The sequence below is a fragment of the Aurantimonas coralicida DSM 14790 genome (assembly GCF_000421645.1).
GTDB classification, from domain to species: domain Bacteria; phylum Pseudomonadota; class Alphaproteobacteria; order Rhizobiales; family Rhizobiaceae; genus Aurantimonas; species Aurantimonas coralicida.
Genome location: NZ_ATXK01000006.1, coordinates 165752 through 221859, shown reverse-complemented (window position 1 = coordinate 221859; position 56108 = coordinate 165752). Strand labels below are relative to the sequence as shown.

Annotated in this window: 55 protein-coding genes and 2 tRNA genes (1 of these 57 cut by a window edge); 12 read left to right on the top strand and 45 right to left on the bottom strand. The window is 66.8% G+C overall.

Annotated elements, in window-relative coordinates; all coding sequences use genetic code 11:
• Both H536_RS0114635 and H536_RS0114630 read left to right on the top strand, forming a co-directional pair.
• Positions 1 to 448: the 3' portion of an AI-2E family transporter gene (locus tag H536_RS0114635; RefSeq protein ID WP_024351192.1), read on the top strand. It extends 806 nt beyond the left edge of the window; 448 of the gene's 1254 nt are visible here — the last part of the coding sequence; its start codon lies beyond the left edge, outside the window; it ends in the stop codon at positions 446 to 448.
• A 128-nt stretch (positions 449 to 576) separates the two neighbouring features.
• Complete coding sequence (locus H536_RS0114630) at positions 577 to 789, top strand: hypothetical protein (protein ID WP_024351191.1); 213 nt, start codon at positions 577 to 579, stop codon at positions 787 to 789.
• 165 nt (positions 790 to 954) lie between these two features.
• Here H536_RS0114630 and H536_RS0114625 read toward each other — a convergent pair whose 3' ends face one another.
• The 3 genes from H536_RS0114625 to H536_RS0114615 all read right to left on the bottom strand — a co-directional run bounded on the left by H536_RS0114625 (position 955) and on the right by H536_RS0114615 (position 3481).
• The gene (locus H536_RS0114625) at positions 955 to 1329 is read right to left on the bottom strand and encodes a hypothetical protein (RefSeq protein ID WP_024351190.1); all 375 of its coding nucleotides are present in this window, start codon (positions 1327 to 1329) and stop codon (positions 955 to 957) included.
• A 45-nt stretch (positions 1330 to 1374) separates the two neighbouring features.
• Entirely contained in the window at positions 1375 to 1764 is a 390-nt protein-coding gene (locus H536_RS0114620) for a hypothetical protein (RefSeq protein ID WP_024351189.1), read from the bottom strand.
• Positions 1765 to 1897: 133 nt separating this feature from the next.
• Positions 1898 to 3481 carry a bifunctional aminoglycoside phosphotransferase/ATP-binding protein gene (locus H536_RS0114615; RefSeq protein WP_024351188.1) on the bottom strand — a complete coding sequence of 528 codons (1584 nt, stop codon included), beginning with the start codon at positions 3479 to 3481 and terminating at the stop codon, positions 1898 to 1900.
• Positions 3482 to 3624: 143 nt separating this feature from the next.
• Here H536_RS0114615 and H536_RS0114610 point away from each other — a divergent pair, with 143 nt between their 5' ends.
• Entirely contained in the window at positions 3625 to 3975 is a 351-nt protein-coding gene (locus H536_RS0114610; RefSeq protein WP_081651935.1) for a c-type cytochrome, read from the top strand.
• Between the two features lie 42 nt (positions 3976 to 4017).
• Here H536_RS0114610 and H536_RS0114605 read toward each other — a convergent pair whose 3' ends face one another.
• The 4 genes from H536_RS0114605 to H536_RS0114590 all read right to left on the bottom strand — a co-directional run bounded on the left by H536_RS0114605 (position 4018) and on the right by H536_RS0114590 (position 9077).
• Complete coding sequence (locus H536_RS0114605; RefSeq protein WP_024351186.1) at positions 4018 to 6711, bottom strand: bifunctional acetate--CoA ligase family protein/GNAT family N-acetyltransferase; 2694 nt, start codon at positions 6709 to 6711, stop codon at positions 4018 to 4020.
• Positions 6712 to 6818: 107 nt separating this feature from the next.
• Positions 6819 to 7892 (bottom strand): NAD(P)-dependent alcohol dehydrogenase, encoded by a 1074-nt coding sequence (locus H536_RS0114600; protein WP_024351185.1) that lies wholly within the window; start codon positions 7890 to 7892, stop codon positions 6819 to 6821.
• Between the two features lie 63 nt (positions 7893 to 7955).
• Positions 7956 to 8213: a hypothetical protein gene (locus H536_RS0114595; RefSeq protein WP_024351184.1), complete on the bottom strand. Its 258-nt coding sequence runs from the start codon at positions 8211 to 8213 to the stop codon at positions 7956 to 7958.
• Between the two features lie 21 nt (positions 8214 to 8234).
• The gene (locus H536_RS0114590) at positions 8235 to 9077 is read right to left on the bottom strand and encodes a universal stress protein (protein ID WP_024351183.1); all 843 of its coding nucleotides are present in this window, start codon (positions 9075 to 9077) and stop codon (positions 8235 to 8237) included.
• A 175-nt stretch (positions 9078 to 9252) separates the two neighbouring features.
• Here H536_RS0114590 and xth point away from each other — a divergent pair, with 175 nt between their 5' ends.
• Together xth and H536_RS0114580 are read left to right on the top strand one after the other, a co-directional pair.
• Positions 9253 to 10083 carry an exodeoxyribonuclease III gene (xth, locus tag H536_RS0114585; RefSeq protein WP_024351182.1) on the top strand — a complete coding sequence of 277 codons (831 nt, stop codon included), beginning with the start codon at positions 9253 to 9255 and terminating at the stop codon, positions 10081 to 10083.
• A 4-nt stretch (positions 10084 to 10087) separates the two neighbouring features.
• Positions 10088 to 10528 carry a DUF1810 domain-containing protein gene (locus tag H536_RS0114580; protein WP_024351181.1) on the top strand — a complete coding sequence of 147 codons (441 nt, stop codon included), beginning with the start codon at positions 10088 to 10090 and terminating at the stop codon, positions 10526 to 10528.
• Between the two features lie 18 nt (positions 10529 to 10546).
• Here the strand turns inward: H536_RS0114580 and H536_RS0114575 are convergent, their stop codons facing one another.
• The 5 genes from H536_RS0114575 to H536_RS0114555 form a co-directional block, all read right to left on the bottom strand.
• Positions 10547 to 11491: an ABC transporter permease gene (locus H536_RS0114575; RefSeq protein WP_024351180.1), complete on the bottom strand. Its 945-nt coding sequence runs from the start codon at positions 11489 to 11491 to the stop codon at positions 10547 to 10549.
• A complete protein-coding gene (locus H536_RS0114570) occupies positions 11488 to 12540 on the bottom strand; it encodes an ABC transporter permease (RefSeq protein ID WP_024351179.1) in 1053 nt (350 codons plus the stop codon). Before H536_RS0114570 ends, H536_RS0114575 begins: the two co-directional genes overlap by 4 nt.
• Positions 12540 to 14063: an ABC transporter ATP-binding protein gene (locus H536_RS0114565; protein ID WP_024351178.1), complete on the bottom strand. Its 1524-nt coding sequence runs from the start codon at positions 14061 to 14063 to the stop codon at positions 12540 to 12542. Before H536_RS0114565 ends, H536_RS0114570 begins: the two co-directional genes overlap by 1 nt.
• 138 nt (positions 14064 to 14201) lie before the next feature.
• Positions 14202 to 15188: a BMP family protein gene (locus H536_RS0114560; RefSeq protein WP_024351177.1), complete on the bottom strand. Its 987-nt coding sequence runs from the start codon at positions 15186 to 15188 to the stop codon at positions 14202 to 14204.
• A gap of 89 nt (positions 15189 to 15277) precedes the next feature.
• Complete coding sequence (locus H536_RS0114555) at positions 15278 to 16579, bottom strand: amidohydrolase family protein (protein WP_024351176.1); 1302 nt, start codon at positions 16577 to 16579, stop codon at positions 15278 to 15280.
• A gap of 231 nt (positions 16580 to 16810) precedes the next feature.
• On the opposite strand from H536_RS0114555, the gene H536_RS0114550 reads away from it, so the two are divergent.
• The 3 genes from H536_RS0114550 to H536_RS0114540 all read left to right on the top strand — a co-directional run bounded on the left by H536_RS0114550 (position 16811) and on the right by H536_RS0114540 (position 22044).
• Positions 16811 to 19294, top strand: a complete 2484-nt coding sequence (locus H536_RS0114550) for a cation:proton antiporter domain-containing protein (RefSeq protein WP_024351175.1) — start codon at positions 16811 to 16813, stop codon at positions 19292 to 19294.
• A 171-nt stretch (positions 19295 to 19465) separates the two neighbouring features.
• The gene (locus H536_RS0114545; RefSeq protein WP_024351174.1) at positions 19466 to 19972 is read left to right on the top strand and encodes a CinA family protein; all 507 of its coding nucleotides are present in this window, start codon (positions 19466 to 19468) and stop codon (positions 19970 to 19972) included.
• The gene (locus tag H536_RS0114540; protein ID WP_024351173.1) at positions 19969 to 22044 is read left to right on the top strand and encodes an NAD(+) synthase; all 2076 of its coding nucleotides are present in this window, start codon (positions 19969 to 19971) and stop codon (positions 22042 to 22044) included. Before H536_RS0114545 ends, H536_RS0114540 begins: the two co-directional genes overlap by 4 nt.
• 88 nt (positions 22045 to 22132) lie before the next feature.
• Here H536_RS0114540 and H536_RS0114535 read toward each other — a convergent pair whose 3' ends face one another.
• The 9 genes from H536_RS0114535 to H536_RS0114495 all read right to left on the bottom strand — a co-directional run bounded on the left by H536_RS0114535 (position 22133) and on the right by H536_RS0114495 (position 30175).
• Positions 22133 to 22345 (bottom strand): hypothetical protein, encoded by a 213-nt coding sequence (locus H536_RS0114535; RefSeq protein WP_024351172.1) that lies wholly within the window; start codon positions 22343 to 22345, stop codon positions 22133 to 22135.
• An 80-nt stretch (positions 22346 to 22425) separates the two neighbouring features.
• The gene (locus tag H536_RS24440; RefSeq protein ID WP_155898502.1) at positions 22426 to 22599 is read right to left on the bottom strand and encodes a hypothetical protein; all 174 of its coding nucleotides are present in this window, start codon (positions 22597 to 22599) and stop codon (positions 22426 to 22428) included.
• Positions 22600 to 22666: 67 nt separating this feature from the next.
• Entirely contained in the window at positions 22667 to 23308 is a 642-nt protein-coding gene (gene otnC, locus H536_RS0114525) for a 3-oxo-tetronate 4-phosphate decarboxylase (protein WP_024351171.1), read from the bottom strand.
• On the bottom strand, positions 23305 to 24561 hold the full coding sequence (gene otnK / locus H536_RS0114520) for a 3-oxo-tetronate kinase (protein ID WP_024351170.1): 1257 nt from the start codon (positions 24559 to 24561) through the stop codon (positions 23305 to 23307). Before otnK ends, otnC begins: the two co-directional genes overlap by 4 nt.
• A 310-nt stretch (positions 24562 to 24871) precedes the next feature.
• Complete coding sequence (locus H536_RS0114515) at positions 24872 to 25801, bottom strand: ring-cleaving dioxygenase (protein WP_024351169.1); 930 nt, start codon at positions 25799 to 25801, stop codon at positions 24872 to 24874.
• 108 nt (positions 25802 to 25909) lie between these two features.
• Positions 25910 to 26602 (bottom strand): ABC transporter ATP-binding protein, encoded by a 693-nt coding sequence (locus H536_RS0114510; protein WP_024351168.1) that lies wholly within the window; start codon positions 26600 to 26602, stop codon positions 25910 to 25912.
• Positions 26602 to 27906, bottom strand: coding sequence for a lipoprotein-releasing ABC transporter permease subunit (locus H536_RS0114505; protein WP_024351167.1), 1305 nt, complete (start codon positions 27904 to 27906; stop codon positions 26602 to 26604). The genes H536_RS0114510 and H536_RS0114505 overlap by 1 nt, the downstream gene beginning before the upstream one ends.
• The gene (gene proS / locus H536_RS0114500) at positions 27903 to 29225 is read right to left on the bottom strand and encodes a proline--tRNA ligase (protein WP_024351166.1); all 1323 of its coding nucleotides are present in this window, start codon (positions 29223 to 29225) and stop codon (positions 27903 to 27905) included. Before proS ends, H536_RS0114505 begins: the two co-directional genes overlap by 4 nt.
• Positions 29226 to 29665: 440 nt before the next feature.
• On the bottom strand, positions 29666 to 30175 hold the full coding sequence (locus H536_RS0114495) for a TetR/AcrR family transcriptional regulator (RefSeq protein WP_244495439.1): 510 nt from the start codon (positions 30173 to 30175) through the stop codon (positions 29666 to 29668).
• A gap of 85 nt (positions 30176 to 30260) precedes the next feature.
• On the opposite strand from H536_RS0114495, the gene H536_RS0114490 reads away from it, so the two are divergent.
• Positions 30261 to 31334, top strand: coding sequence for an alcohol dehydrogenase family protein (locus H536_RS0114490; protein ID WP_024351164.1), 1074 nt, complete (start codon positions 30261 to 30263; stop codon positions 31332 to 31334).
• Positions 31335 to 31404: 70 nt separating this feature from the next.
• Here H536_RS0114490 and H536_RS0114485 read toward each other — a convergent pair whose 3' ends face one another.
• From H536_RS0114485 to H536_RS0114390, 20 genes are all read right to left on the bottom strand, one after another.
• The gene (locus H536_RS0114485; RefSeq protein ID WP_024351163.1) at positions 31405 to 31671 is read right to left on the bottom strand and encodes a DUF1467 family protein; all 267 of its coding nucleotides are present in this window, start codon (positions 31669 to 31671) and stop codon (positions 31405 to 31407) included.
• Position 31672: 1 nt separating this feature from the next.
• Positions 31673 to 32077, bottom strand: coding sequence for a methylmalonyl-CoA epimerase (gene mce, locus H536_RS0114480; protein ID WP_024351162.1), 405 nt, complete (start codon positions 32075 to 32077; stop codon positions 31673 to 31675).
• A gap of 19 nt (positions 32078 to 32096) precedes the next feature.
• On the bottom strand, positions 32097 to 33791 hold the full coding sequence (locus tag H536_RS0114475) for a ribonuclease J (RefSeq protein ID WP_029703303.1): 1695 nt from the start codon (positions 33789 to 33791) through the stop codon (positions 32097 to 32099).
• Positions 33792 to 33847: 56 nt separating this feature from the next.
• On the bottom strand, positions 33848 to 34636 hold the full coding sequence (locus H536_RS0114470; protein WP_024351160.1) for a biotin--[acetyl-CoA-carboxylase] ligase: 789 nt from the start codon (positions 34634 to 34636) through the stop codon (positions 33848 to 33850).
• Between the two features lie 2 nt (positions 34637 to 34638).
• The gene (nuoN, locus tag H536_RS0114465) at positions 34639 to 36084 is read right to left on the bottom strand and encodes an NADH-quinone oxidoreductase subunit NuoN (RefSeq protein ID WP_024351159.1); all 1446 of its coding nucleotides are present in this window, start codon (positions 36082 to 36084) and stop codon (positions 34639 to 34641) included.
• 18 nt (positions 36085 to 36102) lie between these two features.
• Complete coding sequence (locus tag H536_RS0114460; RefSeq protein ID WP_024351158.1) at positions 36103 to 37611, bottom strand: NADH-quinone oxidoreductase subunit M; 1509 nt, start codon at positions 37609 to 37611, stop codon at positions 36103 to 36105.
• On the bottom strand, positions 37611 to 39599 hold the full coding sequence (nuoL, locus tag H536_RS0114455; protein WP_024351157.1) for an NADH-quinone oxidoreductase subunit L: 1989 nt from the start codon (positions 39597 to 39599) through the stop codon (positions 37611 to 37613). Before nuoL ends, H536_RS0114460 begins: the two co-directional genes overlap by 1 nt.
• Before the next feature lie 6 nt (positions 39600 to 39605).
• Complete coding sequence (gene nuoK, locus H536_RS0114450) at positions 39606 to 39914, bottom strand: NADH-quinone oxidoreductase subunit NuoK (RefSeq protein ID WP_009209798.1); 309 nt, start codon at positions 39912 to 39914, stop codon at positions 39606 to 39608.
• A 20-nt stretch (positions 39915 to 39934) separates the two neighbouring features.
• Positions 39935 to 40549 (bottom strand): NADH-quinone oxidoreductase subunit J, encoded by a 615-nt coding sequence (locus tag H536_RS0114445; RefSeq protein ID WP_024351156.1) that lies wholly within the window; start codon positions 40547 to 40549, stop codon positions 39935 to 39937.
• 142 nt (positions 40550 to 40691) lie between these two features.
• Positions 40692 to 41183 carry an NADH-quinone oxidoreductase subunit NuoI gene (gene nuoI, locus H536_RS0114440; RefSeq protein ID WP_024351155.1) on the bottom strand — a complete coding sequence of 164 codons (492 nt, stop codon included), beginning with the start codon at positions 41181 to 41183 and terminating at the stop codon, positions 40692 to 40694.
• Between the two features lie 6 nt (positions 41184 to 41189).
• Complete coding sequence (locus H536_RS0114435; protein ID WP_148233810.1) at positions 41190 to 41411, bottom strand: hypothetical protein; 222 nt, start codon at positions 41409 to 41411, stop codon at positions 41190 to 41192.
• Positions 41408 to 42463, bottom strand: a complete 1056-nt coding sequence (gene nuoH, locus H536_RS0114430) for an NADH-quinone oxidoreductase subunit NuoH (RefSeq protein WP_024351153.1) — start codon at positions 42461 to 42463, stop codon at positions 41408 to 41410. Before nuoH ends, H536_RS0114435 begins: the two co-directional genes overlap by 4 nt.
• 12 nt (positions 42464 to 42475) lie before the next feature.
• A complete protein-coding gene (gene nuoG, locus H536_RS0114425) occupies positions 42476 to 44551 on the bottom strand; it encodes an NADH-quinone oxidoreductase subunit NuoG (protein ID WP_024351152.1) in 2076 nt (691 codons plus the stop codon).
• Between the two features lie 13 nt (positions 44552 to 44564).
• Positions 44565 to 45872 (bottom strand): NADH-quinone oxidoreductase subunit NuoF, encoded by a 1308-nt coding sequence (gene nuoF, locus H536_RS0114420; protein WP_024351151.1) that lies wholly within the window; start codon positions 45870 to 45872, stop codon positions 44565 to 44567.
• A 20-nt stretch (positions 45873 to 45892) separates the two neighbouring features.
• The gene (gene nuoE, locus H536_RS0114415) at positions 45893 to 47359 is read right to left on the bottom strand and encodes an NADH-quinone oxidoreductase subunit NuoE (protein WP_024351150.1); all 1467 of its coding nucleotides are present in this window, start codon (positions 47357 to 47359) and stop codon (positions 45893 to 45895) included.
• A gap of 221 nt (positions 47360 to 47580) precedes the next feature.
• Positions 47581 to 48771 (bottom strand): NADH-quinone oxidoreductase subunit D, encoded by a 1191-nt coding sequence (locus tag H536_RS0114410; protein ID WP_009209805.1) that lies wholly within the window; start codon positions 48769 to 48771, stop codon positions 47581 to 47583.
• On the bottom strand, positions 48764 to 49201 hold the full coding sequence (locus tag H536_RS0114405; protein ID WP_024351149.1) for a GFA family protein: 438 nt from the start codon (positions 49199 to 49201) through the stop codon (positions 48764 to 48766). Before H536_RS0114405 ends, H536_RS0114410 begins: the two co-directional genes overlap by 8 nt.
• 15 nt (positions 49202 to 49216) lie before the next feature.
• Positions 49217 to 49825, bottom strand: coding sequence for an NADH-quinone oxidoreductase subunit C (locus tag H536_RS0114400; protein ID WP_024351148.1), 609 nt, complete (start codon positions 49823 to 49825; stop codon positions 49217 to 49219).
• An 8-nt stretch (positions 49826 to 49833) separates the two neighbouring features.
• Positions 49834 to 50418, bottom strand: coding sequence for a NuoB/complex I 20 kDa subunit family protein (locus tag H536_RS0114395; protein ID WP_024351147.1), 585 nt, complete (start codon positions 50416 to 50418; stop codon positions 49834 to 49836).
• Entirely contained in the window at positions 50409 to 50774 is a 366-nt protein-coding gene (locus H536_RS0114390; RefSeq protein ID WP_024351146.1) for an NADH-quinone oxidoreductase subunit A, read from the bottom strand. Before H536_RS0114390 ends, H536_RS0114395 begins: the two co-directional genes overlap by 10 nt.
• 347 nt (positions 50775 to 51121) lie before the next feature.
• Here H536_RS0114390 and H536_RS0114385 point away from each other — a divergent pair, with 347 nt between their 5' ends.
• Positions 51122 to 51451: a hypothetical protein gene (locus tag H536_RS0114385; protein WP_155898499.1), complete on the top strand. Its 330-nt coding sequence runs from the start codon at positions 51122 to 51124 to the stop codon at positions 51449 to 51451.
• A 143-nt stretch (positions 51452 to 51594) separates the two neighbouring features.
• On the opposite strand, the gene H536_RS0114380 is transcribed toward H536_RS0114385, so the two are convergent.
• Positions 51595 to 51671 (bottom strand) — tRNA-Asp (locus H536_RS0114380).
• Between the two features lie 636 nt (positions 51672 to 52307).
• Between H536_RS0114380 and H536_RS0114375 the strand changes: the two genes are divergently transcribed.
• Positions 52308 to 52383: transfer RNA gene (locus H536_RS0114375), tRNA-Val, on the top strand.
• A 90-nt stretch (positions 52384 to 52473) separates the two neighbouring features.
• Complete coding sequence (locus H536_RS0114370) at positions 52474 to 53595, top strand: NAD(P)/FAD-dependent oxidoreductase (RefSeq protein WP_024351144.1); 1122 nt, start codon at positions 52474 to 52476, stop codon at positions 53593 to 53595.
• Positions 53596 to 53699: 104 nt separating this feature from the next.
• Here the strand turns inward: H536_RS0114370 and H536_RS0114365 are convergent, their stop codons facing one another.
• The 3 genes from H536_RS0114365 to H536_RS0114355 all read right to left on the bottom strand — a co-directional run bounded on the left by H536_RS0114365 (position 53700) and on the right by H536_RS0114355 (position 56089).
• Positions 53700 to 54800, bottom strand: coding sequence for a YeeE/YedE family protein (locus tag H536_RS0114365; RefSeq protein WP_024351143.1), 1101 nt, complete (start codon positions 54798 to 54800; stop codon positions 53700 to 53702).
• A 219-nt stretch (positions 54801 to 55019) separates the two neighbouring features.
• Complete coding sequence (locus H536_RS0114360) at positions 55020 to 55541, bottom strand: DsrE family protein (RefSeq protein ID WP_051141601.1); 522 nt, start codon at positions 55539 to 55541, stop codon at positions 55020 to 55022.
• A gap of 14 nt (positions 55542 to 55555) precedes the next feature.
• A complete protein-coding gene (locus tag H536_RS0114355) occupies positions 55556 to 56089 on the bottom strand; it encodes a DsrE family protein (protein ID WP_024351141.1) in 534 nt (177 codons plus the stop codon).
• Between the last annotated feature and the right edge of the window lie 19 nt (positions 56090 to 56108).

Below are 56108 nucleotides of genomic sequence, written 5' to 3'. Positions count from 1 at the left end.
GACCGCCGGGCTCTACGCCGCATGGCTCTGGTTCTTCGGCGTCGAGCTTCTGCTGGTCTGGGCGATCCTGGCGTTCCTTTTGAACTTCGTGCCGACCCTCGGCTCGCTCGTCGCCGGCGCGCTGCCGGTCGTCCATGTCTATGTGCAGCAGGATTTCCGCACCGCGGTGATCGTCGGCATCGGCATTCTCGTGATCGAGCAGATCATGGGCAATTACGTCGACCCGCGGGTGCAGGGGAAGCAATTGTCGGTGTCGCCGCTGGTCATCCTGCTGGTTCTGCTGGTCTGGGGCTGGGTCTGGGGTGTCGCCGGGGCGCTTCTGGCGGTGCCGGTCACGATCGGCATCATCGTGACCTGCGCCCATCTTCCGCGCCTGCGCCCCGTCGCGCTGTTCCTCAGCGACGAAACCAGCATGGACGATCTCGACGACATCGTGAGCGCGAAATGAGACCGGGTCCCGGCTGACATATCCCTGTCAGCGAATGCTGGCATTTGTCCCCCGATGACACATATCAATTCGTGGCAGCGTGGTTCGTCTATGCTGCCTTCGACGTTTCGTGAAAAAGGACTTTCGCGATGAGCAGGCATCGACAGTTTCAGGACGTTTCCGCCAACCGCGCCGTGCCGGGCACCGACACCGTAACGGGCCGCAATCGCTGGCTCGACGGCTGGAAAGGCGAACCGATGCTGGCGGAGATGCTCGACGACCCGATCGTCCAGATCCTGATGTCGCACGACCGTGTCAGCCGCGAGGAGATCGAGACGATCGCGTCGCGCCACGCGGCGTAGGACCGCCGATCCGTCACGAATCCACGACGCAGAAGAGGTCGGCAGCAGACCCCTCCGACAGACCAAAGCCGTCGCCCTGATCCTCAGGACGACGGCTTTGCTTTAACTGGCAATGGCGGGCTTTCGCTGTCCGGACTGCCTGCTGCCGGTCCGAAGTCCGTCGCGCTATTCCGCTGGATCGTCCGAACGGATCCATGCGGTGACCAGCGGTTCGGAAACCTCGTCCACCAGGCTCGCCTCCAGACGCGGAAGGCTCGTCTCCATCTGCGCATAGTCGGCTGCGGCCGCGGCCAGCCAGTCGTGCTGGATCCGCAGGGCATCGTCCGGTCCCTTACATGCGGACAGAGCGCGCATCGCCCGGCCGTCGGCAAGACAGCGCCGGCCGGCGATCTCCAGCATCTCTGCCGACAGCCGCGCGGCCGCCTGCGCGGCATGCACGCCGACCATCATCGCGGTCTGCCAGCCCTGCATCTGCAGGAACATGAGCTCGGACGGCGTCAGCCAGGCCATCGTGTCGGGTGTCGTGTTCGGGACGGTCATCGCATCGCTCCATGCGGTCGAGGGGCCAGGACGCGGCAGGACCGCTCAGATCGGCCCGACCTTCACGACCTGATAGGTATGGGTCTCGGCGCCACGCCGGATCGAGACGTATTCCCCCGGCACGAAGCGTTCCTGATCGAAGTGAAAACCGATCTCGTCATCGGCCGGCCCGGCCTCGTAGTCGAAATACCAGGTGCCGCCGGGCTTGCGCCGCAGCCGCCCGATCCGGTCGGTCTCGCCGTCCTGGAAGTGGCGCACGCGGCAGGCTGCCTGATTCGGCTTCCATTCCGCCGGATCGATCCGGCTCTCGGTGTCGAGCGGCACCAGAAGGTCATAGCCGTAGCGGCTGTCGCCGCCGGGATGGTCCTTCTCGCGGGCAAGTTCCAGCCGGACGTGGCGGAACGAGGCGGGAAAGTCTTGCGGCGTGGTCGTCATCGGGGATCTCCTTCGATCCGTCCAGCCTAGCCGCGATCGCGGACCCGACATTGATCGGCGTCAAGCGCGGGACCGATCGGCATAGATCACCGCACCGCTTCAACGATCGGCGACCCGCCGGTCGGTGCCGAGGCTAATCCGGCAATATGTCACGCGCGTCTCGCCCCGGTCGGCTGCGCTCCATCCGTTGCGCCCGCACGTCGACGGCGCGGCGGGCAGCCTCCGCAACCGGCTCCGGTTCGCCGTCCCCATCGATCCGCTCCCAGTCGATGTCGCCGGGATCGCGGGCGAGTTGCTGCCTCACGACCGCGGTCGTGGCGTCGGAAGGATCGTTCCGGCGCGCCGCCACCCGGCGCAGCATCTCGGCCGGATCGACATCGAGCCATAGGCCCTGGAAATCGGCGCCCGCGTCGCGTGCGGTTGCGGCGATGCGGCTGCGGTCGGCGGCGCGCTCGAAGGTCGCGTCCGCGACGACGCCGTGACCCAGCCTCAGGATCCGCTTGGCCTCTGCCGCCTTGGCCGCATAGACCCGCTCGGTCATGGCCGCTGTATAGGCGTCGGCCTCCAGCCGGGTTTCGGCCGACACGCCGCTGAGGCGCTTGCGAATGCGATCGCTGGACAGCGTGCGCGCGCCCGGCGCCGGGCCGATGCGCGGCGCCAGAGCGGCGGCGACGGTCGACTTGCCGGAGCCGGACAGGCCGCCGACGGCGATCAGCCGGGCCGGCCTGGGTTCGAGAAGGTCGAGCGCCAGGGCGAAATAGCGCTGGGCCTCGGCGCGGATATCGCTGGCCTGCGGCCCGGCATCCGTAAGCTGGGCGGCCCCGACATGGGCCCTGACCGCAGCGCGAACCGCCATGAAGAAGGGCAGCGCCGGCAGACCGCCCTCGTCCGCGGTCACGTCGAGATAGCGGTTGAGAACGCGATTGGCGAACTCCTCCAGCCCGCGATGCCAGAGATCCATCAACAGGAACGCCAGATCGTACAGGGTGTCGGTGGTCCCCAGTGCCTCGTCGAATTCCAGGCAGTCGAACAGCACCGGTTCGTCGTCGACGGTGCAGATGTTGCGCAGATGCAGATCGCCGTGGCACCGGCGCACCCGGCCGGCCCTCGCGCGCTCGTCCAGAAGCGGCCCGAGCCGCGCCAGCGCCTGGCGAAACCGATGATTAAAGCTTGCGGTCTCCTCGGCGCCGAACAGATCGGTCGCGGCGAACGCTGCCTCGTTGATGTCGAGGACCGCTGCCATCCGCGTGGCGCCGTGCGGCGCGGGGTCGGGCGGGATCGTCTCGTGGAACGCCGCGATGGTCCGGGCGAGGCGATCCATCAGCGGACCGGTCAGCGTGCCTTCCATGGCGCGCCGGTCGAAAAGTCCGTCCGCGTCGAAGCGGCGCATATCGACGACCGCGTCGACGAGCTCGCCGCCGCCATCGAGGACGAGACCGCCGCCGGGCTCCCGCGTGATCCTGCAAACGGCGCAGTAGAGCTGCGGTGCCGTGCGTCGGTTGAGGTCCAGTTCGCGTTCGCAGGCTGCGAGTCGCAGGGCGGGCGTGGAAAAGTCCACATAGGGTCGCCTGACCGGACGCTTGAGCTTCACGGCCGTCTCACCACCCAGCAGCACGATGGAGATATGGGTGGTGACGGTCTCGATCCGTTCGGCCGGAACGCCGGCGAAGAGCTTAGAGCGGATGCATTCGAGAATCGCGTCGTCGGCTTCGTGCATGACGCCCCGCCTTTCCGGCAGCCGATCCGGCTGCGTGCGCCGTTGCCTCGCCCGGATCAGATCGCCCCGCATTGATCGGCGTCAAGGCGGGGCGGCCCGCGCGGTGGTGGGATGCCGCGACAGGTACACACCGGGAGACGACGATGACGCGATCGACATCCATGCGGGGACGGCTGGCACTGATGGCCATGGCGGTGGCGGGCCTTGCCCTGCTGCCATCCGCAGCCAAGGCACAGGACCTCGCACAGATCGCCAACGGCCAGCGTTTCCTCGAAACCAACTGCGCCCGTTGCCACGCCATCGCGCGGACCGGCACCAGCCCGCATCCGCAGGCACCGGCGTTCCGCACGCTCTCGCAGAGCTATCCCATCGCCAGCCTCGAGGAGGCGCTGGTGGAAGGCCTGTGGACCGGGCATCCCGACATGCCGGAGTTCATCTTCGGCCCCGGACAGGCCCGGGCGATCATCGCCTATATCGAGAGCATCCAGGACTAGCCATAAAACGGGCGGCGGCCGGCGCCCCCGGCAGCGCTCGCCTCAAGCGTCGGCGCTCCTGTCGAATTCGATGGTGACATGCGCGGTCTCGGAGAAGTCCTCCGTCCGGTCGGCGCGGAAACCGAGATCGCGGGCCATCTGCAACATGGTGACGTTCTCGCGCAGCACCTCGCCATAGACGCGGTGCAGGCCGCGCTTGCGGCCATAGGCGAGGATCTCCGACAGGAGCCGGTAGCCGAGCCCCCGCCCCTTCATGTCCGAGCGCACCAAAACGGCGAATTCGGCCGCCTCGTTCTCCGGGTCGGAGACGAGGCGTGCGACACCGTAGATCGGCCCCTGCCCGTAGGCACTGCCCGGCTCGACCGCGACCAGCGCCATCTCGCGGTGGTAGTCGATCTGCGAGAACCGTGCGGCGGTCTGGTGCGGCAGCGCCTTCATCGGGGCCATGAAGCGCAGCCGCAGATCCTCCTGCGTACAGCGCGCCACCATCTCGACCAGCGGTTCCTCGTCCTCCGGCCGGATGGGCCGCAGCACGAAGCGTTCGCCATTGCGCAGTTCGACGGCGCGTTCCAGCTCGCGCGGATAGGGCCGGATCGATGGCGCCACCCGCGCTGTGCCCGCCGCATGCAGCGAGATGCGGGCGTCGAGTGCCAGGACACCCTCGGCGTCGGCGAGCAGCGGATTGATGTCGAGTTCGGCGACATCCGGTAGATGCACCGCCAGTTCGGACAGGCGCACCAGAACATCGGCCAGGGCATCGAAGGCGACCGGCGCCACATCGCGATACCCTGCCAGCAGCTTGGAGATCCGCGTGGCGCGGATCATCTCACGCGCCAGGACGGAATTGAGCGGCGGCAGGCCGATGGCGCGATCGCCGATCACCTCCGCCGCCTTGCCGCCTCGGCCGAACAGGATCACCGGGCCGAAGGTCGGGTCCGGCGCGATGCCGGCGATCAGCTCGTAGGCGCCGTCGCGCACGATCATCGGCTGAACGGTGAAGCCGTCGATACGCGCACGCGGGGCGTATGCTCGCACCGCCACCAGCATCGCCTCGGCGCTCTCGCGCATCTCCTCAGCCGAGCCGATATTCAGACGCACCCCGCCGGCATCGGATTTGTGGGAGATCTCGGCCGAAACGATCTTCAGGACGGCTGGGGCCCCGACCGCCTCGAAACAGGCGACGGCGCCGTCCACATCGCTCGCCATGCGAGTGGTCACGGTCGGGATTCCGAAGGTCGCCAGCAGCCGCTTGGCTTCGTACTCGCTCAGGATCGTCCGGCCATCCTGGCGGACGGTCTCGATCAGCGCCTGCGCGCTCGCGATATCCTCGTGGCCGATGGCAACGCCGGCCGACGGCGTTTCGAGAAGAAGCTCCTGATTGCGTTTGTATTCGACAAGATGGGTGAAGGCGCGGATCGCCTTTTCGGGGCTGTCGAAGGTCGCAACCTTCTCGGCAGCGAAGAGGTCGCGCACCGGGGCCGCGGAGGTGCCGCCGAGCCAGTTGGTGAGTACGGGAAACCGCGGACGCCGCTTGGCGATCGCGGCGACCCGGCGGCCGGCCTCCATACCGTCGGCAACGGCGGTCGGGCAATTGATGACGAGGATCGCGTCGCTCTCGCGCTCCTTCATCAGGATGTCGAGCGCGGCGCCGTAGCGCTCGGGCGTGGCGTCGCCGATGATGTCCACCGGGTTGGCGCGCGACCAGGTCGACGGCAGCACGCCGTCGAGTGCGGCGATGCCGGCGTCGCTGAGTCTGGCCAGCCGCCCACCGTCGGATTCCAGCGCATCGACGGCCAGGACGCCGGCGCCGCCGCCATTGGTGAGGATGGTCAGCCGGTCGCCGGAGATGCGGACCCCGCTGGCCAGCGTCGCCGCGGCTTCGAACAATTCCTCGATCTCGCGCACCCGCAGGATGCCGGCGCGTCGGAACGCGGCGTCGTAGACGACGTCCGAACCGGCCAGTGCGCCGGTGTGGGATTGCGCGGCCCGCGCGCCCGCCGCGCTGCGCCCGGCCTTGATCACCAGCACCGGCATGGAGCGGGCCGCCAGCCGCGCCGCCGACAGGAATTTCTGCGCCTCGGTGACGTTCTCGACATAGAGCAGGATCGAGCGGGTCGTCCGGTCGGTCGCCAGATAGTCCAGCATGTCGCCGAAATCGACGTCGGACATGTCGCCGACGGACAGGAGATGGGAGAAGCCGATGCGGCGCTCGTCGGCCCAGTCGATGACTGAGGTCAGCATGGCACCGGACTGGCTGACCAGCGCGATGTCGCCGGCCCGCGGCATGAGATGGGCGAAGCTGGCGTTGATACCCGCGGCCGGCGAGATCAGGCCAAGGCAGTTCGGCCCGACGATCCGCATGAGATGGGGGCGCGCGGCGTCCAGCACCTGCTGGCGCAGGGTGGCGCCATCCACCGTCTCGCCGAGGCCGGCCGAAATGACGATGGCGGCGCAGCAACCGCGCTTGCCCAGCGCCGCGATGATGCCGGGCACCGTGCGCGCCGGCGTGGCGATCACGGCGAGGTCCGGCACCTCGGGCAGCGTCTCCACCGAGCGATGGCATTGCCGGCCGTGGATCTCGCGCGCATGCGGATTGACCAGCATGATACGGCCGGCAAAGCCGCCGGAGACCAGATTGTCGACCAGCACCGAGCCGACCGATCCCGGCTCGTTGCTGGCGCCGATCAGCGCGATCGAACGCGGCGCGAACAGCGCGTCGAAATTGCGGATGCTCATGCGGCGCCGGCCGTTCGCGCGCCTCGGGTCTGGGTCATGATCGTCCGTCCCTGTGCCGCCAAACTCGCGTCAACGGCGAGGAACATACCATGCCGGAGCCACCGCTTCTAAGGCTGGATGGCGACCTTCAGGACACCGTCGCGCTGATGCGAGAAGAGATCGTAGGCTTCCTCGATCTCGTCGAGCTTGTAACGATGGGTCACCAGGGGCGTCGTGTCGAGGCGCTGCGACGCGATGACATCCATCAGCCGGCGCATGCGCTCCTTGCCGCCCGGGCATAGGGTGGTGACGATCTTGTTGTCGCCGATGCCGGCGCTGAAGGCGTCGAGCGGGATGGTGAGATCGTTGGAATAGACGCCGAGCGAAGACAAGGTGCCACCCGGGCGCAGAACCCGCAGGGCGGCCTCGAAGGTCTCCTGCCGGCCAAGCGCCTCGATCGACACGTCGACGCCGCGGCCATCGGTCAGGCGCATGATCTCGGCGACAACATCTCCCTTGGTGAAGTCGACGACGTGGTCGGCGCCCATCTTGCGGGCGATCTCCATGCGCTCGGGCACGGAGTCTACCCCGATGATCGTGGTGGCGCCCATCAGCCGCGCGCCGGCCGTGGCGCAGAGGCCGATCGGTCCCTGGGCGAACACCGCGACGGTGTCGCCGATCCGCACGGTCCCGCTTTCGGCGCCGGAAAAACCCGTCGACATGATGTCGGGACACATCAGGACCTGCTCGTCGGTGAGCCCGTCCGGGATCGGCGCCAGATTGACCATGGCGTCGGGCACCAGCAGATATTCGGCCTGGGCCCCGTCGATGGTGTTGCCGAAGCGCCAGCCGCCCATCGGCTGGAAACCGTGCCTGGTGCCGGGACCATCCTGCGAATGGCAGCCGCACAGGCAGGCATTGCTGTAGCCACTGGGCGAGATCGCCCCGGCGATGACCCGCTGGCCCTCGCGGTAGCCCTGCACGGCGGAACCGAGCTTCTCGATCACCCCCACCGGCTCGTGGCCGATCGTCAGCCCGCGCTCGACCGGATATTCGCCCTTGAGGATATGCACGTCGGTGCCGCAGATCGTCGTCGTGGTGATCCGCACCAGCGCGTCGAGGGGGCCGACGTCGGGAATCGGCTTCTCATCCAGCACGATCCGGTTCGGTTCGACGAAGATCGCCGCTTTCATCATGGCCATCGGTCTCAACCTTGCATTCGTTACGGGAACTGCGTGTGTCGGACGAAACCGCCTGCCGGGCGGTCAGCCCATGGCGCGACCGGGGCCGGCCGCAGCCGGCGACGGGGTCACGATCCGGGCGGGCAGACCTGCCGCGTGGCGCGGCCGCTCGACCTTCAGCCTCACAGCCTGTCCGAGCCGCGTCACGCGCTCGGCGTCGGCGAAGGCCGAGCGCAGGGCATCCAGCCGACGGTGGAACCGGCCGTGGGGCGAATGGCAGAAACTGACCTGCCAGCCCTCGCCGCACGGCTCGATGCTGTATTCCAGATGACCGTAATGCATCGCGCGTCTCCGGAAGGATCGTCAGCGTGACAGGAGCAGCGGGACGTCGCAGCGGCTCAGGAGCTCGCGCGTCACGCCGCCCAGCAGCATCTCGCGCAGGCGGGAATGGCCATAGGCGCCGACGACGATCAGGTCTGCGGCGAGGCTCTCCGCCTCCTTCATCAGGGCATCGGCGGGATGGCGCCAGTTCGGCAGTTCGCGGGTCTCCACCGTCACGCCGTGGCGATCGAGATGGCGGGCCATGTCGGCCATCGGCTCCAGATGCCGCTGCTCGGTCGCGCCATCCTCGACGACACTCGCCAGAACGACGAGCTTGGCCTGCTTGAGGAAGGGCAGCGCCGCTGCCACCGCATGGGCGCATTCGGGCGAATCCCGCCAGCCGACGACGACCGTCTCCGGTGCGGCGAAGCTGCGCTTGGGCGCGGGCGGCACGACCAGCGCCGCCGCACGGGCATTGAAGAGGATCGCCTCGACCACCTGGCCGCTCAGGGCATGCTTGCCGCTCTGCTGGACCAGCACGAACAGATCCGTCGTGCCGGCAAGCCGTTCGGCAGCGGCCGACAGATGACCGAAGCTGCCGTCCGAGCGCCGCAGGCCATAGGGGACTGCGACACGATCCAGTCGCTGGCGCAGCTTCTGCTCGGCGGCATCGCCAGTGTCCTTGCCGACCTTGAAGAGCTCGGCCACCAGCATGTCGGAGCCCGGCCCCGCCGGCACGCCGGTGATGTGGATATGGTTGGCGAGCATGCATTCGAGATGGGCGCCGAATGCGCTGGCGATCGTTTCGGCATAGTCGATGGCGACTTCGTCCGACGGCGACCCGTCGAGATAGACCGCCAGGTCCGCGATGGGGGATTTGTGCATGGGATGACCCTTTGCCCGAGTTGCGATCGCGACGGCGTTCGACATGCCGTCAGAGTGCCGGCCGGACGCAGTCCCCGCCTTGATCGAGGTCAAGGCCCTGAACACGTCCGCGCCCGCTCGCAATTCGGCGCCTCATGCCTCTCGAAATCAAGCGGCATGACGCCAGGTCTGGCGGATGAAGATCGCCAGTTTCAACATCAACGGGGTCAATGGCCGCCTGCCCGTGCTGCTGCGCTGGCTCGCCGAGGCCGAACCCGACGCGGTCTGCCTGCAGGAGCTGAAGGCGCCGGACGAGAAGTTTCCGATCGACGCCATCCGCGAGGCCGGCTACGGCGCGATCTGGCATGGGCAGAAGAGCTGGAACGGCGTCGCGATCCTCGCCCGCGGCACCGACCCGCTCGAGACGCGGCGCGGCCTGCCCGGCGACGACGACGACCATCAGAGCCGCTATCTGGAAGCGGCGGTGAAAGGCGTTCTGATCGGCTGCCTGTATCTGCCCAACGGCAACCCGGCGCCGGGCCCGAAATTCGACTACAAGCTGCGCTGGCTGGAACGCTTCGCAGGCCATGCCGCCGAGCTCGTGGCGACCGGCGCACCGGTGGTGCTGGCCGGTGACTACAACGTCATCCCGACCGAGCTGGACGTCTACAAGCCGGAGCGCTGGGTGGACGACGCGCTGTTCCGGCCGGAGGTGCGCGAAGCGTTCCACCGCCTTCTCGACGCCGGCTGGACCGACGCGATCCGCAGCCTGCAGCCGGAGGCCACCATCTATACCTTCTGGGACTATCTGCGGAACGCCTGGGGCCGCGATGCCGGGCTGCGGCTGGACCATCTGCTGCTGAGCCCCAACCTCGCCCCACGATTGCTGGCCGCCGGCGTCGACCGCGATGTGCGCGGCTGGGAGAAGGCCAGCGACCACGCGCCGGTCTGGATCGAGATCACCGACGCGGAGGCGGGCACCAAACGGCGTGCAACGCGTTCTTCGAAACGCCGGCCGAAGGAGTGACGATGTGACGGAAGACGACCCTTACGATCTGGAGCGCTTCGTGGCCGCGCAGGCACCGGTCTACGCGCAAGCGCTCGGCGAATTGCAGGCAGGGCGCAAACGCAGTCACTGGATGTGGTTCGTGTTTCCGCAATTGCAGGGTCTCGGCCATTCCGACATGGCCCGGCATTTCGGCATCGCGTCGCTCGAGCAGGCCCGCGCCTATCTCCACCATCCCGTGCTGGGGCCCCGGCTCGTCGACTGCACCAAGGCGGTTCTGGCGCATGGCGACCGGTCACTCGGCGCGATCTTCGGCGCGCCCGACGACATGAAGTTCGGCTCGTCGATGACCCTGTTCGCCCATGCGGCGGGCGACGACCCGTCCGTCTTCCGGGACGCCCTCGCTTTGTTCTGCAACGGCCGCGAGGACCAGGCGACGCTGCGGCTGCTCGGGATCGCCGGCTGACGATCCCCTTGCCGGCCTTCAGCGTTCGCCGCGCCGATAGGGCTGCATCAGCGCCTGTGGCACCCGAGCGCGCCGCGCCATCACCACCAGCGCGACGATCGACAGCAGGTACGGCATCATCAGGAACATCTGATACGGGATCGCCTTGCCGAACTCGGTCTGCAGCCGCAGCTGGTAGGCGTCGAACAGGGCGAAGAGGATGGCGCCCAGCAGGGCCCGTCCCGGCCTCCAGGTGGCGAAGACGACAAGCGCGATGCAGATCCAGCCGCGTCCCTGGATCATGGTCGGGAAGAAGCTGTTGAAGGCCGACAGGGTGAGGAATGCGCCGCCGACGCCCATCAGGGCGCTGCCGGCCACCACCGCGCCGATGCGGATTGCGATCGGGTCGACGCCCTGCGCTTCGGCCGCATGGGGATTCTCGCCGGTCATGCGGATTGCCAAACCCAGCGGGGTCCGGGCCAGCACATAGGCCATCACCGCCGCCACCAGCAGCGCCAGATAGGTGGGCGCGGTCTGGGTGAAGAGCGCGTCGCCGACGATCGGCAGGTCGGACAGCACCGGCACGTGCAGCGGCTGGAACGGCTCGATGGTCGGAGGCGTGCCCTGCAGCGGCACGACCAGCCGGAAGATGAAATAGCTCAGGCTCGACGCCAGCAGCGTGATCCCGAGCCCGGTGACGTGCTGCGACAGGCCCAGCGGCACCGTCATCAGCGCGTGCAGCAGGCCGAAGGCCGCGCCGCCCAGCGCCGCCGCGAACAGGCCCATCCACAGATTGCCGCCCTCGAAGACCGTCAGCCAGCCGATCATGGCGCCGAAGCTCATGATGCCCTCGATGCCGAGATTGAGCACGCCGGCGCGCTCGCACAGGAGCGCGCCGAGCGTGCCGAAGATCAGCGGCGTCGCGATGCGCAGCACCGCTTCCCACATGCCAGCGGAGGCGAAGATGTCGAGCGCGGCACTCATCGGCGGATCCGGTAGGCAGTGAAGAGCAGCGCAACCAGCATGGTCAGCAGCGACAGGGCGACGGTCACGTCGGCAATGAAGCTGGGCACGCCGAGCGCCCGGCTCATGGAGTCGGAGCCGACGAACATCATCGCCGCAAAGAGCGCAGCGGCGACCACGGCCAGCGGCTGAAGATTGGCGAGCATCGCCACGATGATGCCGGCATAGCCGTAGCCGGGCGACAGGTCCGTCGTGACGTAGCCCTTCACGCCGATCACCTCTATCGCCCCGGCGAGCCCGGCGAGCCCGCCCGACCAGCAGGCGACCTTGACCAGCGTGCGGCCCAGCGGCACGCCGGCAAAGCGTGCGGCGGCTGGGTTCAGCCCGGCCGCCCGCGATTCCAGCCCGTAGGCGGTGCGCGACTGGACGACATGGACGACGATGGCGACCACGACGGCGATCAACAGGCCGACATGCAGCCGCGACCGCTCCAGCAGTTTTGGCAATTGGGCGTCAGTGACCACCGGGACGGATTGCGGCCAGCCGAAGGCCAGCGGGTCCTTCATCGGCCCCTCGATCATCATCGACACGAAGAGCAGGACGACGAAGTTGAGGAGCAGCGTCGTCACCACTTCATCGACGCCGAAGCGCAGCCGGAGCGCGAGCGGCACGAGGAGCAGCATCATGCCCGCCAGCGCCCCGGCGATCATCACCGCCGGGATCAGGGCGATACCGGGGAGGCCGGCCAGACCCAGCTGCGAGCCGAGGAAGGCCGCGGTCAGCGCGCCGACATAGAGCTGGCCCTCAGCGCCGATGTTCCAGACCTTGGCCCGGAAGGCGACCGCCACGGCAAGGCCGGTGAGGATCAGCGGTGTCGTGCGCGTCAGCGTTTCGGTCAGCGCGAGGCGCGAGCCGAAGGCCCCCTGCACGATCCGGGCATAGGCTTCCAGCACCGGCGCTCCGGCCAGCGCGATCAACACGCCGGACAGCGCGAGCGCGACCAGTACGGCGAGGATCGGCGCGACCACCATCAGTGTCGCGGGACGGCTGTCCCGACGTTCCAGACGCATCAGGCGGCCTCATGGGGGGCGACGGCCCATTCGCCGGCCATCATCAGGCCAAGACGGCGGGCGTCGAGGGATTCGATCGGCACCGGCTCCGACAGGCGCCCGCCGACAATGGCCTGCACCCGGTCGGCCAGCGCCAGGACTTCGTCGAGATCTTCAGAGATCAGCAGAACACCCGCTCCTGCGTCCCGGGCGGCGAGGATCTCGCCATGGACGGCCGCGATGGCGCCCTCGTCGAGACCGCGGGTGGGCTGGGCCGCGACGAGAACCTTGGGGGACCCAGCCAGGTTGCGACCGAAGATCAGCTTCTGCATGTTGCCGCCGGACAGAAGCCGCGTGCGACTGTCGGCCGATCCGCCGCGAATGTCGAAACGGTCGATGACGTCGGCGGCAAAGGCGCGCGCCGTCGATTGCCGGACGAAGCCGCCCTTCGAGAAGGGAGCGTCGCGCACACGTTCGAGAATGGCGTTCTCCCAGATCGCCAGTTCGCCGATGGCGCCTTCGGTGTTGCGGTCCTCGGGAATGCGGCCGACACCGCGGCGCACGAGGTCGCGCGGCGACAGCGTGGACGTCTCCTCGCCCAGCACCGACAGACCGCCGGCATCCGGCGCGACGAGCCCGGACACCAGATGGGCGAGCGTCGCCTGGCCGTTGCCGGAGACGCCGATGATGCCCAGCGTCTCGCGCTCGCGCAGGTAAAAGCTGACATTGGAGAGGCGTTTCGCGCCACCCACCGTAACGCTGACGTCCCAGGCCGCCAGCACCGTGTCGCCCGGTACCGAAGCGGCGCGGACCGGGCGCGTCACGCGGCGGCCGACCATCAGCTCGGCCAGTTCCTCCTTGGAGGTCGCCGCGGTGACCCGCTCGGCGACCATCCGCCCGGCGCGCAGCACCAGCACGCGGTCGGCGGCTGCCATGACCTCGTGCAGCTTGTGGGAGATGAAGATCAGCGACAGCCCTTCGGCCGCCATCACCCTGAGCGTCTTGAAGAGGGTCTCCGCCTCCGGCCGGGTCAGCACCGCCGTCGGCTCGTCGAGGATCAGGATCTTCGCGTCGTTGTAGAGCGCCTTCAGGATCTCCACCCGCTGCTGCTCGCCGACGGACAGATCGCCGACACGCTTGTCCGGGTCGACGACAAGGCCGAAACGCTCGGCGAGGCTTGCCAGCTTGCGCCGCGCGGCGGCCTTGCCCGAGCGCCAGCGCAGCAACGGCTCGGTGCCGGTCATGACGTTTTCAAGGACGGTGAGATTCGGCGCCAGGGTGAAATGCTGATGCACCATGCCGACGCCGGCCGCGATGGCGGCGCGCGGCCGGCCAAGCGGCAGTTCCTCGCCGGCCACGAGAACCCGCCCGGCATCCGGCACATAGTGGCCGAACAGGATGTTCATCAGCGTCGTCTTGCCGGCGCCGTTTTCGCCGAGCAGCGCGACGAGTTCGCCGCGGCGAAGGGTCAGGCTGACGTCGTCATTGGCCGCGAAGTCGCCGAAGCGCTTGGTGATGTGTTCGAGGGACAGGACGGCGGTCATACGGTCTCACTCCCGCCGTTCCGCAATGACCGGCCGCCTGACGGATGCCGGCCGGCCGCGCGGACAACACCGCGGGGACCGGCCGGATCGTCGGGGCCGTCGCAGTTCGGCGAACGGGCTGGCATGCGTTTTCGCAGATCAGGTCGGTTCGGCGAAGTCGATGACCACTTCGAACTCGCCGGCCTTGATCGCGGCGCGGCGCTCTTCCATCGCCGCGACCGCCTCGGCCGGGACCATGGACTCGGCGAAGACGATGTCGTTCCCGCCTTTCTGCATCATGCTGTAGGGCGTGTAGTTCTTGCCAGTGCCGTTCTTGGCCTCGGTGTCGGCGATGGCCGCGTCGAGGATCGGCCGGAAGTACCACATGGCGTTGGCGAAGACAGTCTCGGGGTAGCGCTCGGTATAGTCGGTCAACGACCCGATCGCCTTGATGCCGCGCTCCTTGGCGGCGTCGGCCGTGCCGATGCGCTCGCCGAACAGGATGTCGGCGCCGGCGTCGATCTGGGCGAGGCCCGCCTCGCGCGCCTTCGGCGGATCGAAGAAGGTGCCGATGAAGCCGATCAGGTGCTTGGCATCCGGACGCACCGAATCAACGCCGGCCCGGAAGCCATTGATCAGCATGTTGACTTCGGGGATCGGGATCGCCCCAACCGCGCCGAAGATGCCGCTCTCGCTCATCTTGCCGGCGAGCATGCCGGCGAGATAGGCGCCCTCGTGATTCCAGGTGCCGAAGGTGCCGAAATTGTCGCCGGTCGGCTCGCCGCTGGAGCCCATCAGGAACATGGTGTCGGGATAGTCCGCCGCGACCTGCCGTGCCTCGGTCTCCACCGCATAGGCCTCGCCGACGATTAGCTGGGCGCCCTGCTCGGCATATTCGCGCATGGCGCGGGCGTAGTCGGTGCCGCTGACGCCTTCGGAGAACACATACTCGATGGCGCCGTCCTCGGCGGCCTGGACCATCGCCGCATGCAGGCGCGAGTTCCAAGCATTCTCCACCGGCGAGGCATGAATGCCCGCCACCTTCAGCGGCGTCTGCGCGAAGGCGCGCGGCATGCTCAGTGCGAGGCCGACACCGGCGCTGCCCAACAGAAAACCGCGCCGACCGATCCGACCTGACTTCAGCATGAAATTCCCCAACGATCCCGAATGAAACAGGCCGCGATTTGACGACCTGCACAATTCCTTGTCAACCGCGCAGCCCGCACAGCAAACAATCAGCCAACAGATGAATCGCTCTGCGGCGCATAAGCCGCCGGGTCGACCGTCACGGCACGGCCCGGCAGCGTGAGCTGGCTCAGGCGCGGCTCTGCCCGTGCGATCACCTTGCCGCCGCGCACCACGGCAAGCCGGGTTGCCTTCAGCCGGATCGCCTCGATCGGGTCGGCCGCCTGCAGCAGCACGCAATCGGCCCGGTTGCCGACCGCCAGCCCGTAGCCCTCCAGCCCCATGATCTTCGCAGAATTGACCGTGACCGCGTCGAAGCAGGCACGGATGGCGTCGCGCGAGGTCATCTGGCCGACATGGACCGCCATATGCGCCACCTCCAGCATGTCGCCCGAGCCGAGCGAGTACCAGGGGTCCATCACGCAGTCATGGCCGAAGCCGACATTGATTCCCGCCGCCATCAGCTCGGGCACCCGGGTCATGCCCCGGCGCTTCGGATAAGTGTCGTGGCGGCCCTGCAGCGTGATGTTGATCAGCGGATTGGGGATCACGTGCAGCCCGGATTCGGCGATCAGCGCGATCAGCTTGGACACGTAGTAATTGTCCATCGAATGCATCGAGGTCAGATGCGAGCCGGCGACACGCCCCTCAAGGCCATGGCGCACCGTCTCGGCCGCCAGCGTCTCGACATGGCGCGACAGCGGGTCGTCGGATTCGTCGCAATGCATGTCGACCCGCAGGCCGCGCTCGGCGGCGATGCGGCAGAGCGCGCCGACCGATTCCGTGCCGTCGGCCATGGTGCGTTCGAAATGCGGAATGCCGCCGACGATGTCGACGCCCATGTCCAGTGCCCGTTCGAGGGACGCGGCACCGCCCGGCGTGCGCAGATAGCCGTCCTGCGGAAAGGCGACGAGCTGCAGGTCGATATAGGGCTTCACCCGATCGCGCACCTCCAGAAGCGCCTCGGCGGTGACGAGCCGCGGATCGGAGGTGTCCACATGGCTGCGGATCGCCAGAAGGCCCTGCGAGACCGCGAGGTCGCAATAGCGCATCGCCCGTTCGACCAGTGCATCCTTGGTCAGCAGCGGCTTCAACTCGCCCCAGAGCGTGATGCCCTCCAGAAGCGTGCCCGAGCGGTTCATCCGCGGCAGGCCCAGCGACAGGGTCGCGTCCATGTGAAAATGCGGATCGACGAAGGGCGGCGACACCAGCCGTCCGCCGGCATCGATCACCTCGCCCGCCTCGCCGGCGATCGCCGGTTCGATGGCGGCAATCCGGTCGCCCGTCACGGCGATGTCGACGCCGGTGCGGCCGTCGGGCAGGTGGGCATTGCGGATGATCAGATCGAACATCGGGCGGCGGATCCTTTCGCTTCGTCCTGGCGCCCGTTTTGCTGCGAGCGCGCCGCGATGTCGATGGGGTCAGCGGCGGCTTGCTGTACGAAACCCACAGGCTAGGCTAACAATGCCGGACCGACGCCCGGCCGGAACCCGCGCGCCGGCAGCTTGCAGGCGCCGCTGCGCTCCGGAAGCCTTGCGGAGACCATGGCGGATGCGGAGTCATGATGTGCCGATGACGCCGCCATGAACATTCCCAACATCGTCGTCCTGATCGCCACGCTCGTCGCCTTCGGCGCCCTGGCGCGGCCGCTGGCCACGCGGCTGCGGCTGCCGGTCTCGATCCTCCTGGCGCTGGGCGGCGCCAGCCTCGGCTTTGCCAGTCTCTATTCCCTCGATCATCCCGGCACGCTGCTGCCGGTCGACCTTGCCGCGCTGATCACCGACCTGCCGGTGGGCTCCAGCCTGTTTCTCTATGTCCTCCTGCCGACGCTGATCTTCCAGAGCGCGCTGGTGGTCGACATGCAGCGGGTCCGCGAGGATCTGCTGCCGATCATCCTCCTCGCCCTCGTCGCGGTCCTGGCGGCGACCTTCGGTGTGGCGCTGGCCCTGTGGCCGATCGCCGGCATGCCGCTTCTCGCCTGCCTGCTGCTGGCCTCCTTGGTGGCGACGACCGATCCCGTGGCGGTCATCGCCATCTTCCGCGATGTCGGCGCGCCGGACCGGCTGACCCGCCTGGTCGAGGGCGAGAGCCTGTTCAACGACGCGCTGGCGATCTCGCTGTTCCTGATCTTTTCCGCCGCGATCGTCGCGCCCGGCTCGGTGACGGTGACCGGCGCCGCCCTGAACCTTCTGCTGCTGCCGATCGGTGGCGGGCTGTTCGGCTATCTGATGGCGCGTCTCTATCTCCAGCTGCTCCGGTTGATCGGCGACGATCAGGTGACGGCGGTCTCGCTCAGCCTCGCCCTGCCCTATCTGTCGTTCTGGATCGCCGAGCATGTGCTGCAGGTCTCGGGCATCATCGCCGTCGCCACCGCCGGCGTCGCGCTTGCCAGCCTGTCGCCGGCGCGGGTCACCCGCGAGCTCTGGCGCCATCTCGACGACACCTGGCAGCAGCTGGCCTCCTGGGCGGCGATTCTGGTCTTCGTGCTCACCTCGCTGCTTGTGCCGCAGATGATGACGGACCTGTCGCCCTTCGACTTCCTCCTGATGCTCGTCATCTTCGCCGCGACGCTGGCGACCCGGGCCCTGGTGCTGTTCGGTCTCATGCCGCTGCTCAGCCAATACGGGTTGTCGTCCAAGGTCTCCCGGCCCTATCGGCTGGTGGTGCTGTGGGGCGGCCTGCGCGGATCGATGACCCTGACCCTGGCGCTTGCGGTCAGCGAGAACGACGCCGTGCCCCGCCCGGTCGCCGCCTTCGTGGTGACGCTGGCCACCGGCTACACGCTGATGACACTGTTCGTGCAGGGCACCACGCTTCGCCCATTGATCCGGGGGCTGGGCCTCGACCGGCTGTCGGGCATCGACCGGGCGATCCGCGACCTTGCGCTCAGCGTCACCTCGGCACGGGTTGCGCGCTTTTCCGGCGAGATGGCGCAGCGCTTCGGCGGCACCGACGCACCGGGCGATGCCGAGAGCGTCAATACGGCCGTCGCCGCGGCCGAGCCTGCCGCGACGAGCCCGTCGGATACCCTGTCCCTCGACGGACGCACGGCCATCGCCCTCGTCTCGCTGACCGCGCGCGAGCGCGAAATGGTCCTCGATCATTTCGCCAACGGCATGCTGGCGCCGCGGATCGCCCGGCGCCTCACCTCCGACACGCGGCGGCGGCTGGAAATGGCGCGCCATGGCGGCGTCGAAGGCTATCGCGCGGCCAATGCCGAGGAGACACGCTTCCTGTGGTCGGACCGGGTGGCGTTCCTGATCCAGCGCCGGCTCGGTCGCAGCCGGATGTTGTCGAAACGCCTGGCCCTGCGCTTCGAGAAGCTGGTGGAAATCTCGCTGGTGCTGGGCAGGCTGCGCGCATTCGCCACCAGCGAGTTGCAGCCGGTCCTCGGCGAGGAGACGATTGCCGCCGTCATGGCAGTCCTCGACGAGCGGCAGGCGCAGATCGACCGGGAGATCGACGCGGTCCGGTTGCAATATCCCGCCTATGTCGCCGAACTCGAACGCTGCTTCGTCCTGCGGGCCGCCCGGGCCATCGAGATCGCCGAGATCCGACGACTGCGCCAGTCCGGCGTCATCAGCAAGGAGATCGAGCGCGACGTGTATCGCAGCGTCGCGCGGCGCCCCGACCTGACGACGCTCAGCCCGCCACTGGATCTCGGGCTGGACACACGCCTCCTGATCGACCGCACAGAGATCTTCGCAGCGCTTGCCGACCGCGAGCGCGACGACCTGGCACGGTTGATGACGCCGTTCCTGGCCGCGCCCGGCATGCGGATCGTCTCGCGCGGCGAAGTCGGCGACGCGGCCTATTTCATCTCGTCGGGTGCGGTGGAGGTCGATACCGGCACGCATATCGTCCGGCTCGGTCGCGGCGACATCTTCGGCGAGATGGCGCTGATCCTCGACATGCGGCGGCAGGCCGACGTGACGGCGATCGCCTACAGCACGATGCTGCGCCTGGCGCGCACCGATTTTACGCGCTTCGTGTCCCTGCACCCGAAACTGCGGGCCCGGATCGAGGCGATTGCCCGCAGCCGGCATGCCGACAATGCGAAAGGCTGACAGCCCCGCAGCGGAGCCATGCGTGGCGGAACCTTCGGCCCGCCGGACTCGATCGCTGCGAGCTTTTCTCGGTAGCCGGTTCCGTATCGGCGAACGATCGCGTTGGGGCCACGTTCATGTTTCCCGCCCGCGGCTCCCGCGGCGGCAACGATCTCAACAAGGAACCGAACCGTGAGCGAAGTCCTGTCGACGACCCTGCCCGACGATCTGGAAGAGCGGGTGAAGACCCTTCTGCAGCGCGCCTGCGACCGATCCCTGACGATCGCGACGGCCGAAAGCTGCACTGGCGGCCTTTTGGCCTCTGTCTTCACCGACGTGGAGGGCTGCTCGCGGGCCTTCGACAGCGGCTTCGTGACCTATACCGACGAGGCCAAGATCCGGATGCTGGGCCTGCCGCGCCAGCTTCTCGAGGAGAACAACGCCGTCTGCCGCCCGGTCGCTCTGGCCATGGCCGAGGGGGCACTGGACAAGTCCCTCGCCGACATCACTGTTTCCACCACGGGCTTTGCCGGCCCGGCCGGCGAGGATGACGAACCGGGGCTCGTGCATTTCGCCTGTGCCCGACGCGGGCGCGAGACGCGGCACCGCGAAGAGCATTTTGGCGATATTGGCCGTGGACCGACCCGCATCGCTTGCTTACGAACGGCACTGGATATGCTCGAGGAGATGATGGATTGAGTTTGCAAAGCCTTCGAGACCGTTCCTTCTATGCGCTGCACCGGCACGGCTTCGTCCGCGTCGGTGTCGCGACGCCCGGTGTCTTCATCGCCGATCCGGCCCGCAATGCCGCGGCGACGATCCGCGCGGCGGAAGACGCGGACAAGGAGGGCGTCGATCTCCTGGTGTTCCCGGAGCTCGGCCTCTCCGCCTATGCGATCGACGACCTACATCTGCAGGATGCCCTGCTCGACGGCGTCGAAGCCGCCATCGCCACCGTCTGCGAACGCAGCCGCGAGCTGCGCAGCGTATTGCTCGTTGGCGCGCCGCTGCGGCGCAACGGCCGGCTCTACAATTGTGCAGTCGCCATCGCCCGGGGGCGCATTCTGGGCGTCGTGCCGAAGCTGTTCCTGCCCAATTACCGGGAATATTACGAAAAGCGCTGGTTCGCCTCGGGCGCCGGCATGATCGGCCTCGACATCACCGTCGCGGGCCAGGAGGCGCCGTTCGGCATCGACCTTCTATTCGAAGCCTCGGACCTGCCCGGCTTCGTCTTCCATACGGAGATCTGCGAGGATTATTGGGCGCCAACGCCTCCCTCGACGGACGGAGCGCTGGCCGGCGCCCGCATCCTCTGCAATCTCTCGGCCTCCAACATCGTCGTCGGCAAGTCCGCCGACCGGCATCTTCTCTCGGCATCGCAGTCGATGCGCTGCGTCGCCGCCTATGTCTATTCGGCCGCCGGACGCGGCGAGAGCACCACCGATCTCGCCTGGGACGGCCAGGGCTCAATCTACGAACTGGGCGACCTCCTTGCCGAATCCGAACGCTTTGCCGATGCCGGACAGCTGATCGTCGCCGATGTCGATGTCGGGCGTATCGGCCAGGAACGGTTGCGCACCCCCACCTTCAACGACGCGGCGGCGCTCCGCGGCCATCCGGAGACGGCGTTCCGGACGGTGCGCTTCGCCCATGAGCCGGCCTTCGAGGATCTCGGCCTGCGCCGCCCGGTCCGGCGCTTCCCCTATGTGCCAAACAATCCCGAACGGCTGCACCAGGATTGCTACGAGGCCTTCAACATCCAGGTCGAGGGCCTGCGCCGGCGCTTCGAGGCGACGCCCGGCGACCACATGGTCATCGGCGTGTCCGGCGGGCTGGATTCCACCCATGCGCTGATCGTGGCGGCCAAGGCCTGCGACCAGATGGGCCTGCCGCGCTCGACCATTCTCGGCTTCACCATGCCGGGCTTTGCCACCGGCGACGCGACCAAGGCGAACGCGCTGGCGCTGATGAAGGCCCTCGGCACGGGCTGCGAGGAGATCGACATCCGTCCCGCCGCGCGGCAGATGCTCGGCGACATGGGCCATCCCTTCGCGGGCGGCGAGCCGGTCTATGACGTCACCTTCGAGAACGTGCAGGCGGGCCTGCGCACCGACTATCTCTTCCGCCTCGCCAACCAGCGCAGCGGCTTTGTCATCGGCACGGGCGACCTGTCCGAGCTGGCGCTCGGCTGGTGCACCTATGGCGTCGGCGACCAGATGAGCCACTATTCGGTCAATCCGGGCGTGCCGAAGACGCTGATCCAGTATCTGATCCGCTGGGTCGTGCGCACCGAGCAGTTCGATGCCGAGACCGGCAAGCTCCTGACCGCGATCCTCGACACCGAGATCTCGCCCGAGCTGGTGCCGGCGGATGCCGAGGGCGGCATGCAGAGCACGCAGGACAAGATCGGCCCCTACGAGCTGCACGATTTCTTCCTGTTCCACACCATGCGCTACGGGCGGGCACCGTCAAAGACGGCGTTCCTTGCCTGGCATGCCTGGAAACAGGCCGATGCGGGCCTCTGGCCGATCGAGTTTCCCGAAGAAGCGCGCAACCAGTACGACCTCAAGACGATCGCAAGATGGCTGGAGAGCTTCCTATTCCGCTTCTTCCAGACGTCGCAGTTCAAGCGGTCGGCCATGCCGAACGGGCCGAAGGTCTCGGCCGGCGGCAGCCTGTCGCCGCGCGGCGACTGGCGCGCACCCTCCGACGGAACGGCGGATGCCTGGATCGCCGAACTGAAGGCCTCCTTGCCGCAGGACCTGGGCTGAGCGGCACAGGCGGCAGCGTGCCGATCCGGACACAGAAACGGCCGCATCCCGGGATGCGGCCGTTCTGTCATCGGTCGAAGGCGGTGCGTCAGGCCTCGGGGGTGACGTCGACGCCCTCGCCCGCGCTGATGTTGTTCAGATGCGCATGACCCTCGCCGCGCTCCGGATGGGGCGAGACATTGATGTCGGCGCCTTCCAGCCACCGGCCGGAGACATCGCCCTGGCCCGGCACGATGCGCCAGCGGGTTCCGTCACTGAGTTCGATGATCCCGTCGGTGCTGGCGAGTTTGAGCAGAGCCATGGTCGGACCTTTCACGTTCGTTCGGCTGCTTAGCCTTGGTGTCAGGCAATGCCGCGCGTGCGAGAGGGTTCCAGTCCGCGTTACCGCGCTTCACCGTCCTCGGGCAGATCCAGCATGAAGCGGACCTCGTCCTCCGTGAAACCGGCCGACAAAGCGAGATCGACGTCCGGCCTGTACCGGATCGATTTGCGCCGCTTCTCGGCCGCCGGGCCCGTGTCGTCCGGGGTCTGGGTCTCGGAACGTTCGTTGCTCATGCCCCAATGTTGCATCCGCAACGATCGGCGTCATTAAAGCACTATAAGTTGTCTGCCCGGCTGAAATTCAGTGGGCGTGCTTTTCTTCGAGGAAGGCCCGCTGCTCCGGCGTCAGGCCACGCGGATCGAGACCACGGGTCAGGATCGCCAGGCGCGCCGTCTCCTCCAGCTCTTCCATGGCGAAGACCGTGGCCGCCAGCTCGGTTCCGGCAACGACCGGACCATGGTTGGCGAGAAGCACTGCGGAACGCTTGCCGGCAAGGCCGCGCACCGCCTCGCCCATCGCCGGATCGCCCGGCATGAAATACGGCAGCAGCTTCACCCGCCCGAGCTTCATCACCGAATAGGCGGTCAGCGGCGGCAGGACGTCGTCGGGGTCGGTATCGGGCAGGATCGACAGCGCCACCGAATGGGTGCTGTGGAGATGCACCACCGCCCCGGTCGTCGCGCGCCGGGTCTCGTAGAAGGCGCTGTGGAGCGGGATTTCCTTGGTCGGCTTGTCGCCGGACAGGTGCCGGAACTCCTCGTCCAGCCGGGAGATCCGGGCCGGGTCGAGAAAGCCGAAGGAGGCATTGGTCGGGGTGACCAGGATCGTGCCGTCGCCGAGCCGCGCCGAGATGTTGCCGCTGGAGCCGCAGGTCAGGCCGCGGTCGAACATCGACTTGGCAAAGCGGCAGATGTCCTCGCGGAGCCGCGCCTCCTCGCTCATGCCTCGCCTCCCAGACGAGCCGCGGCCTTGGCGAAGAAATCGTCGGCGCCGAAATTGCCGGACTTCAGCGCCAGCGCCAGTTCGCGGCCTTCGACGCGCACCGCGGGAACGCCGGGATCGATCTCCGGGCCGATCTCCAGCGACTGGACGTCGAGCCCGGTGACGACCGCCCCCGAGGTCTCGCCGCCGGCGGAGACCAGCCGGGTGATGCCGGCCTCGACCAGCGCCGCCGCGGTGGCGGCAAACAGCCGTTCGATCGCGGTGGCGACCGCTTCCTTGCCATGCCGCTGCTGGGCCGCGGCGACCGTCTCCGGGTCGGCCGAGGAATAGATCAGCGGCACGCCGGACTGCGCAAGAACCCATTCGGTGAGCGAGGCGGCCGTCACCTCGCCTGCCATCACGGCATCGGCACCCAGCTCGAAGGTCGGGTGACCCGCATCACGATGGACGCCGACCTGGCGGCGGGTGGCGGTCGAGACCGAGCCGGCAAGTGCTGCCGCGCGGCCGACGACGCCGGTCCAGGCAGAGCTTGAGGAGCCGATCAGCCCCTGCGCGCGGAAATTCTCCGGCAGGCCGAGGGCGATGCCGGAGCCGCCGGTGATCAGCGGCAGGTCGCGCGCCGCGTGTCCGGTGGCGTGGAGATCGGCGTCGAGCACGGCATCGGTGATGACGAAGCAGAGGCCGTCGGCGCCAGCCTGGCGAAGCGCATCGGCGATCGCGTCCTCGCCCTTTGCGACGACGCCGTAGGGCACGTGCGACACCGGCGCATCGGTCTGACGCGCCAGCACCCGGCGCAAATCGGCGTCGCGCATCGGCGTCAGCGGATGATTCTCCATGCCCGATTCCGACAGCAGCCGGTCGTTCACGAAGAGATGGCCCTGATAGACCGTGCGGCCGGTCGCCGGAAATGCCGGGCAGACGATGACCGCACCGGCACCCAGTTCCCTGGCGATCGCTTCGCCGACCGGGCCGATATTGCCCTCGTCGGTCGAATCGAAGGTCGAGCAATATTTGAAGAAGAATTGCCGGCAGCCCTGGCTGCGCAGCCATGCCAGAGCCTCAAGCGACTGGCGCACGGCCTCGGCGACCGGGATCGTGCGCGACTTGAGCGCCACCACGCCGGCTTCCACGTCCGGCGCGGCATCGCCTGTCGGGACACCGCTGTACTGGACCGTGCGCATGCCGCCCTTGGCCAGCGTGTTGGCAAGGTCGGAGGAGCCTGTGAAGTCGTCGCCGATACAGCCGAGGATCATGGAATAACTGCCCGCTTGATGTCTGACGGGTTCCTGCATGCAGATGCACGAACCGGGGAATGGCCGCTCCATAGCATTCCGACGCCGAAACGACACCTCCCGCCGGGCCGGATCATGAACGGCCGCCTTCCGGCCTCGCATCCGGATCGCGGAGGTGTCGACCGTTGCCGGCAAAGCTGCGTGCGCGGATCATCTCCCCGCGGCACATTCACCGAGAAACCGGAATCATTCCCTGGCCTTGGACCGGCATGTTGCAGCGCACTTTGAACCGTAGGACGCTGGGAAAACAGTGAACGACCGATGTCGGTCGTCAGCCGAGGTCCGGCAGCCGCCCCTCGATCTCTTCACGTCTTGATTCAAGAAACGGCGGCAAGCGCAGGGCTTGTCCGAGGTCTCCCGGCGCTTCGTCGACCGCGAATCCCGGCGCGTCGGTGGCGATCTCGAAGAGGACATGCCCCGGCTCGCGGAAATAGACCGAACGGAAATAATTGCGGTCCTTCTGCTCGGTCGCGGCGATGCCGTGGTTCTCGGCCAGCTTGCGCACCATCTCGGCCTGCTGCGCATCATCGGCCGCGCGGAAGGCAACGTGATGGACCGATCCGGCGCCGACACGCGGCTTCAGAAAACCGCCGACCGCACGCAGATCGATGATCCGGCCGAAATTCGCATCGCAGACGAAGCGAATGAGCGTCTCCTCGCGGCCGACCTCGCGGAACCCGAGAATGTCTGTGAGGATCGCCGCGGTCGCCTCGGCTTCTTCCAGGAGCAGGCTGACGCTGTGAAAGCCGCGGATCGCATGTTCGGCCGGAATGTCGGAGGTCGCGCGGCTGGGCAGCAGGTCATCGCCGGCGCGGGCGACGAAGGCGAGGCGCAGGCCATCGGGATCGCGGAAGGCCAGGACGGTCTCGCCGAAGCGCTTGACCAGCGAATCGTGCGGCACGCCCTTCTCGATCAGCCGATGGCTCCAGAAGCCGATTGCTCCTTCCGGCACGCAGAAGACGATCTCCTGGGTCTCGCCGACACCGAGTCGTCCCGGCGCCGCATGGTCCCACGGAAAGAACGTCAAGATCGCCCCCGGCTGCCCGGTCTCGTCGCCGTAATAGAGGTGATAGGTGCCGGGGTCGTCGAAATTGACGGTCTTCTTGACCAGCCGAAGCCCGAGGGTGCGGGTGTAGAAGTCGAGATTGCGGGCCGCGCGTCCCGCAATCGCCGTCACGTGATGAATGCCGTTCACGACCATGCCCCTTCTCCGCTCTTTGCCGGATCAACGGGGCACAGGTTAGGGCTGGCGCCGATCCGGCGCACGCGGAATCGCGCGCACCGGAGCTTTGACGCCTCGGGCGGAGTGTCAGCCGAGCTGGAGCGGAACGATCTTGCCGTTTTCGAGCGTGATCGCCCGGTCCATGCGGGCTGCCAGCTCGTGATTGTGAGTGGCGATCAGCGCCGCGACGCCCGACTGGCGCACCAGCGCCGTCAGCGCGTCGAAGACATAGCCCGACGTGGTGGGGTCGAGATTGCCGGTTGGCTCGTCGGCCAGGAGGACATGCGGCGCGTTGGCCACGGCCCGCGCGATGGCGACGCGCTGCTGCTCGCCGCCAGACAATTCGGCAGGCCGATGCGCCGCGCGCTTGCCGATCCGCATGTATTCGAGCAGTTCCCGCGCCCGCTCGGCAGCCGCAGACCGCGACTGTCCGAGGATCATCTGCGGCATCATGACGTTCTCGAGGGCCGAGAACTCCGGCAGCAAATGATGGAACTGATAGACGAAGCCGATCGCCCGGCGCCGCATCTCGGTGCGCCGGTCGTCGCCGAGCGTGCCGCAGGGCTGGCCGCCGACAAGCACCTCGCCGGTGTCCGGCCGTTCCAGGAGCCCGGCAATGTGGAGCAGCGTCGACTTGCCGGCACCCGACGGGGCGACGAGCGCCACCATCTCGCCGGCGGCGACGCCGACGGCCGCGTCGTCGAGGATCGTCAGACGGTCCTCGCCCTGGTCGAAGTGCCGTCCGACCCCGGTGAGCTGAAGTGCGTAAGTCTCTGTCATCATTCGTACCGCAGCGCCTCGACCGGATCGAGTCGCGAGGCCTGCCAGGACGGCAGGATCGTCGCGAGGAAAGACAGGCCGATGGCCATGAGGACGACCAGCACGACCTCGCCGGAATCGATCTCGGCCGGCAACTGGCTGAGGAAATAGAATTCCGGATTGAACAGGATCGTGCCCGACAGCCAGGAGAAGAACTGCCGGATGTTCTCGATGTTGAGGCAGAAGACGACGCCCAGGATCAGCCCGGCCAGCGTGCCGGCGAAGCCGATCGACGCGCCGGTGATCAGGAAGACGCGCATCACCGCGCCCCGGGTCGCACCCATGGTGCGCAGGATGGCGATGTCGCGGCCCTTGTCCTTCACCAGCATGAACAGGCCGGAGATGATGTTGAGGGCGGCCACCAGCACGATCAGCGTCAGGATGATGAACATGACGTTGCGCTCGACTTCCAGCGCCGAGAAGAAGGACTGGTTCTGGGTCTGCCAGGTCACCGTGTAGTTCGGACGCCCCGCCGCGGTCTCGATCGTGCGCTGCAGGTCCTGCACCCGGTCGGGATCGTCGACGAAGATCTCCACCGACTGGGCCAGCCCCTCGTGGTTGAAGAAGAGCTGGGCTTCGGCGAGCGGCATGTAGACGTAGGACGCGTCGTATTCCGACAGGCCGATCTCGAAGATCGCCGCCACCGGATAGGCCTTCACCCGCGGCGTCGTGCCGAGCGGCGTCACGTCGCCGTCGGGCGAGACTAGGGTAATGTTGTCGCCGAGCCGCAGGCCCAGCGCTTCCGCCAGCCGGCTGCCGATGGCCAGCCCGCCGCCCTCGCTGAAGCCGTCGAGCGTGCCCTGCTTGATATTCTCGGAGACCGGCTTCAGATCGGCGAGGTCCTCGCCGCGCACGCCCTTGACCAGCGCGCCCGTGCTGCTGCTGGCCAGGCCCGAGGCCAGGACCTGCCCCTGCACCAGCGGCATCGCGAAGGCGACGCCCGGCACGGTTTCGACCGCGGCTGTCACATCGGAGAAATCGTCGAGCGGCCGGTCGATCGGATACATGACGACATGGCCGTTGACGCCGAGAATGCGGGTCAGCAGCTCGCCGCGAAAGCCGTTCATCACCGACATGACGATGATCAGCGCGGCGACGCCGAGCATGATGCCAAGAAAGGAGAAGCCGGCGATGACCGACACGCCGGCATCGCGGCGCCGCGAGCGCAGATAGCGACCGGCGAGCATCCATTCGAACCGAGCGAAGGGCCGCGTCGAATGGCGGGCCCCGGCCGGCGGTGCGGCAGCCGCGTTGGCTTCGCTCATGCCTGCACCCGGGCGAGGACCGACGACAGCGGCAGCGATTCCCGCTCGCCGGTGGCGCGGAGCTTGATCTCGGCCTCACCGGCCTTGGCGCCGCGCGGCCCGACGATGACCTGCATGGGCAGGCCGATCAGGTCCATGGAGGCGAACTTGGCGCCGGCCCGGGTGTCCTGGTCGTCGTAGAGCACGTCAATGCCCGCCGCCTGCATCTGGCGGTAGAGATCCTCGCAGGCCGCGTCGCAATCGGCGTCGCCGGGCTTCATGTTGATCAGGCCGACATCGAAAGGCGCGACGGATTTCGGCCAGATGATGCCGTTCTCGTCGTGGGAGGCCTCGATGATCGCGGCCAGAAGCCGGCTCGGGCCGATGCCGTAGGAGCCCATGTGCACCGGCACGTCCTTGCCGTCGGGGCCGGTGACGACCGCCTTCATCGGCTCGGAATATTTCGTGCCGAAATGGAAGATGTGGCCGACCTCGATGCCGCGGGCGGCGACCTTGTCGTCATCCGCAAGCTGGTCCCAGGTCGCGGTCTCGTGCATCTCGTCGGTCGCCGCATAGGGCGTGGTCCACGCCTTGACGATTTCGGCGAGGCTCGCGGCATCGTCGAAATCGACGCCCTCGCCCGGCACGGCCAGATCGAGATAGTCGCGATGGCAGAAGACCTCGCTCTCGCCGGTGGAGGCGAGGACGATGAATTCGTGGCTGAGCTCGCCGCCGATCGGGCCGGTGTCGGCGCGCATGGGAATGGCCTTCAGGCCGCAGCGCTCGAAGGTCCGCAGATAGGCGACGAACATCCGGTCATAGGCGATCTTGGAGTTGTCGTAGTCGAGATCGAAGGAATAGGCGTCCTTCATCAGGAACTCGCGCGAGCGCATGACGCCGAAGCGCGGCCGGACCTCGTCGCGGAACTTCCACTGCAGATGGTACAGATTGAGCGGCAGGTCCTTGTAGGTGCGCACATAGGACCGGAAGATGTCGGTGATCATCTCCTCGTTGGTCGGACCGTAGAGCAGATCGCGGCCGTGGCGGTCCTCGATGCGCAGCATCTCCTTGCCGTAATCCTCGTAGCGTCCGCTCTCGCGCCACAGATCGGCCGACTGGATGGTCGGCATCAGGAGCTCGATGGCGCCGGAGCGGTTCTGCTCCTCGCGGATGATCGCGCAGACCTTGTCGAGCACCCGCTTGCCGAGCGGCAGGAACGAGTAGAGCCCGGCCGCCTGCTGGCGGATCATGCCGGCACGCAGCATCAGCCGATGGGAAACGATCTCCGCTTCCTTCGGGGTCTCTTTGAGAATGGGCAGGAAATATCGCGACAGGCGCATGGGACGTCCGATGAATGCGGGGTTCGACTGGCGCAGGGGCGCTTTTGCGCGTCTTAACCGCTCCCCGGGCGATTGGAAAGTCGGCGGCGCGCGCGTTAGCAAGCTCCGCGCCAATTTGCGCCTGCGGACCTCGCTGGGGGCGGCGTGGCAGAATAATGACACGAGCCCGGAAAAACGCGTGACATTGCGAATTCGGCTGGATACGCTCGCGACCATAACAAAAGGCGCCGGCAGGTGCGATTTCTGCGGTCTAGTCTTGGGAGGACGCGATTTCCGGCGCGGCAGTTGCCGCAGCCCCGATCAACGTCATCGGAGCGAAATCCAGACACGCGACTTTGGATGCAAGGCGAAAGCCTTGCATTTTTTTTGCCTTGCGACCGCATGTCCGATTTCTCGTCGCATATTCGCCGGCACGTCAGGTCGCGATACCCGCCTGCCCCTCAGCCCGCCGGAACGAGCGAGGCGGCCAGTCGCTTCGCGCTCACGACGGCAGCATCGCCGTGCAGCGGCCAGCTCTGCATCAGACCATCCAGGATGAGCGTCACGTCGACCTCGCGGCCGGCGAGACCCGCTCCTGCGACCGCCTCTTTCGCCACTTCCCGCTTGTGATGGGCGAGCAGAGCGCGCAGCTTTTCGTCATGCGGGGCGGCGGCCACCGCCGCATGGAACAGGCAGCCATGGCTCGCCTCGCGATCCATCCACTCGGCGACTCGATCGATGACCGTGGCCAGGGCCCCCTCGCCGCTCCCCGGCAGATCGGTGAAAACCAGCGCCATGTAGCGTTCGTGACGATGGTCGAGAGCCGCCAGCACCATGGCTTCCCGCGACGGCGCGTATTTGTAGAGCGTGCGCAGGCTGACTCCCGCAGCGTCGCGCAGGTCCTCGACGCTCGGTTCGGCGAAGCCGTTTGCCGCAAAAGCCCGCTCCAGCCCGCCGGCAATCCTTCTCATCGTATTGGTCATGCTTGACGGTGTAGAATGGTCCCTCTACCTGTGCAAGTAGAGCAACCATTCTACCCACTCAGGAGAGACGATGATGGCGATACCCGCGACGATGCAGGCGATGGTGCTGACCGGCCATGGCGGTCTCGACCGGCTGGAATGGCGGGAGGATGTCCCGGTTCCCTCGCCGGCCCGCGACGAGGTTCTGATCCGGGTGGGCGCCTCGGCGGTCAACAACACCGACATCAACACCCGCACCGGGTGGTATTCGAAGAGCGTGCGCGGCGACACGGCATCGGGCGCATCCGGCGGCTACGGGGCTGCTTCAGAGGCCGATGGCGGCTGGTCGGGCAGCCTGTCCTTTCCCCGTATCCAGGGCGCCGATTGCTGCGGCGAGATCGTCTCGGTCGGCGAAGGGGTCGATGCCGCGCGGATCGGCGAACGTGTGATGGTGCGCACCATGCAGTCGCGCGGTCCCTTGGGGTCCAAAGATTCGATCGTGACGCTCGGATCGGAAAGCGACGGCGCCTTCGCGCAATATCTGACCGTGACGGCCGGCGATGCGATCCGCGTGGAATCGCCGCTCTCGGACCTCGAACTGGCGTCGTTCCCCTGCGCTTTCTCCACCGCGGAGGGCATGATCCAGCGCGCCACCCTCGGCACCGAGCGTGTGCTGATCACCGGTGCGTCCGGCGGCGTTGGATCGGCGGCAATCCAGCTCGCCAAACGCCGGGGTGCGCATGTGACGGCGATGACCAGCCCGGCAAAGGCCGATGCGCTTCTCGACCTTGGCGCCGACGCAATTCTTGCCCGCGATGCCGATCTTCCGGATCGCGCGTTCGACGTCGTTCTCGACCTGGTTGGCGGGCCGCGCTGGCCGCAGCTTCTGGAAACCCTGTGCGATGGGGGGCGCTACGTGACGTCGGGTGCCATTGCGGGCCCGATCGTCGAGCTCGATCTGCGGACACTCTATCTGCGCGATCTGACGCTGTTCGGCAGCACCTATCAGCCGCCGGAGATCTTCACGGATCTCATTGGCTATATCGCGGCCGGCGAGATCCGCCCGGTCATCGCCGAGACGTTCGCCTTGCGCGATCTCAGGGCAGCGCAGGAGGCGTTTCTGACCAAATCCCATATCGGCAAGATCGCCATCCGAATCGGCGATTGACCGCACGGCAAGCGAAGCCTTCCGGCCATCTGCGTCCGGCCGCAAGGCCGGGTGGTCCGGCCGGCGCCTGTTAGGTGCCGGGGATCATCTTCGGGAAGTCGTCCGGGCTCAGCCCGTAGACCTGGGTGACCACGTAGAAGGCGGCGAAGACGACGCAGGCGAGGATCGTCGTCTGCAAGAGCTTCCAGCCCATGCGGTGCTGCGCCGGTGCGCTGTGGGTCGTGCCAAGGGTGATATCGTCGGCATCCGCCTGGCTGCGCTGGCCGAGCGGCAGGATGACGAAGAGCGATGTCCACCAGATGATGAAATAGATCGCCAGTCCCGAGACCCAGCCCATCCTATACCTCTTCGAGTTCGGTCAGCGTCCCGAACATGTCGCCCGGATGGATGAACACCACCGGGCGGCCATGGGCGCCGATCTTCGGTTCGCCGTCGCCGAGCACCCGCGCGCCCGCAGCCACCAGCCGGTCGCGGGCGGTGACGATGTCGGCCACCTCGTAGCAGACATGGTGCATGCCGCCCTTCGGGTTCTTGGCCAGAAAGGCGGCGATCGGCGAGCCTTCGCCCAGCGGTTCGAGGAGCTCGATCTTGGTGTTGTCGAGCTCAACGAAGACGACGGTGACGCCGTGCTCGGGAAGCGCCTGCGGCTCGGACACCGTCGCGCCCAGCATGTCGCGATAGCGCGCGACGGCGTCGGCAAGCGCCGGCACCGCCAGGGCCACATGGTTCAACCTGCCAAGCACCGGCGCCTCCCCCGTTCGATCAGGACCGCGTCACGAAGACGGTCGCAATGGGCTTCTTGCCCCAGGCCTCGAAGGCCGCTCCGCGCACGGCACGCCGCACCGCTTCGCTGACCTTGTCGAGATCCTTGCGGCGCTTCAGCGGAATGCTCTCCACCGCGCCGGCGGCCGCGTCGATCAGGATCTCCTCCATCTCGTCGCCCGCCGCGTCGTCCTCCGGCAGGCCGAGGGCCACGACGTCTGGATCTTCGCGCAGTTCCAGCTTGGCGTCCAACTCGACCAGCACCGACACATGGCCGACGAAGGACAGGCGGCGACGCTCGTTGACGCCCATCGCCTCGGCGGTGCCGATCAGGCGGCCGTCCTTGAAGAGGCGACCGACCGGAACGTCGGCGATGACGCTCGCGGCGCCCGGCGACAACTGCACCACCTTGCCGTTGCGGGCGGGCACGACCTGCTTGACGCCAAGTTCGCGCGCCAGCTTGGCATGAGCGCTCAGATGCGCGGCCTCGCCATGGGCCGGCACGGCGATCGTCGGACGAACCCATTCATACATCTGGCGCATCTCGCTGCGACGCGGATGGCCCGACACATGGACGAGCTTCTCGCCGTCCTCGAGGATCTGCACGCCGCGCTCGATGAGCGCGTTCTTGATGTCGATGATCAGCTTCTCGTTGCCGGGGATCGCCCGCGACGAGAAGATGACGAGATCGCCCTGGGACAGCGCCACGGTCGGGTGCTCATCGCGCGACAGCCGCGCCAGCGCCGCACGGGTCTCGCCCTGGCTGCCGGTCAGGATGATGACGGCCTTCTCCGGCGGGATGTAGCCGAAATCCTGCTCGCCGAGGAACGGCGGGATGCCGTCCATGTAGCCGAGCTCGGTCGACACATCGACGACGCGCCGCATGGAGCGGCCCATCAGCAGCACCTGGCGTCCGGCGTCGCGCGCCGCGGCAGCGATCGAGCGGATGCGGCCGACATTCGACGAGAAGGTGGTGACGGCGACGCGCCCCTTGGCCCCGCGGATGATCTCGCCCAGCGAGGCCGAGACCTCGCTCTCGCTCGGGCTGACGCCTTCGCGCAGCGCATTGGTCGAATCGCAGATCATGGCGAGGACGCCTTCGTCGCCGATTTCGCGCAGACGCTTCTCGTCCGTCGGCGCGCCCAGCGCCGGGGTCGGGTCGATCTTCCAGTCGCCGGTGTGCAGGACGGTGCCTGCCGGGCTGCGGATCGCCAGCGCGACCGGCTCGGGGATCGAGTGGGTGACGTTGATCGCCTCGATCTCGAAGGGACCGACCTTGAAGCGGTCACCGGCCGAGAACTGCGTCACCGGAATCTTGGGTGCGCCGGGTTCGCCCTCGCGCTTGGCCGCGAGCATGGCCGCAGTAAACGCAGTGGCATAGACCGGGACCTTCATCTTCGGCCAAAGGTCGAGCAAGGCGCCGTAATGGTCCTCATGGGCATGGGTGATGACAATGCCCTTCAGCTTGTCGCCCAGTTCCTCGATGAAGCGGATGTCCGGGAAGACGAGATCGACGCCGGGAAAATCGGCGCCAGCGAAGGAGATGCCGACATCGACGGCGATCCATTCGCGTGCATGTTCCGGGCCATAGCCGTAGAGGGCGAGATTCATACCGATCTCACCGATGCCGCCGAGCGGCACGAACAACAATTGGTTCAAGTTCAGACTTCTTTCCTGGGTGGGCCACCCGCGCATTGGCGGGGCGGCATCGTTTCGTTCTTCAGTTCACATTCGTCGTCGGGTGCGCCGCTTTACGCAGCGCCGGAGCCGGACGGCGCCACGCGCTCGTCCCGCTCCAGAAAAAACAGATCGCCAGCCGAAACCGCGGTCACGCGTCCGGCCGCGTCCCGCAGCAACAGGAGGCCGTGTTCGTCGAGGGCCTCGAACCGTCCCGTCAGGACCGCGTCGGCGAGATTGACCCGGCAGGGCTGACCGACGCCAACGGCATGGGCCAGCCATTCGTTGCGTATCGCAGAGAAACCGCGTCCGCCGGCGAAGATCGCCAGCACCCGCTCCATCTCGGCCGCCACGGCGCCGAACACTGCCTCCAGATCGTGCGTCGCGCCTTCCAGCGCAAGGCTCGTCACCGGATAGGGCGTGTCGTCGGGCACATGGGCGACGTTGATGCCGCAGCCGACGACCACCGCCATGCGGCCATCCGGCAGACGTTCACTCTCCAAGAGGATGCCGACCGTCTTGCGACCCTTGATGAGGACGTCGTTCGGCCATTTGACCGCAACGGTGTCGCTTTCGGCCACGAGCCGCGCCAGACCGTTGCGGACACCGAGCGACGCCACCAGAGGCAGGTTCGACAGATGCGTCAGCGGCGCCGGGTCGATCAGCAGCCAGCTCGCATAGAGATTGCCGCGTTCCGACACCCAGTTGCGACCGCGGCGACCGCGCCCGGTCGACTGCCGCTCGGCCGTCACCCAGAGGGGTCCGGGATCACCGGCGCGCGCAGCCTCGAGCGCGACGGTATTGGTCGACGAGACCTCGCCCAGTGTCAGCCGTCGCCGGCGTGCCGAGGCGCCGAAGGCCACCGTCAGAAGAAGGTCCGGGCCGCCGCCTCCGCCGCCGCGAAGATCGGGCCGCCGACAAGGAGATAGACCGGGAAGATGAACAACGCGGCAGCGCCCAGCACCACCCGCAGCTCGGTGGCCATGGGCACGAACTCGCTGGACGGCTGGTCGTCGAACCACATCACCTTGACGATGCGCAGGTAGTAGAACAGGCCGACGACACTGGCGAGAACGCCGATCACCGCGAGGCCGTAGAGCCCGGCCTGCACCGCCGCCATGAACACGAAGTACTTGGCGAAGAAGCCCGCCAGCGGCGGCAGGCCCGCCAGCGACAGCATCAGCATGGTCAGCATCAGCGCCATGATCGGGTTGGTCTTCGACAGGCCGGCGAGATCGTCGATCTCCTCGACCACCCCATCCTTGCGGCGCATGGCGAGGATGACGGCGAAGGTGCCGAGGGTCATGGCGAGATAGATCGCCATGTAGAGGAGGACGCCGCGCACGCCGGAGAAATTGGCGGCGGCGAGGCCGACAAGCGCGAAGCCCATATGGCCGATCGAGGAATAGGCCATCAGCCGCTTGATGTTGCGCTGGCCGATGGCGGCGAAGGCACCGAGCGCCATCGAGGCGATCGAGATGAAGATGATGACCTGCTGCCAGTCGACCGCCAGCGGCTCGAAGCCCTGCACCGTGAAGCGGGTAATCAGCGCGATCGCCGCGACCTTCGGCGCGCCGGCCAGGAAGGCCGTGATCGGCGTCGGCGCGCCCTCGTAGACGTCCGGCGTCCACATGTGGAACGGCACGGCGGAGATCTTGAAGGCGAGGCCGCACAGGACGAAGACGAGGCCGACGACGATGCCGATCGAACGTTCGCTGGTGGCGACCACCTCGGCGATGGCGGTGTATTCGATCTGGCCGGTGAAGCCGTAGACCAGCGACGCGCCGTAGAGCAGCATGCCCGAAGACAGCGCGCCGAGGACGAAGTATTTCAGGCCGGCTTCGGTCGAGCGGACCGAATCACGGTTGATGGCGGCGAGGACGTAGATCGACAGCGACTGCAGCTCGAGACCGAGATACAGCGCGATCATGTCGCCTGAGGAGACCATGACCATCATGCCGGTGGTCGACAGCAGCACGAGAACCGGGAACTCGAAGCGGTTGAAGCGCTCGCTCTCGGCGTAGCCGACCGACATGATGACGGCCGCCGCCGCACCGATCAGCACCAGCACCTTCATGAAGCCGGCGAACGGGTCGAGGACGAAGGAACCGCCGAAGGCCACGCCATAGGGCGTGACGAACACCATCCACAGCCCGGCAATGATGATCAGCGCCACCGACAGGCCGGTGACCGTCTGCGCGCTCTTCTCGCCCAGAAAGACGCCGATCATCAGGAGGATCATCGAGCCGACCGCAAGGATCAACTCGGGACCGATGATCGGAAGGCTCGATGCGAGCATGTTCGAATACATTGGCGTGCGATCCCGAGCTTATTGTGCCAGAGCGACCGAGGAGGCCGCCTCGATGGCTGCGGTGTAGCGGTTGACCATGGATTCCACGGAGGCGGCGGTCACGTCGAAGACCGGCATCGGATAGACGCCGAAGAAGATGACCAGCACGATCAGTGGGTAGAGCAGGATCTTCTCGCGGCCCGACAGGTCGAGGATCGACCGCAGGCTCTCCTTCTCCAGCGCGCCGAAGACGACGCGGCGATAAAGCCACAGCGCATAGGCTGCCGACAGGATGACGCCCGTCGCGGCGAAGATCGCCACCCAGCTGTTGACCTGGAAGACGCCGATGAGAGTCAGGAACTCGCCGACGAAGCCCGACGTGCCCGGCAGGCCGACATTGGCCATGGTGAAGATCAGCATCGCGGCGGCGTAATGCGGCATGCGGTTCACCAGACCGCCATAGGCGGCGATTTCGCGGGTGTGCATGCGGTCGTAGACGACGCCGACGCACAGGAACAGCGCGCCCGACACGAGGCCGTGGGACAGCATCTGGAAGATCGCGCCTTCGACGCCCTGCTGGTTGGCGGCGAAGATGCCCATGGTCACGAAGCCCATATGGGCGACGGAGGAATAGGCAATCAGCTTCTTGATGTCCTGCTGCATCAGCGCGACCAGCGAGGTGTAGATGATCGCCACGACCGACAGGGTGAAGACCAGCGGCGCGAACTCGGCCGAGGCCAGCGGGAACATCGGCAAGGAGAAGCGCAGGAAGCCGTAGCCGCCGAGCTTCAGGAGGATGCCCGCCAGGATGACGGAGCCGGCGGTCGGCGCCTCGACATGGGCGTCGGGCAGCCAGGTGTGCACCGGCCACATCGGCATCTTCACCGCGAAGCTGGCGAAGAAGGCGAACCACAGCCAGGTCTGCATCGAAGCCGGGAAATCGTAGGCCAGAAGCTCGGGGATCGAGCTCGTTCCCGCGGTCCAGAACATCGCCATGATGGCGACGAGCATCAGCACCGAGCCGAGGAAGGTGTAGAGGAAGAACTTGTAGCTGGCGTAGATGCGCCGCTTGCCGCCCCACACGCCGATGATCAGGAACATCGGGATCAGGCCACCTTCGAAGAAGATGTAGAACAGCACGATATCCAGGGCGCAGAACACGCCGACGACCAGCGTTTCCAGCACCAGGAAGGCGATCATGTATTCCTTCACGCGGGTCTGCACGGACTCGAAGCTGGCGAGAATGCAGAAGGGCATGAGGAAGGTCGTCAGGATGACGAACAGCATGGAGATGCCGTCGACACCCATGTGATAGGTGATGCCGCCGCCAAGCCAGTCGAGGCGCTCGACCATCTGGAAGCCGGCGTCGCTGTTGTCGAAATCGATCCAGATCCACAGCGAGACGACGAAGGTGAACAGCGTCGTCAGCAGCGCGACATTACGAATGTTGCGGCGCGCGAGCTCGCTGTCGTCCCGGATGAACAGGATGAGCAGAGCCCCGACCAGCGGCAGGAAGGTGACGGTCGAGAGGATCGGCCATTCGGTCATCAGTTCACGCCCCCGAGCATCATCCAGGTGACCAGCGCCGCGACGCCGATCAGCATCGCAAAGGCATAGTGATAGAGGTAACCGGTCTGCAGCCGGACAACGCGGTTGGTGACGTCCACGACGCGGGCGGAGATGCCGTCCGGGCCGAGCCCGTCGATCACCCTGCCGTCACCGGTCTTCCAGAGGAAGGTGCCGATCGCCTTGGCCGGGCGGACGAAGAGGAAGTCGTACAGCTCGTCGAAGTACCACTTGTTCAGGAAGAACTGGTACAGGCCGCGATGGCGGGCAGCCACCTGCCCCGGCAGCGCCGGGTTGCGGATGTAGAAGGCCCAGGCGATGGCAAAGCCCAGCGCCATCATCACCGTCGGGATGATCGCGATCCCGAAGGCCACCTCGTGCAGATCGTGCAGCACGTGGTTGTCCGGGCCGGTGAACAGCGAGGCGCCCCAGAACTCGGCATATTCGTGACCGACGAAGAAGCCTTCGAAGACGATACCCGCGAACAGCGCGCCCACCGACAGGATCAGCAGCGGCACCAGCATGACCATCGGCGATTCATGCACATGGTGCATGACGTCGGCCGAGGCGCGCGGCTTGCCGTGGAAGGTCAGGAAGATCAGGCGCCAGGAATAGAAGCTGGTCAGCAGCGCCGAGATCACCGTCAGGCCCCAGCCATACATGGCGAAGGAATTGTGCCCGACGAACGCCGCCTCGATGACCGCGTCCTTGGAGAAATAGCCGGCGGTGAACGGGAAACCGGTCAGGGCCAGCGTGCCGATGACCATGGTCCAATAGGTGACCGGGATGTGCTTGCGCAGCCCGCCCATGCGCCGCATGTCCTGCTCGTCCGAGACCGAGTGGATCACCGAGCCAGCGCCCAGGAACAGCAGTGCCTTGAAGAAGGCGTGGGTGAACAGGTGGAAGATCGCCACGCCATAGGCGCCGACGCCGAGTGCGACGAACATGTAGCCGAGCTGCGAACAGGTCGAATAGGCGATGACGCGCTTGATGTCGTTCTGGACGAGACCGACGGTCGCCGCGAACAGCGCGGTGGTGGCGCCGACGAAGGTCACGACGGTCAGAGCGGTGTGGCTGAGCTCGAAGATCGGCGACATGCGGGCCAGCATGAAGACGCCGGCGGTGACCATGGTCGCCGCGTGAATGAGCGCCGAGACCGGGGTCGGGCCTTCCATGGCGTCCGGCAGCCAGGTGTGGAGGCCGAGCTGGGCCGACTTGCCCATCGCGCCTAGGAACAGGAGCAGGCAGACGGCGGTCAGCGCGCCCGCCATGGGCAGCGCATATCCGGCGAAGTTCAGGACCGGCGCACCGGCACCGGCAGCGGCCTCTGCGCCCTCCCCGCCCATCTGGCCGGCGAGATCGGCGGCGCCGGCGAAGATGGTGTCGAAATTGACCGAGCCGAACAGCACGAAGACGCCGAAGATGCCGAGGATGAAGCCGAAGTCACCGACGCGGTTGACGATGAAAGCCTTCATGGCGGCGGCGTTGGCCGACGGCTTCTTGTACCAGAAACCGATCAGCAGATAGGACGCCAGGCCGACGCCCTCCCAGCCGAAGAACATCTGGACGAGGTTGTTCGAGGTCACCAGCATCAGCATGGCGAAGGTGAACAGCGACAGATAGGCGAAGAAGCGCGGCCGATGCGGGTCGTGGTGCATGTAGCCGATCGAATAGATGTGGACCAGCGACGAGACCGTGTTCACGACGACCAGCATGACCAGCGTCAGCCGGTCGATGCGCAGCGACCACGAGACGTCCAGTCCGCCCGACTGCATCCACTGGAACAGCGTGATGCGCAGGGTCTCGGACTCGCCGAAGCCGAAGCTGATGAAGGCGATCCACGACAGGACCGCGGCAGCCACCAGGAAGGCCGAAGTCGTATATTCGGACGCCTTGGCGCCGATCGCATTGCCGAACAGGCCGGCGATCAGGAAGCCGGCGAGCGGCAGGAGAACGATGGTCTGATACACGCCCGATCAGCCTTTCATCGTGTTGACGTCGTCGACGGCGATGGAGCCGCGATTGCGGAAGAAGACCACCAGGATGGCCAGGCCGATCGCCGCCTCGGCAGCCGCGACCGTCAGCACGAAGAGCGCGAAGATCTGGCCGACAAGGTCGTTCAGGAAGGCCGAGAAGGCCACGAAATTGATGTTCACGGCCAGAAGGATCAGCTCGACCGACATGAGGATCGTGATGATGTTCTTCCGGTTCATGAAGATGCCGAAGACGCCCGTGACGAACAGGATCGCCCCGACGGTAAGGTAGTGTCCGAGACCGACTTCCATCGTATCCGTTCCTTTCGCTCTCAGATGCCCTTGCCGCTCTCGACCTTGCGGATCTCCACCGCGGTCGCGGGCGTGCGCCCCACCTGCTGCGGGATCGACTGGCGCTTCAGGCCTTCCTTGTGGCGCAGCGTCAGGACGATCGCTCCGACCATGGCGACGAAGAGGATCAGGCCGGCCAGCTGGAAGAACAGGATGTAGCGGGTGTAGAGGACGCTGCCGAGCGCCTCGATGTTGGAAACTTCCTCAAGCGGCGGGATCGGCATGGACGTCGCCAGCGCCATCTGTGGGTCGTAGTAATTGCCGGTGGCGGCGATGACCAGTTCGGCCAGAAGCACGACGCCGATGATCACGCCGATCGGGGCGTATTTCAGCGTGTCCCGCTTCACCCGTCCGAAGTCGATGTCGAGCATCATGACGACGAAGAGGAAGAGGATCGCCACGGCGCCGACATAGACGACGATCAGGATCAGCGCGAGGAACTCGGCGCCGGCCAGAAGGAAGAGCCCCGCCGCCGCCACGAAGGTGAGGATCAGGAACAGCACCGAATGCACGGGGTTGCGCGCCAGCACGACCATCAGGCCCGAGCCGACGGCGACCAGCGCAAACAGATAGAAGAAGACTGCCTGAAGGCCCAGCATCCTCGGGCTCCTTTTGCTGGCGGACACGGCGGCCGAAGGTGCCGCGTGCCTGCCCTGAACGTCATGTCGAAGACCGGTCCGGCGCTCTTACGAAGCAGCGGAACCGGCGATTCTCAGCCGCCGAAAACTCTGCGCCCGATTACCGGTAAGGCGCGTCGAGCGCAATGTTGCGCGCGATCTCGCGCTCCCAGCGATCGCCGTTATCGAGCAGTTTCTGCTTGTCGTAGTAGAGTTCCTCGCGGGTCTCCGTGGAGAACTCGAAATTCGGCCCCTCGACGATGGCGTCGACCGGGCAGGCTTCCTGGCAGAAGCCGCAATAGATGCACTTCACCATGTCGAGGTCGTAACGCACCGTGCGGCGGGTGCCGTCGTTGCGGCGCGGGCCGGCCTCGATGGTGATCGCCTGGGCCGGACAGATCGCCTCGCACAGCTTGCAGGCGATGCAGCGCTCCTGGCCGTTGGGATAACGGCGAAGGGCATGCTCGCCGCGGAAGCGCGGGCTCTGCGGATTCTTCTCGAAGGGGTAGTTCACCGTCGCCTTCGGCGCGAAGAAGTACCGCATCGACAGGCCCATGGCCTTGACGAATTCGATGAGGAACAGCGACCGGACGGTCTGTGCAATGGCACTCATAAGGCTCTAGCCTCCCAGATTCGAGGCGATGATCGGCGCGGCGAACCAGCCGACGACCGGAAACAGAACAAGCTGCGAATAGCGCGCGACGTTGAGGGCGAGACCCGCGGGGTCCCCCTCCCCGCCATGCGGGCGGTCCCGGCGGTTGCGGACATAGCCGAGGATCATGAAATCGACGATCCCCAGCACCAGTCCGGCCAGCGCACCGATGAGCGCGGGCTCCATCATACGGCCGCCGCGCCCCAGCCCATCACCTGCAGCACGAAGGCGACCAGCACCACCATGCCCAGCGAGATCGGCAGGAAGACCTTCCAGCCCAGACGCATGAGCTGATCGTAGCGGTAGCGCGGCACGAAGGCCTTGACCATGGCGAACATGAAGAAGGCCAGCGCGACCTTGGCGAGGAACCAGACGACGCCCGGCACCCAGGTAAAGGGCGCGAAGTTTGCCGGCGGCAGCCAGCCACCCATGAACAGGATGGTCATCAGGCAGCACATCAGGGTGATGGCCGCATATTCGCCGAGCATGAACATCATGTACGGGGTGGAGCCGTACTCGACCATGAAGCCGGCGACGAGTTCGGATTCGGCTTCCGGCAGATCGAAGGGCGGCCGGTTCGTCTCGGCCAAGGCCGAGATGAAGAAGATCACGAACATCGGGAACAGCCCGAGCCAGTGCCAGTCGAGGAAGGTGTTGGGCAGGCCGATCATGGTGCCGAGGCCGGTCTGCTGGGCCAGCACGATGTCGGTGAGGTTCAGCGAGCCGACGCACAGCAGCACGGTGACGATGACGAAGCCGATGGAGACCTCGTAGGAGACCATCTGCGCCGCCGAGCGGAGCGCGCCGAGGAAGGCGTATTTCGAGTTCGACGCCCATCCGCCCATGATCACGCCATAGACCTCGAGCGAGGAGATCGCGAAGACGTAGAGGATGCCGATATTGATGTCGGCGATCACCCAGCCGTCGGCGACCGGCACCACCGCGAAGGTCGCTAGGGCCAGCGTCACCGCGACCAGCGGCGCGAGCAGGAAGACGATCTTGTCGGAGCTGGCCGGAACGACCGGCTCCTTGAGGACGAACTTCAGGAGATCGGCGAAGGACTGGAACAGACCCCAGGGACCGACGACGTTGGGTCCGCGGCGCATCTGCACCGCCGCCCAGATCTTGCGGTCGGCCAGGAGGATGTAGGCCACCAGCACCAGCAGAACGACCAGGAACAGGAGGCTCTGCCCGAGAATGATCAGGCCCGGCCAGAGATAGAGGGAGGTGAAATCAGCCACTGCCAGCCGTCCTTATTCCGCTGCTTCCAGATGCTCGGCCTTGGCGAGCTGCGAGCACTCGGCCATGACCTTCGACGCACGGGCGATGGGGTTCGTCAGGTAGAAGTCGCCGATATTGGAGGCGAAGCTGCCACCGTTCAGCGTTCCGGCACGGTCGGCCAGACGGGTGATGGCCGCCGCATCCGCCGGCTCGACCCGGTCGGTCCGCATCCAGGGATGCGACTGGTAGATCTCGCTGCGCAATGCGCCGAGGGAATCGAAGCCGAGCGTATGGCCGAGAACCGCCGACAGCGCGCGGATGATCGCCCAGTCCTCGCGGGCGTCGCCCGGCGGGAAGCCGGGGCGGCTGCCGGTCTGGGCACGGCCCTCGACATTGACCCAGGTGCCCGACTTCTCCGTATAGGCGGCGCCCGGCAGGATGACGTCGGCACGATGGGCGCCGCGGTCGCCATGGGTGCCGATATAGACGACGAAGGCGCCCGGCGCGATCTCGACCTCGTCGGCACCGAGATTGAACAGGACGTCGACCGCTCCGTTCGTCATCTCGGCGACGTTGCGACCGCCCTCCCCCGGCACGAAGCCGATGTCGAGGCCGCCGACGCGCGAGGCTGCCGAGTGCAGCACGTTGAAGCCGTTCCAGCCATCGGTGACCGCACCGATTTCGCGCGACAGGGCCGCGAGCGAGGCCAGCAGCTCGGCGCCGTTGTCGCCGGCAAGCGCGCCCTGACCCACGATGATCATCGGACGTTCGGCATTCTTCAGCGCGTCGAAGAAGCCCTGGCTGGCGCCTTCGAGGTTCGACAGCGTCTCGGCGCCGGCGCCCAGATAGGTGTAGTCATAGCGCAGATCGACATTCTCGCCGACAACGCCGATCGGGAAACCGCCCATGCGCCAGCGCTTGCGGATGCGGGCATTCAGCACCGACGCCTCGAAGCGCGGATTGGAGCCGACGATCAGCAGCGCGTCGGCATCCTCGATGCCGGCGATGGTGGTGTTGAAGAGATAGGAGGCCCGACCGTCCGCCGGATCGAGCTTGGCCCCGTCCTGGCGGCAATCGACGCTGGTCGAGCCGAGCTCAGACATCAGGCGCTTGAGCGCCCACATCTCTTCCACCGCGGCCAGATCGCCGGCGATGGCGCCGATGCGGTCAGCGGCAGCACCGTCGACCTTCGTCTTGATCGCGGCGAAGGCTTCCTGCCAGCTGGCGGGGCGCAGACGACCGTTCTCGCGGACATAGGGCTTGTCGAGGCGCTGGGTGCGCAGGCCATCCCAGATGAAGCGGGTCTTGTCGGAGATCCACTCCTCGTTGATCTCCTCGTTGATGCGCGGAAGAATACGCATCACTTCGCGGCCGCGGGTGTCGACTCGGATGTTGGAACCGACGGCGTCCATGACGTCGATGGTCTCGGTCTTGGACAGCTCCCACGGGCGCGCCTGGAAGGCGTAGGGCCGCGAGGTCAGCGCGCCGACCGGGCAAAGGTCGATGACGTTGCCCTGCAGCTCGGAGGTCATCGCCTGCTCGAGGAAGGTGGTGATCTCGGCGTCTTCGCCGCGGCCAACCAGGCCAAGCTCAGAGATTCCAGCGACTTCCGTCGTGAAGCGGACGCAGCGCGTGCAGTGGATGCAGCGCGTCATGATCGTCTTGACCAGGGGGCCGATGTACTTGTCCTCGACGGCGCGCTTGTTCTCCTGGTAGCGCGAACTGTCGACGCCATAGGCCATGGCCTGGTCCTGCAGGTCGCACTCGCCGCCCTGGTCGCAGATCGGGCAATCCAGCGGGTGGTTGATCAGCAGGAATTCCATCACGCCTTCGCGGGCCTTCTTGACCATCGGCGTGGTCGTGAAGACTTCCGGAAGCTGGCCTTCGGGTCCGGGGCGCAGATCGCGCACGCCCATGGCGCAGGACGCCGCCGGCTTGGGCGGTCCGCCCTTCACCTCGACGAGGCACATGCGGCAGTTGCCGGCGATCGACAGCCGCTCGTGGAAACAGAAACGCGGAATCTCGGCGCCGGCCTCCTCGCACGCCTGCAACAGCGTGTAGTGATCCGGAACCTCGACTTCCCTGCCGTCGACTTTGAGCTTGGTCATAGACTTGTCCTGCTTATTCCGCTGCCTCGAGCACCGGACGGCGGTCAGTGTCGGCATTGCGCGAGTAGTCGTCGATGCGGCGCTCGATCTCGGCGCGGAAATGGCGCACCAGACCCTGGATCGGCCATGCGGCGGCATCGCCGAGCGCACAGATGGTGTGGCCCTCGACCTGCTTGGTCACGTCGAGCAGCATGTCGATCTCGCGCTTCTGCGCGTTGCCGGTCGCCATGCGCTCCATGACCCGCCACATCCAGCCCGTGCCCTCGCGGCACGGGGTGCACTGGCCGCAGCTCTCGTGCTTGTAGAAATACGAGATGCGGGCGATCGCCTTCACGATGTCGGTGGACTTGTCCATGACGATCACGGCGGCGGTGCCGAGCGAGGTCTTGATCTCGCGCAGGCCGTCGAAATCCATCGGCGCGTCGATGATGTCGGCCGCCGGCACAAGCGGAACCGAGGAACCGCCCGGGATGACCGCCAGAAGATTGTCCCAGCCGCCCCGGACGCCGCCGCAATGCTTCTCGATCAGCTCGCGGAAGGGAATTCCCATCTCTTCCTCGACCGTGCAGGGCTGCTCGACATGGCCGGAGATGCAGTACAGCTTGGTGCCGGTGTTGTTCGGACGACCGAGGCCGGCGAACCAGCCGCCGCCACGGCGCAGGATGGTCGGCGCAACGGCGATCGACTCGACGTTGTTGACCGTGGTCGGGCAGCCATAGAGGCCGACATTGGCCGGGAACGGCGGCTTCAGCCGCGGCTGGCCCTTCTTGCCCTCGAGGCTTTCCAGGAGCGCCGTCTCTTCGCCGCAGATATAGGCGCCGGCACCGTGGTGGACGATGATGTCGTAGTCCCAGCCGCACTTGTTGTCGCGTCCGAGAAGCCCGGCCTCGTAGCACTCGTCGATGGCCCGCTGCAGCGCCTGGCGCTCGCGGATATATTCACCGCGCACATAGATGTAGCAGGTGTTCGCGCCCATCGCGAAACCGGCGATGACGCAGCCCTCGATCAGCGTGAACGGGTCGTTCCGCATGATCTCCCGGTCCTTGCAGGTGCCGGGCTCGGACTCGTCGGCATTGATGACGAGGTAGTGCGGGCGGCCATCGGACTGCTTGGGCATGAAGGACCATTTCAGGCCCGTCGGGAAGCCGGCGCCGCCGCGCCCGCGCAGACCCGACGCCTTCATCTCGTTGATGATCCAGTCGCGGCCCTTGCCGATGATGTCGGCGATGCCGTCGAAATGGCCACGCTTCATCGCGGCCTTCAGGCTCTTGTCCCGCAGGCCGTAGATGTTGGTGAAGATGCGATCCTGATCGTTCAGCATCTAGATTCTCCTCGCACGCATCAGCGCTCGCCCGAACCGGAAGACGACGTGGTCGCGAGGACCTTCGCCTGTTCGATCCAGCCTTCGCGCACCGCACGGCCGCGGAAGTTCAGATAGTCGTCGATCCAGATCAGCTCTGTCTCGCGCCATTTGGCGACCTGCCAGAAATGGAAGACGCCGAGGCCGTTCAGCTTGGCCTCGATGACCGGTCCGACGCCCTTGATCTTCTTCAGATCGTCCTTGTCGCCCTGCGGCGCGTCCAGGAGATCGGAGGGCTTGTCGCCGACCTGTGCGGGTGCCGCCTCGGGCTCGGCCTTGCTGGCGAAATGATCGGCATTGCCGGGGCCGGGGCTCGTATCGGACGTATGCGCGCGCAGGCCTTCCGGCTCGCCCGGCGACACCTGATCGCGGCCGGTCAGGTCGGCGGATTCCGCGTCCCGCTCCTGCACGGCCGGCACGTCGTCGGGACGCCGCGCATCCTGCACCACGGCAGCCTCGGCGGCGCCTTCCTTGGCGGCCAGATTGCCCTTGGTAGAGGCATCGGCGGCCGGCGTGTCGGCGGACACCTGGTTCGCCTCGACCGCATCGCGATCGGCTTCGCCGGTGGCGCCTTCCCGCGCACCGCCGGTCTGGCCCGCACCCGGGCCGGCCTCGGCGACCAGCGTGTCGCTCTCTTCCTTCTCGGCCCCCTGCGCAACACTGGCATCGCCAGCCTTGCCGGGGGCGGCGATGGTCGGATTGGTCTCGGCGGCCGCCGTATCCGGACGCCCGGCCTTGGACGGCGGGGTGGAGATCGCCTGCCCTGCCCCGGAGCCCTGCGACGGTGCGCCATTGGCCGGGCCGCCCTGAGACTTCTGGTCGGCGATCAGGTCGTCGTAATCGCCCTTGAGCGTCGTCAAACCACCGATCGGCACCGATTCATGGCGGCCGTTCTGCGGTCCCGTCTTCACATCGCCGCCGCGACCGGCCTCGAACTCGTCGATGATCTCTTCGAGCCGCTCGGGGGTCAGATCCTCGTAGGCGTCATGGAAGATCATCACCATCGGCGCGTTGACGCAGGCGCCAAGGCACTCGACCTCTTCCCAGGAGAGCGTGCCGGCCTCGTTGCGATGGAACGGCTCGGCGTGGATCTTCGAACGGCAGACCGCCTTCAGATCCTCGGCGCCGCGCAGCATGCAGGGCGTGGTGCCGCAGACCTGGATATGGGCGCGCGTACCGACCGGCTTGAGCTGGAACTGGGTATAGAAGGTCGCGACCTCGAGGACGCGGATGAGCGGCATCTCCAGCATGTCGGCGACATGCTCGATTGCTGCCTTGGTGACCCACCCCTCCTGATCCTGCGCGCGCATCAGCAGCGGGATCACGGCCGATTGCTGGCGCTCCGACGGATATTTACGGATCGTCGCCTGCGCCCAGGCCGCATTTTCATCGGTGAAGGCGAAGCCGTGAGGCTGGAAGGCATCGTCCGCGAGACGTCTGACAGACATCGGACCTCGACTTTAGAACCAGTTCAACATGCTATGTTGCGGCGCGTTCTATCACACGATCCGCAAAAGGCCAGTGGCCAGAAGCCGCATCAAAGCCCGACAAAGGCGCGGTTTCCCCAAGTGTTGGCATCGCGGGCGGGAAACCCGCGACGGGTCGAACAAAGCGGCGCCGAAGCGCCGAGGTCACGGCCGTCCGCGCGAGCGCGCGGCGCCGTGCCAAATCAACGGTCGACTTCGCCGAAGACGATATCCAGCGTGCCGAGGATCGCCGAGACGTCGGCCAGCATGTGGCCGCGGCACAGCATGTCCATCGCCTGCAGATGCGCGAAGCCCGGCGCCTTGATCTTGCAGCGATACGGCTTGTTGGTGCCGTCGGCGACCAGGTAGACGCCGAACTCGCCCTTCGGCGCCTCGACCGCCGCATAGACCTCGCCCTCGGGGACGTGGAAGCCCTCGGTGTAGAGCTTGAAGTGATGGATGAGCGCTTCCATCGAGCGCTTCATCTGGCCGCGCTTCGGCGGCACGATCTTGCCTTCGGTCGCCGAGACCGGGCCGGTGCTGTGCTCGCCCGTGAGCTGGGCAATGCACTGCTTCATGATCTTCACCGATTCGCGCATCTCGATCATGCGGATCAGGTAGCGATCGTAGCAGTCGCCGTTCTTGCCGACCGGGATGTCGAAATCCATCTCGTCGTAGCATTCGTAGGGCTGCGACTTGCGCAGGTCCCAGGCGACGCCGGAGCCGCGGATCATCACGCCCGAAAAGCCCATCGCCCAGGCATCCTCGATGCCGACGACGCCGATGTCGACATTGCGCTGCTTGAAGATGCGGTTGTCGGTCAGAAGGCCTTCGATGTCGTCGCAGACCTTGAGGAACGGATCGCACCAGGCGCCGATATCCTCGATGAGCTGCTGCGGCAGGTCGGCGTGGACGCCGCCGGGACGGAAATAGGCCGCATGCAGGCGCGAGCCCGAGGCACGCTCGTAGAAGACCATCAGCTTCTCGCGCTCCTCGAAGCCCCACAATGGCGGGGTCAGCGCGCCGACGTCCATGGCCTGGGTCGTCACGTTGAGGAGATGCGAGAGGATGCGGCCGATCTCGGAATACAGGACGCGGATCAGCTGCCCGCGCTTGGGCACCTCGACGCCGGTCAGACGCTCGACCGCCAGGCAGAAGGCATGCTCCTGGTTCATCGGGGCGACGTAGTCGAGACGGTCGAAATACGGGATCGACTGGAGATAGGTCTTGTGCTCGATCAGCTTCTCGGTGCCGCGATGCAGAAGCCCGATATGCGGATCGACGCGCTCGACGATCTCGCCGTCGAGCTCGACCACCAGACGCAGCACGCCGTGCGCGGCCGGATGCTGGGGGCCGAAATTGATGTTGAAGTTGCGGACGTCGATCTCAGCCATGCGGCGTTTCCTGCTGCGGCGCGACCTTCGCGAAGAATTCGGCGCCCGTCATCTGTTCGGTCTCGTTGGCGAAGGCGTACCAGGACGGCTTCGAGTCGATGAAGATTTCCTGCGTCAGCTGCGTGTTGCTCAGCCCGTCGAACAAAGTCGCCGACATGGCGTAATGCTCACCATCGAGGCTGCGCCAGAAAAGCGAGGTGCCGCAGACCTTGCAGAAGCCGCGTTCGCCCCAGCCGGAGGAGCTGTAGGTGGCGATGAGGTCGGTCCCGGCGGCCACCACGTTGCTGGCGCCGTCGAGCGCCATAAACGGGCCGGCGGTCCAGCGGCGACAGGTGTCGCAGTGACAGACGCCGACGTCCAGCGTCTCGAAATCGGCATCGATCCGCACGCCGCCGCAAAGGCACTTTGCCTGAAGCCGCTTCGTCCCCATCACACGCTCCCTGCGCTACTGCTTGGCCTTCTCGTCTCCCGGCAGAACATACTCGGTTCCTTCCCAGGGGGACAGGAAGTCGAAATTGCGGAATTCCTGCCGCAGCTCGACCGGCTCGTACACGACCTGCTTCTTGGCCTCGTCGTAATGAACCTCGACGAAGCCGGTCAGCGGGAAGTCCTTGCGCAGCGGATAGCCCTCGAAGCCGTAGTCGGTGAGGATGCGGCGCAAATCCGGATGGCCGGTGAACAGGATGCCGTAGAAATCATAGGCCTCGCGCTCGAACCAGTCGGCGCCGGCGAAGACGCCGGTCACGGACGGCACGGGCGCATCCACGCCGGTGCGGACCTTGATGCGGATGCGCTGGTTCTGGCGCGGCGACAGCAGGTGATAGACCACCTCGAAACGCTCTGCGCGCTCGGGGTAGTCGACGCCGCAGATGTCGACCAGGTTGATGAACTGGGTCTGCGGATCGTCCCGCAGGAAGGTCAGCACCCGGACGATGTCGGCCGGCGCAACGATCAGCGTCAGCTCGCCGAACGCCGTGATCGTCTCGATCAGCGTGTCGCCGAGCGTCTCGACGACATAGTCGGTCAGATCCTTCGTGGCGTGTTCGCGAATCATCTCAAACCTCAGCGCTCGATCGTGCCGGTCCGGCGGATCTTCTTCTGCAGAAGCAGCACGCCGTAGAGCAGAGCCTCGGCCGTCGGCGGGCAGCCGGGAACGTAGATGTCGACCGGGACCACCCGGTCGCAGCCGCGCACGACCGAATAGGAATAGTGATAATAGCCGCCGCCATTGGCGCAGGAGCCCATCGAGATGACGTAGCGCGGCTCCGGCATCTGGTCGTAGACCTTGCGCAGCGCCGGGGCCATCTTGTTGGTCAGCGTGCCGGCGACAATCATCACGTCGGACTGGCGCGGCGAGGCGCGCGGCGCGAAGCCGAAGCGCTCGGCGTCATAGCGCGGCATCGACATCTGCATCATCTCGACGGCGCAGCAGGCCAGGCCGAAGGTCATCCACATCAGCGAGCCGGTGCGGGCCCACTGGATGAGATCCTCGGTCGAGGTGACGAGGAAGCCCTTGTCGGCCAGCTCGTTGTTGACGTCGGTGACGAAGGGATCGGCCGTCGGCGCAACCATCTTCGGCCCGGCGACGCCGGCATCCGTCGATGGTGCATGTGCGACGAGCGGGCGGGACGTATCGATCAATCCCATTCCAGTGCTCCCTTCTTCCACTCGTAGATGAAGCCGACCGTCAGGACACCGAGAAACACCATCATCGACCAGAAGCCGAACCAGCCGAGGGTTCCGAAGGTGGCGGCCCACGGGAACAGGAAGGCGACCTCGAGGTCGAAGATGATGAACAGGATCGAGACGAGATAGAACCGCACGTCGAACTTCATGCGGGAATCGTCGAAGGCGTCAAAGCCGCACTCGTAGGCGGACAGCTTCTCGTCGTCCGGCGCCTTGAACGCCAGAAGGAACGGAGAGACCAGAAGGGCCAGTCCGATGAGAAGCGCGACGCCGACGAAAATGACGATCGGCAGATAGGATGCGAGAAGTTCGGGCATCTCGATGTCCCCAGAATCAATGGCGACCGATCGGACGGCCGCAAACTCGCGATCATCCCTTCCGCAGGCCGCCGGAGAGCCGATCGGACCGGAGGCACCGGGGATCGGCGGATCGTGACGGCGAAAACAAGGGCCTTTCGCGCTGCGGCGAGAACTATCGCCTTCTCCCTGGCGAAGCAAGGCGGGAAGCGCCGGTATCGGGACCTGCGATCCGGGGCCGCAGGGCGCCGGCGAAAGCGCCGGATCGGCACCCTGCGGGCGGAGCCGACGCGTGGCCGTTGCGTTCCGACCCCAGGCGTCCGACGATCATGCCGGGCGCGGAAGCGTCCGCGAGTGGAGGAGCAGCCATGAACATGCGTGAGGACAAGGTCACGGACTGGCGCGCGATGCGCGAGGCGCCGCGCGACGGCAGCCGCATCCTGGCAACCGTGCGGGCCAGCGAGCAGGGACCGGCCGAGGTGGACGTGGTGCGCTGGACCGCGCCGCGTGGCGCCTTCGAGCCGGAGTGGATCGCCACCGATTCCGACCCGGCCTGCCTGGTCACCTATGGCGACGACGAACTGGTCGCCTGGATGCCGATCCCCTCCCCGACCCTGCCATCGGCGGCAGCGGAGACATCCTGGCCGCAGCCGGCCAACGAACGGGATTTCGAGGAGGAATCGGGATCGGGCATCTGAGCCGGACGCCCAACGCAGATCGGCTGTCGCGATCGGGCCCGCGAGACGCGCCATGGGGCGTCCGGACGCGCGATGCGCCGACGCTGCCTTGCGGCAGCCATCGGGGCTCGTCGGCTCGGAACTGATTGTTCTGAAAGAAAAAGTGGCGCGAGTGACGGGGCTCGAACCCGCGACCTCCGGCGTGACAGGCCGGCACTCTAACCGACTGAGCTACACCCGCGCTCCACCGCTCGGAAGCGGCTGATGAGCGGTCGTTTACGGCCAAGACCGGGGAGTGTCAAGCGACAAGCCGGGACAAAAATCATCGCAGTGCAAGATGATCCGGCTGCGCCGCACGGAAGCCCGGTTTACCGCGGTTTTGCGACGACGGGACGACACGCGGATTGCCGGGACGAACCGCTGCCCAATCCCCTCGCAGGCAGAATCAGGACGAATCGAACCGGCATCTTTTTCGCGATTCACGGATGGATTCGCATCGAGGGGACGAGACCGAAACGCCCGCGCCGTCTTCTTTGGGTCTGGCGCCGGATCCGTCGGCGGCGATTAGGCCCTGGGGCATCCGATTCCTGGGCATCGCCGAGTCTGACAGCGCCGGCGACCGGATCGGCTTCGCCTTGAGGTCAACGAGCTTGGTCCGACAAGTCAGCCGGAATGACGAGACTGCGCGCGACATGGCGGAGCGCGAGGGTCGACGACGCCAGCGCGCCCTTCCCGCGTGCTGGCCGTCGGCCGCCAGACTGCAGTCGTCCAATGGTTCGGCTGCGGAACGTCGCGGTCGGCTCCCACAGGCCGGAGCACCCGACAGGCGCATGGCGGGCTTGCGGCGCGGTGCGGAAAACCCTAGAGATTTGCGCGCGGGCGATTAGCTCAGTTGGTAGAGCGCCTCGTTTACACCGAGGATGTCGGCAGTTCGAGCCTGTCATCGCCCACCATTCCCGCCGCGGACGTCGCCGTCTCTCCGGCCCTATCGCGTCTGCCATGCCCCGCCTCTTCAGATCACGTGACATGCGGAAACCCGGTTCATGAGTGATACGGACTGCGTCGTTGCCGGCGCCGGGGTCGTTGGCCTTGCGATTGCGCGGCGCCTGGCGCTTGCCGGACGCGAGGTGCTGGTGCTGGAAGCGGCCGACCATTTCGGGTCCGAGACGAGTTCGCGCAATTCCGAAGTCATCCACGCGGGCATCTACTATCCGGTCGGCAGCCTGAAGGCGCAGTTGTGCGTTGCCGGACGCAAGGCGCTCTATGCCTATGCCGCCGAACGCCACGTGCCGCATGCGCGCACCGGCAAGCTGATCGTCGCCACCTCCGAGGCGCAGGTCGCCCGGCTCGGCGAGATCAGGGAGAAGGCGGCGCGCTGCGGCGTCGACGATCTCGTCCTTCTGTCCGGCCCGGCGGCGATGGAGATGGAGCCGGCGCTGACCTGCGTTGCCGCCCTGCACTCGCCCGCGACCGGCATCATCGACAGCCACGCCCTGATGCAGAGCTATCTCGGCGATCTCGAAGCGGCCGGCGGCCAGGTGGTGTTCAACACCACGATTGCCTCGGGCCGGCTGGAAGATCGCGGCGTCCGGCTCGTTACCCGCGACCGGGCAAGCGGCGAGGAGACCGAGATCACCACCGATCTCCTGGTCAATGCCGCCGGTCTGCATGCCCAGCGTCTCGCCGGCGCCATCGACGGCTTTCCCGCGGATCACGTTCCGGCCGCCACCTATGCCAAGGGCAATTACTTCGCCGCACCGGGACGCACGCCATTCGAGCGGCTGATCTATCCGGTGCCCGAGGATGGCGGGCTGGGTGTCCACCTCACCTTCGATCTCGGCGGCCAGATGCGCTTCGGCCCCGATGTCGAGTGGATCGACGGCATCGACTATGGCGTCGATCCTGACCGGGCGGCGGGCTTCTATGCGGAGATCCGGCGCTACTGGCCGGGCCTGCCCGACGATTCGCTGACCCCGGCCTATAGCGGCATCCGCTCCAAGCTGTCGGGGCCGGGCCAGCCGGCGGCCGATTTCCGCATCGACGGGCCACAGGTCCACGGCGTCGATGCGATGGTCAATCTGTTCGGGATCGAGAGCCCAGGCCTGACCGCGAGCCTGGCCATCGCCGATCATGTGGCCGACTGCCTGGGTCTGCCGAAGCAATAGCCGCTAGACGAACTTGGGTGCGACGCAAATCGACCGCGGCGGGTGCCGCCTCGGCGCGCGTCATGCTGATGCTGCCAACCTGACATCTGGGCGTTCCGGCCGGACTATTCGGCCGGCGAGAGCGATGCGTCGTGCAGCGTGTCCGCGGCGGGCGCCCGCTCCCGGTCGATGAAGCGATCCGCCAAAGCGGCGCCCACCACCATCGCGGCAAGGCCGACCAGTGATGAGACCGCCAGCACCGCGCCGCCGGTGAAGCCCGCGCCGATGGTGCAGCCGACCGCCAGGATGCCGCCGAAACCCATCAGGACGGCGCCGATCGTATAGCGCAGCACAGACGGCGTGCCGGGCTCGGAGAAGGTCGCGATGCGGAAATTGCCGAACAGGATTGCCGCGAGGAACGCGCCGACAAGCGTGCCGATCAGGACACCCTGATCGAGGCCAAAGAAGCTGTCCGGGTCGGTGGCAAGCGCACCGGTGGTGGCCAGCGGCCGGATATAGGACAGGCTCTCGGCCTGGATCGGCTCGAACACCTGCAGCGACAGGGTGTAGGTGAAGTACCAGCCGGCGACGACGCTGGCGCCGACGCCGATGCCGCCGATGAAACGCCAGACGGACACCTTCGAGACCAGCGCGAGGGCCAGCGCCGAAACGGCAAGGATCGCACCAATGGCAATGCCCGCTTCCTGGCCGAGGCCGGCATGGGCGAGGAGGTCGTTGCCGCCGATCGCCGCCGTGCTCCACAGGCCGCCCGCAGCATCCCGCAAGGGGACGAGGACGCCGCTATAGGTTGCCAGACCGACGATCGCGACAATCACCGACGTATAGATCGCGCGCAGATTGCCCGATGCCGCCAAGACGATCATCCGGGAGACGCAGCCGCGCGACAGCACCATGCCGAGGCCGAAGACGAGGCCGCCGATGATGGCGCCGGACAGGCTCTGGGCGGTGGAGAAGAAGCGCGTCTCGCGCACGTCGACATAGCCGTAATTGAGCAGAAGCTGGATGCCGAGCACCGCGACCGCGAAGCCGCCGGCCCAGACCGCCAGCGCGGACAGGCCACGCCGCCGGGTGAGATCCAGAACGGCCGAGCGCGTGCAGAAGGCGCTGCGCTGGGCGAAGATGCCGAACAGGCCGCCGACGACGGCGCCGCCGATCAGCGCGGTGGCGTTCTCGCCGACGAGATCGATCAGGGGAACGAAATCCATCGCCATATGTCCCGGTGCCGTTGCAATAGCTGGAACATATGCGGAGTTCGCGATGTATTCGCGCTACAGGAATGCGGGCCGGGGCTGCAGGCGGAAACAGCTTTGCGGCAAACGCCCGCTGCGTGGATTCTCGTTCCCCCCGGCAGGTATCGGTCAGGTTAGGGCGTTCTGGACCGCGCAGCTGCCGGCTGCTGAAGCCTAAAGGGCTGCGCCGGGCGGCTACGGCTTGACGATGGTGTAGCCGGTCTCGTCGAGGCGGATCAGCTCGGCGACGCCGGCTTCCACCTCCTCGGCGAAGGAGACGATCTCTGGCCGCTCGCCCTCGGCCTGCTCGAGCGAATCGAGCGTGTTGCCGCAGGCCACGAAGCCGACATTCGGCATGCTCTGGTCGAAGGAGGTCAGCCGGTCCATCACCGGGGTGCGCTCCGGCCGCAGCATCTCGATACCGGGGCCGTAGACGACGATGCGGATCTCCACCTCCTCGGCCTTGGCCGTGTAGAAGCGCGAGACATTGGCGGCGATATCGAGCGCCGACCGCATCGCCGCCTCGTCCTTGTCGGAGACCTGCAGCGCCAGCTTGTGCGTGACGAAGCCGCCGTCATCCTCGGCCTCCTGCGCTGCGGCCACCGTCACGGCCTGACCGGCCGCCAGCATGGCGGCAAAGGCGAAAACCAGACCGGCCAGCGCCGCGGTCAGCCGGGTGCGCCGGTGCGCGATCGGTGCGGGGGCGTTGCTGGCCATGGTCTCGCCTTTCGTTACTGAAGCTCGAGCTCGGGATATTTCGCGATCACGTCGTCGCGGTTCATCCGCGGCGTGAGCGCCGGATACATGTAGCTGTAGCCGGCATTCTCGTATTTCGCGATGTCGATCACCGCGGCCGGGACGACGGTGAACAGGTCGTAGAATTCGTCCGGCGCGTAGCCCCGCCCCTTGGCGGCGTTGCGGCAGATATGGAACTCGACTCCTTCGTCGGCCAGTTCCTTGACTGCATCATATACGTCCGGGAAGGCCGCGCGGTTGAGGCGCGAGAAGCCATGCAGTTCGTTGCCATGGGCGACGACGACGAATTTCGAGCCCTCGAAATCGCCGAACTCCTTGGCGGCCTTGATGTGGTTGCGGATGAAGCCGAGCGCCCGCACGCCGTCGAGCGGGGCATCGAAATTGAAATCGTAGAGCACCTTCTGCGCCTCGTACTGCACGGGCTCGAAGGACGATTTGTCGTCCGGACCGGCCTTGGCGGCGAGCGACGACGCGATCAGCGCGGCGGCGGCTAGGAGGGCGATTTTCATGGCGATGCCTTTCACTCGG

Excerpts from the sequence above, each read along its gene's own strand:
- H536_RS0114510 (WP_024351168.1), bottom strand. The coding sequence starts at position 26,602 with ATGACAGAGACTTACGCACTTCAGCTCACCGGGGTCGGACGGCACTTC.
- H536_RS0114605 (WP_024351186.1), bottom strand. The coding sequence starts at position 6,711 with ATGAGCATCCGCAATTTCGACGCGCTGTTCGCGCCGCGTTCGATCGCG.
- H536_RS0114485 (WP_024351163.1), bottom strand. The coding sequence starts at position 31,671 with ATGGGCTGGGTCTCGGGACTGGCGATCTATTTCATCATCTGGTGGACA.
- H536_RS0114385 (WP_155898499.1), top strand. The coding sequence starts at position 51,122 with ATGAACATGCGTGAGGACAAGGTCACGGACTGGCGCGCGATGCGCGAG.
- nuoI (WP_024351155.1), bottom strand. The coding sequence starts at position 41,183 with ATGAGTGCCATTGCACAGACCGTCCGGTCGCTGTTCCTCATCGAATTC.
- H536_RS0114370 (WP_024351144.1), top strand. The coding sequence starts at position 52,474 with ATGAGTGATACGGACTGCGTCGTTGCCGGCGCCGGGGTCGTTGGCCTT.
- nuoE (WP_024351150.1), bottom strand. The coding sequence starts at position 47,359 with ATGTCTGTCAGACGTCTCGCGGACGATGCCTTCCAGCCTCACGGCTTC.
- H536_RS0114435 (WP_148233810.1), bottom strand. The coding sequence starts at position 41,411 with ATGATGGAGCCCGCGCTCATCGGTGCGCTGGCCGGACTGGTGCTGGGG.
- H536_RS0114360 (WP_051141601.1), bottom strand. The coding sequence starts at position 55,541 with ATGGCCAGCAACGCCCCCGCACCGATCGCGCACCGGCGCACCCGGCTG.
- H536_RS0114570 (WP_024351179.1), bottom strand. The coding sequence starts at position 12,540 with ATGCGTCTGGAACGTCGGGACAGCCGTCCCGCGACACTGATGGTGGTC.
- H536_RS0114565 (WP_024351178.1), bottom strand. The coding sequence starts at position 14,063 with ATGACCGCCGTCCTGTCCCTCGAACACATCACCAAGCGCTTCGGCGAC.
- H536_RS0114590 (WP_024351183.1), bottom strand. The coding sequence starts at position 9,077 with ATGCACAAATCCCCCATCGCGGACCTGGCGGTCTATCTCGACGGGTCG.
- H536_RS0114410 (WP_009209805.1), bottom strand. The coding sequence starts at position 48,771 with ATGGCTGAGATCGACGTCCGCAACTTCAACATCAATTTCGGCCCCCAG.
- H536_RS24440 (WP_155898502.1), bottom strand. The coding sequence starts at position 22,599 with ATGAGCAACGAACGTTCCGAGACCCAGACCCCGGACGACACGGGCCCG.
- H536_RS0114505 (WP_024351167.1), bottom strand. The coding sequence starts at position 27,906 with ATGAGCGAAGCCAACGCGGCTGCCGCACCGCCGGCCGGGGCCCGCCAT.
- H536_RS0114555 (WP_024351176.1), bottom strand. The coding sequence starts at position 16,579 with ATGTTCGATCTGATCATCCGCAATGCCCACCTGCCCGACGGCCGCACC.
- H536_RS0114600 (WP_024351185.1), bottom strand. The coding sequence starts at position 7,892 with ATGGCCATGATGAAAGCGGCGATCTTCGTCGAACCGAACCGGATCGTG.
- nuoN (WP_024351159.1), bottom strand. The coding sequence starts at position 36,084 with ATGTATTCGAACATGCTCGCATCGAGCCTTCCGATCATCGGTCCCGAG.
- proS (WP_024351166.1), bottom strand. The coding sequence starts at position 29,225 with ATGCGCCTGTCGCGATATTTCCTGCCCATTCTCAAAGAGACCCCGAAG.
- H536_RS0114620 (WP_024351189.1), bottom strand. The coding sequence starts at position 1,764 with ATGACGACCACGCCGCAAGACTTTCCCGCCTCGTTCCGCCACGTCCGG.
- H536_RS0114625 (WP_024351190.1), bottom strand. The coding sequence starts at position 1,329 with ATGACCGTCCCGAACACGACACCCGACACGATGGCCTGGCTGACGCCG.
- otnC (WP_024351171.1), bottom strand. The coding sequence starts at position 23,308 with ATGAGCGAGGAGGCGCGGCTCCGCGAGGACATCTGCCGCTTTGCCAAG.
- H536_RS0114490 (WP_024351164.1), top strand. The coding sequence starts at position 30,261 with ATGGCGATACCCGCGACGATGCAGGCGATGGTGCTGACCGGCCATGGC.
- H536_RS0114460 (WP_024351158.1), bottom strand. The coding sequence starts at position 37,611 with ATGACCGAATGGCCGATCCTCTCGACCGTCACCTTCCTGCCGCTGGTC.
- nuoF (WP_024351151.1), bottom strand. The coding sequence starts at position 45,872 with ATGCTGAACGATCAGGATCGCATCTTCACCAACATCTACGGCCTGCGG.
- otnK (WP_024351170.1), bottom strand. The coding sequence starts at position 24,561 with ATGATCCTCGGCTGTATCGGCGACGACTTCACAGGCTCCTCCGACCTT.
- H536_RS0114395 (WP_024351147.1), bottom strand. The coding sequence starts at position 50,418 with ATGGGATTGATCGATACGTCCCGCCCGCTCGTCGCACATGCACCATCG.
- H536_RS0114400 (WP_024351148.1), bottom strand. The coding sequence starts at position 49,825 with ATGATTCGCGAACACGCCACGAAGGATCTGACCGACTATGTCGTCGAG.
- H536_RS0114365 (WP_024351143.1), bottom strand. The coding sequence starts at position 54,800 with ATGGATTTCGTTCCCCTGATCGATCTCGTCGGCGAGAACGCCACCGCG.
- H536_RS0114560 (WP_024351177.1), bottom strand. The coding sequence starts at position 15,188 with ATGCTGAAGTCAGGTCGGATCGGTCGGCGCGGTTTTCTGTTGGGCAGC.
- H536_RS0114550 (WP_024351175.1), top strand. The coding sequence starts at position 16,811 with ATGAACATTCCCAACATCGTCGTCCTGATCGCCACGCTCGTCGCCTTC.
- nuoG (WP_024351152.1), bottom strand. The coding sequence starts at position 44,551 with ATGACCAAGCTCAAAGTCGACGGCAGGGAAGTCGAGGTTCCGGATCAC.
- H536_RS0114630 (WP_024351191.1), top strand. The coding sequence starts at position 577 with ATGAGCAGGCATCGACAGTTTCAGGACGTTTCCGCCAACCGCGCCGTG.
- nuoK (WP_009209798.1), bottom strand. The coding sequence starts at position 39,914 with ATGGAAGTCGGTCTCGGACACTACCTTACCGTCGGGGCGATCCTGTTC.
- H536_RS0114405 (WP_024351149.1), bottom strand. The coding sequence starts at position 49,201 with ATGGGGACGAAGCGGCTTCAGGCAAAGTGCCTTTGCGGCGGCGTGCGG.
- H536_RS0114575 (WP_024351180.1), bottom strand. The coding sequence starts at position 11,491 with ATGAGTGCCGCGCTCGACATCTTCGCCTCCGCTGGCATGTGGGAAGCG.
- H536_RS0114615 (WP_024351188.1), bottom strand. The coding sequence starts at position 3,481 with ATGCACGAAGCCGACGACGCGATTCTCGAATGCATCCGCTCTAAGCTC.
- H536_RS0114535 (WP_024351172.1), bottom strand. The coding sequence starts at position 22,345 with ATGGCTCTGCTCAAACTCGCCAGCACCGACGGGATCATCGAACTCAGT.
- H536_RS0114595 (WP_024351184.1), bottom strand. The coding sequence starts at position 8,213 with ATGCATTACGGTCATCTGGAATACAGCATCGAGCCGTGCGGCGAGGGC.
- H536_RS0114495 (WP_244495439.1), bottom strand. The coding sequence starts at position 30,175 with ATGAGAAGGATTGCCGGCGGGCTGGAGCGGGCTTTTGCGGCAAACGGC.
- H536_RS0114390 (WP_024351146.1), bottom strand. The coding sequence starts at position 50,774 with ATGCCCGAACTTCTCGCATCCTATCTGCCGATCGTCATTTTCGTCGGC.
- H536_RS0114475 (WP_029703303.1), bottom strand. The coding sequence starts at position 33,791 with ATGCGCGGGTGGCCCACCCAGGAAAGAAGTCTGAACTTGAACCAATTG.
- H536_RS0114355 (WP_024351141.1), bottom strand. The coding sequence starts at position 56,089 with ATGAAAATCGCCCTCCTAGCCGCCGCCGCGCTGATCGCGTCGTCGCTC.
- H536_RS0114610 (WP_081651935.1), top strand. The coding sequence starts at position 3,625 with ATGACGCGATCGACATCCATGCGGGGACGGCTGGCACTGATGGCCATG.
- H536_RS0114515 (WP_024351169.1), bottom strand. The coding sequence starts at position 25,801 with ATGGTCGTGAACGGCATTCATCACGTGACGGCGATTGCGGGACGCGCG.
- xth (WP_024351182.1), top strand. The coding sequence starts at position 9,253 with ATGAAGATCGCCAGTTTCAACATCAACGGGGTCAATGGCCGCCTGCCC.